The organism is Streptomyces sp. NPDC050564, assembly GCF_044457265.1.
Classification (GTDB): Bacteria; Actinomycetota; Actinomycetes; order Streptomycetales; family Streptomycetaceae; genus Streptomyces.
Window position 1 is genome coordinate 126,331 of record NZ_JBITGS010000017.1, and the last position, 57,671, is coordinate 184,001.

Sequence of the window (57,671 nt, forward strand, 5' to 3'; positions counted from 1 at the left end):
CGGGCGGGGTTTCATGCTTTGGTTGCGCGGCCGGGGGGGGTGGGTGTGGGTGGCGGTGCCCGGTACCCCACGCTGGGGTCGCCCGCCGGCGGCGGCGGGAGCCCTCTCTCGTCGTCTCGGGGGCGATCACATGTCAGCATCCGGGAGCTGATCACAAATAGGCGACATGGTGAAGGATTGAAATAGTCTCCGGCTTATAATGTGTCAATTCAGGTCGCTGTGTGGGGAGGCCGTTCCAGGCCGACGGAAGGGTGGACGGCACATCATGCGGGGAAGATCGAGGAGCGCGCGACGCGCGCCCCGGACCGGTGTCGACGAACCGGCGTCTTCCGCACACAGAACTTCCGCGCACAGAGCCGAGCATCCGGTCGGCGGTACATGGCTCACCCGCGGGACGGACGGACGCCTCTCCCTCTTCGCCCTGGCAGCCGACGGCCTGCTGCGCTGGACAGAGGTGCGGCCGGGCGGACCCGACTGGGAGGGCCCCGCGTTCTTCCCCGTTCCGGCGGGACTGACTCACCTGTCGATCGTGCAGGGCGCCAACGGCTATCTGCATTTCCTCGCCCGTCGCACCCGGCGGCACGCCGACGGCCGGACAACGGTCGACCTGATGTGCACCATGCAGTACCAGTCGGGTCGGCCGATCAACGAATGGCGGGCGATCGCCAACCCCTACAAGGACACCGACGACCGCCATCCCCGCATGGGATATCCCATCGGCGCCGTCGACGGCGCCGGAATACTGCACGTCTTCGTCCGTAACGCCGGCCGGGGACTGCATCTGCGCCACGAGGACAAGGACGGCAAGTGGCGCCCCTGGCACGACCTGCGTGGCAGCGCGCTGCACGAGGGGGTGGTCGTCGGTGTCACCTCCAAGGGCCGCATCGGCGTGCTCGCACCGTCGGACAAGCCTGTGCACCACTGGCAACAGCCCGTTCAGGGCGGCCAGTTCGAGCGCCTTGAAGACATCCCCGTGACCATCGTCCCGGGTACCGGAGTGGCCCTGGAGACCTCCGAGGACCAGCTCACCTACTACGTCAATGACGCGTACTCCTCGAGTCTCCTGGCGATACGCCCCAACGGATCCGTCGTACCGATCGGCGGCGCCCCCGGCGGCGGTACCCCCTCCGCGCTGCGCACTCGGATCGACGGGCAGGACTGCACCGTCCTCGTCCACCGCGGCCTCAGCGGCAGCCCCGTCTTCGGAGCGTTCGTGACCAACGCGGAGGAGTGGGGGGTGCAGTGGGCAGAGGTCGGCCAGCCCTGCCTGGGCGACCCCATCGTCACGCTGGACGCGAACGGCCGTATCGTCCTGGCTCTGCTCGGCACCGACGGCGCTCCCCGCGTCACCCGGCAGTCGTCGGCGGACGGGCTCGCGCTGGGGCAATGGCGTCAGATCTGACGCACCCGCCCGTCAAGTGGCGCCCCGCCCTTCAGCTCCGACGTCCCGGCCGGTCAGCCGCGTACGAGGATGATCCGGAACCTGGGCCGGGCCGCATGCTCGGCAGCCCGTGCCGCTTCTTCGCGGACTCCGCCATCTCCCGCAGAAAGTCCGCCGCATGGGAGGTCGTGTCCGGTGTGAACCACGCCTCGTCGATCTCGCAGAGTTCGATATGGATTCCCAGTCCTGCCAGGACGATCGGCAAGGTGTGCGCCACGGTGGAGGGAAACGTCAGCACCGTGTGACCGATGGGCCCCTGGGCCGCGAGGAGTTCGAGGGGAAGGTCGGGCCGGAGCACACTCACCCCCGTGACCTCGGCGATGCGCCGGAGCTTCGCCCTGCTTTCGCGGCGGTGGGCCAGATAGCGGTCCACCCCTCGCGCGCGCACGATGGCCCGCACCGCGTCGAGGTACCGTTCCTCCCCCACGATCCCCGTCTCGACCAGTGAAGTGCCCAGCAGGTCGGCACCCGTTCGAACCGTCGGATGCGGGAAACGGGAGCGGGTCCAGGCATACGCGTTGGACACGACCTGGATGCCGGGAGGCTGGGCGACCTCCATGCAGGTGAACAGGGAGCGCAGCAGCGACGGTTCGGAGAGCCAGTCCATCGCCTTCCCGCCCCGCCCGGCGCCGTTCGTCTGTTGATGCCAACGGGTCAGCCGTCGGCCTTCCGTGACGATGCGTACGAACTCCGTGGTCGCCGTTCCGTCGTCGACGATCACCAGGTCCCGGGCCTTGGCCGAGGGCAGCAATGTCTGCACCATTCCGGAGAAGAGGTCACCGACGACCAGCCGCTCGGCCCCCGCGACCAATCTGCGCACGGCGGCGAACTGCCGCACGCGGCTGACCGTTCCGGACCGGATCTCGAAGCGCGCGATGTCCAGTCCGTGGCCGGCGGTCAGTTCCGCCACCCGGGCGAGCTGCACCCTGGACCACGGGTCCAGGGGAAGCAGCACCGCAACCTGGAGAGCGGAATCCTCGCCCTGGTGGGCATCGGCCCCGCCCTGACGGGCGCAATACGCCCATTCCGCCACGTTCAGCAGCTGGGCGGGGCTCTCCACCAGGGCGAGGGTTCTCATCACGCGACCGAGGTCACCGTCTCGGCCACGACACCGGCGACGCGGCGCAGCTTCTTCATCGGGCCGAGCTCGGACTCGTAGACCTTCTTGACGCCGTCGCCGAGCGAGGCCTCGATGGTCCGGATGTCGCGGACGAGGCGCGTGAGGCCCTGCGGCTCCACCGAGGCGGCCTGGTCCGAGCCCCACATGGCGCGGTCCAGGGTGATGTGGCGCTCGACCATGCAAGCACCGAGGGCGACGGCGGCGACGGTGGTCTGCAAGCCGATCTCGTGGCCGGAGTAGCCGATCGGGACGTTCGGGTACTCGGCCTGAAGGGTGTTGATGACGCGGAGGTTGAGCTCCTCGGCCTTCGCCGGGTACGTCGAGGTGGCGTGCAGCAGCACGATGTTCTCGCTGCCGAGGACCTCGACGGCGTGCCGGATCTGGGCCGGCGTCGACATGCCGGTCGACAGGATGACCGTCTTGCCCGTGGCGCGCAGGGCGCGAAGGAGCTCGTCGTCCGTGAGCGACGCTGAGGCCACCTTGTGGGTCGGGACGTCGAACTTCTCCAGGAAGGCGACGGCCTCGGTGTCCCACGGGGAGGCGAACCAGTCGATGCCGCGCTTTCTGCAGTACTCGTCGATGGCTCGGTACTCGTCCTCGCCGAACTCCACGCGGTGGCGGTAGTCGATGTAGGTCATCCGGCCCCAGGGGGTGTCGCGCTCGATGTCCCACTGGTCGCGCGGGGTGCAGATCTCCGGGGTGCGCTTCTGGAACTTGACCGCGTCGCAGCCCGCCTCCGCGGCGGCGTCGATGAGTGCGATGGCGTTGTCGAGGTCGCCGTTGTGGTTGATGCCGATCTCACCGATGACGTACGCCGGCGCGCCGTGGCCGACCACGCGGGAACCGATCTGTCGGGTACGGGGGTAGTGCATGGGTTCAGAGAGCCTTTCCAAGAAGGTGTGCTGCTATTTCGCGGACAACGCCGTAGCCCCCGCGTGACGTGGTCACGGCGCGCGCTTGTTCACGGACGATGTCGTGGGCGTCGGCCACGGCGACAGGCCAGCCGACGAGTTCGAAGCAGGGCAGGTCGTTGACGTCGTTGCCCACGTAGACGATGCGCCGAGGGTCGATGCCCTCGGCCTCGTACCACCTGCGGAGCTCGACGCCTTTGCTCTCCACCCCCTGGATCACGGGGATGGCGAGCTTGCGTGCCCTGGCGGAGACCACGGGGTTGGTCTCGCTGGAGAGGATGAGGACGGGGATCCCGGCCTTGCGGAGTCGGGAGATCCCCATCCCGTCACCCCGGTGGACGACCACCGTCTCGTGACCGTCCGCGTCGATCCACACGCGGTCGTCGGTCTGGGTGCCGTCGAAGTCGAGGACGATCGCGTCGACTTCGGCGCGGGTGGGGAACCGCGGCTCGTCGACGAGTCCGGCCAGCGCCCGTGCCCGTTCCAGGTCGGTGGGATCGTCGATCTCGAGGGTGCGGGCCGGGTCGACGGGGACGGCCGCCACGTTCCCGAAGAAGCGGTGGTTCTTGTCGCGGAAGCCCTGGGCGCGCATGGCGTAGGCGGCGCCCGTCTCCAGGAACTCCTCGGGACGATCCTGCCGGCGCAGCCGCTCGGCGCTGTCGTGGTTGACGCCCTCGGCGGCGACGACCACGGCCGCGCCCTCCTCGCGGATGCCTCGCCACACGAACCCGTGGAAGGGAGAGGCCGTGAACGCGGAGTCGGCGCCCCCGTCGAGCACGGCGGACACGACGCCGTCGACGTCTTCGGCGGCGAGGAACGGACTGGTGGCCTGGACGAAGAGCAGGACGTCGATGAGTTCGCCGTGCCGCTCCTCGACTGTGTCCAGCGCGTGCAGCAGCGCGGATTCGCTGGACGCCGTGTCGGAGGCGAGCTCCGCGGGCCGCAGCACCACTTCCGCTCCGTGGCGGCGCGCCTCCGACGCGATGCTCTCGGCGTCCGTGCTCACCACGACCCGGGTCACCCGCGGTGACCGGCGGCAGGCACGCACCGCCCGGCCGATCAGCGACACCCCTGCCACGGGGGCGATGTTCTTGCCGGGGATGCCCTTCGAACCGCCGCGGGCCGGGATGACGGCGACAACGACGGGCGCGGGAACGGATGGTGACATGTCGGACCTCGTGAGGAGACGGGCAGGCAGCGGTGGGCGGTGGAGCGGTCGAGCAGGTGTGGGGGAGGCGAAGCAGTGGAGCTACGTGGGGGGGGTGGAGCAGTGGGGGGAAGGAGGATGGCCGGCGGCCGGGGCTCTCAGAGACCGCCCCAGCGCTGGATCTTCGGCGCTACGGTCTGGACACCGAACCGGTAGGCGCGACGCAGCGCCTTCCGTGAGGTCCGGGCCAGCAGACCGTGCCGGTCGCCGGAAGGACCCGCCGCGTGGGGCAGCGGTGTCCCGTCCGGGGCCAGGCCCCGCCTGGCCAGGAGCCGGGGCAGATAGCCCGCAGCGTTCTGCATCGTGTAATAGGGCCTGATCGGCGGCAGAGCCGGCGACCGCACCAGACCCGTGACCCGCTCACGCAGTTGCGCGTACGGATCTCGGGCCAGGATGCCCTGTTCCTCCAGCCAGCCCGGGTGGGCGTACGGCTGGGCCCCCTCGTCGATCTCGTTCCACGAGGCGACGCAGCCGGAGCCGGTGAAGTAGTGGTTGCCGTGCGGCTCCCGGACCCCGAGGTCGCTGAGGATCACCGTGGGGATGCCGCGGTGCATCGACTCCAGGGCCGCGGTGGAGCTGACGGTGACCAGAAGGTCGGTGCGGTCGAGGACCTCGGCCATGTTGCCGTAGACGAACTGCAGGTTGGGCGGCAGCGGCTCGCCCAATTGTTCGCCCAGGGTCTCGTAGTGGTACGGCTCGATGTGGGTGGTCTGCTCGCCGGGCCGGGAGCGCAGTTTGATCAGTACCTCGCGTCCGGGGCGGAGGCGGGCGTGCTGGATGGCGCGGCGCAGAATGTAGAGGCGCCCGTCGCGGTCCTCGGGCACGGAGGGCTGGACGGCGAACGTCACGGTGAAGGGGTGGGTCGCGCCGGTGCGCGAGGGATCGTACTGCTGGTCCGCGAGGAAGGGCAGCGCCGTCTGCACGACGCAGCTGTCGGAGATCCCGAGGCCGCGGTAGATCTCCCGGAACCTGCGCGCGTCGAAGGGACTGTTGGCCAGCACCACGTCCGCGCCGGCGCGCAGCAGCAGACCGTCCGTCAAGTTCTCGTAGACGACGCCCACATAGCCGGTCACCAGGACCGGGCGGCGGGGCACACCCTCGAAGTTCCGGGCGAGTCCGTGCAGGACCGCCTGCGTGGTGCCGCCGACGGACCCCACGATCAGGACGTCGGCCTGCGCGAGGTCGGGGCTGGTGACGAACTCGGCGACCGAGGACTGGGTGACGGCGGCGGGCTCGATGCCCACCTCCGCCATCTGCCGCGCGGTGGGCGTGGCCCGGCCGTTGAGCATGTGCGCGTGCACCCACGGATCGGGGTGGAGTCGCTGTGCCAACTCCCCACCCCACTTCCACCGGGTGTCGGAGTCGGCGAGTACGTGAATCCGCATCGCCTCTGCTGCTCTCTCTCGCCTCGCCGCTGTCGTCCCATCGGCCATTGACCGATGGATCGAACCTGAGGAGGCCTCGCCTGCTTATGGGGACGTGTGCCTACTGCGTGCCCGGGTTCATCCCATGGCCTTGACCACCTTGCGCGCGCCTCGAGCCTTGACCAGCCGGGCCGCGGCGCTGGACTCAGGGTTGATCCGCAGCGCCTCCTCGGCCGCGAAGACCCTCAGCGACTTGCCGTCCCGGCCCATCAGGGCGGCCACTTCCGCGATCTTGATCCAGGTCATCGCGCGCTCGTCCCCGGCCATCGCCGCGAGCGAGAGCATCCGCTTCGCCTGCTCGAGGTCCTCGTCCTTGATGTAGAGGTGCGCCATGCCGATCAGCACGTCCATCGGCTTGCGCTCCTTGAGGATGCCCTCACCGATCCGCCGGGCCGCGTCGGTCTCCCCCGCTTCCAGGTGGTCCTTGAAGGACTCGACCGTCAGCTCCTCCTGAGCCGGCTTCACGTTCGGCCCGCCCTTGCCCTGCTTGGCCTTCTTGGCGTTCTCCAGCATCTGCATCTCGGCTTCCGAGGGCGCACCCGGCAGGGACAGCTTGTAGAGCAGGTCCGGTTTGAAGTGCATGCGCAGCGCGGGGCGTACGTCCATCTGCGGGAGTACACGTGTCACGTACGCGACGGCGCGCTCCCTCAAGTGCGGGTTCCGGTCCGGCTGCATGCAGTACCCGACCGTCGCCACGTACTCGGCGAGTTCCTCGCGGACCCACCCGGGATTGTTCAGCAGGTCGGCCGCGGCGAAGCCGTTGCCCTCCAGGTCCGGCAGGGCGACCTCGCAGATGGTCACCGGGATGCGGTTGCTGTTGGGGTAGGGACGCATCTTCCGCAGGACCTCGCGGGCGCCGACCGTGGCCGCCGGAATCCCGTAGACCGCGCGGGCGGTGAACAGCGCTGTGGAGAAGCAGCCGATCACCACGACAGGCCGCAGATATCCGTACACGGCCTCGGCGAGGAGCGGCGTCTCGAGCACCAGCAACTGGACGTTCAGTTCCGCGGCCCGCACGACCAGGGAATCGGTGAAGCTCTGCGGGGCGCTCGGGTGGGGCTTGAAGAGGACCGAGGTGAAGCCGATGTTCACCGCGGACTCGAACATCCGCAGGTGCAGCGCCTCCTCTTCCTCCTCGGTCAGCAGCCCGATGCTCGACAGGTACTGGCCGAGGAGCATGGCCGCCCCGGAGCGCCCGGCGGGGAAGCCGGCCGGTATCAGGGATGCCAGCACCGGCCCGCACGACTGTCCGAACTCGGCGAAGACCCGCTGCACCGACGTCCGTTCGACGGGTTCGGGCGGCACGTCGTACTCGCTCAGCAGGAGGGGGCGCAGACCGGGGATCAGATCGAGGTAGAGAGTGCGCCGAATGCGCGAGTAGACGTCACGCGCAAGCGCGTTGCGCGTGGGCCCGTAGGTCATCAGGCCGTCGGCGTACACCGTGATCTGTGCCTCGCGGAAGATCTTGCAGAACGCCAGCGCCGGCTTGACCTGGATGGACTCGACAACGAGCTCCAGCGGTCCGGGCTGAATGTTCCAGCGCAGCCCGAGCAGTTCGCGCCACATGGGGACGTCCTCGACGCGCGGGTCCCACAGGCTCGGGTGGTAGGGGAAGATCACCGAGTTCCAGGAGATCACCGCGTCGAAACGGGGGCGCAGCGCCTCGAAGCCCTGCATGCCGTCGAGCGGCGTGGTGACCTCCGGGATCTCCGTGTTGGTGCACACCACGAGAATGCGGCGGGAGCCCTTGGCCGGGCCGAACTGGCCGGAGTCGATCGCCGCGGTCAAGGTGAGCGCCCCGTAGAGGGTGGAAGCGACGAAAATCTGAGTCGACATCAGGCGGTGACCCGGATGTTCTGGGGGTTCTGCCGCTGGTTCGGCCGGCCCGGGCGCGCCTCCCAGGCCGCCCTGCGCCCGTTGTTGGGCAGGAGGCGTACGTCGGCACCCTCGGGCCGGGCCGCGGGGGCGGCGTCGCACACGGAGTTGATGAGCCCGGCCCGGCGCTCACCCATCTCCTCGAGGGTCTGCTCCAGCAGTCGCTGCGGCAGCCGGTCGAGCGCCTGGGCCACCCGGCTCTTCAGCAGGGCCCTGACGTCGTCCTCATAGGTGTCCGCGCGGTCCAGGTGGATGGCCATCATGGCGCAGTACGTCCGGATCACCTTGGGCATGATGTGGCGCCCCCACGGGTGGGCCGCCACCTCCTGGGCGACCTGGTCGAAGCACGGCATGAAGTCGAGCTGGCGCTCGTCGGGGATGCGGGTGAGGGACGTGGAGACGTCGCGGCGGTAGAAGATGCCGGCCAGGTCGACCGCCGCGTAGGACTGCGCGTAGAGGTGCAGACGCCAGGTCCACATCCGGTCCTCGGCCGTGCGCAGCTTCTCGTCGAAGAACAACAGCCCCCGCCGGGCGAGCAGTTCGCGATTGAAGATGCCGGCCCAGACGAGCGGATAGTCGACCATGGTCGACGCGTCCACCGGCATGATCGACTTGATGGGCGCCAGCAGGGTGTTGCGTACGGCCTGCGGCGAGCGCACGACCTCCCGCTTCTTGCCCACGACGCGGACGTGGTCGGTCCGGACGAAGTCGCAGCCGAGCTGCTCGATCGCCCCGACCAGTTGGTTCAGATAGCCGGGCGCGAACCAGTCGTCGCCGTCGAGGAAGGCGACGTATTTCCCCCTGGCCATCCGCAGACCGGCGTTCCGGGTCGACGAGATGCCCGAGTTCTGAGGGTTCTGGTAGAGCACCCCACCGGGGACCTTGCGGATCTCTCGCTGGAGGATCTCGAAGGTACCGTCGGTGGAGCAGTCGTCGACGACGATGAACTCGAAGTCGTGCCGGGCGTTGAACGTCAGGGACTTCAGTGTGGTGGTGCAGTAGTCGCGCACGTTGTACATCGGCACGATGACGGAAAGCATCACTGGCGGCGCCTCGACTCCAATACCTCGGTGCCGCCGGACGTGTTCCGGACGGCGGACATACAACACGAGCAGCGGGGTCGTACGCGACAACACTGTCCATGCTGAACTCCACCTGCCCCCCCGGGCAGGTCTGGCGCACCAAGCTCAACGCCATGACTGCACTCACTGAATGTTCACACCATCTTCTTGCCTTTGTCCAGGAACGATCTGATCACCCGTACCATCTGACTACTTTTGTTCGTAGTTTCAACCGACATTGATCTTGAGGTGTGACTCTGTCCACACCTCCGAGCCCGAATCGGCCGACGTTCCGCAATCCCTGACGGCCCGTCTATAGTGCTCGAGCACCTGTGTGATTCATTGCGGGCTCTGGCCCCCTCCCTCGCGATGACGCCCTGCGCAGGCTCCCCCCTCCGACGCGCACCGCCGCGCGCCCGGGCCGTTCAGGGCTTCTGGTGTCGCACCACCGTCACGCATCGACGCGGTACGGAACCGCCGTCGACCACATCGCGGTTCTGCACGACCGCCGGGCACCGAGGAATCGAGCGACATGAGCCCCGACACGATGAGTCCCGAAGCAGCGCCCTCTTCACACCGCAAAGGTCGCGCGCGCAAGGACCGCACCCGCAAACCGCGCCGGGCGCGCAGAATCATCGGCTACGGACTGCTCGTCCTGGTGCTCGTGGGGTGCGGCACGGGCTACTGGCTCTACAGCAGCCTCAACGGCAACATCCAGGGCGTCGACATCGACAAAGCGCTGGGCGACGACCGGCCCGAGAAGCTGCCCACCTCCGGGCAGAACATCCTGATCCTCGGTTCCGACTCACGCGCCGGGAAGAACGCCTCGCTGGGCACGGGCAACGTCTCCGGGGCGCGCTCCGACACCGCGCTGGTGATGCACATACCCGAGGGCCGCAAGAAGGCCGTCGCCGTCAGCATCCCCCGCGACACCCTGGTGACCCGGCCCGAGTGCACCACCTCGCACGGCTCCACGCTTGCGTCCGCAAAGCGCGTGATGTTCAACTCCGTGTACTCGGCGGCTGGTCCGGCCTGTGTGGTGAAGACCGTGGAGCAGATGTCCGGGGTGCGGATGGACCACTACATGGAGATCGACTTCGCGGGCTTCAAGGGCCTCGTGGACGCCATAGGCGGGGTGACGGTCACCGTCGACCAGGACATCCACGACAAGTCCAGCGGCCTGGACCTGACCGCCGGCACCCACGAGCTGAACGGCACCCAGTCCCTGCAGTTCGTCCGCACCCGGCACGGCATCGGCGACGGAAGCGACCTCGGCCGCATCGGACTCCAGCAGCAGTTCATGCTCGCCCTGCTCTCCGAGATCAAGAAGCAGGACCTGTTGGGCAGCCCCACCAAGGCGTACCGGATCGCCGACAACCTCACCGATTCGCTCACCACCGACTCCGGTCTTGCCTCCCTGACCAAGCTGGCCAAGTTCGGCCGCAGCATGAACGGCATCGACCCCGCCACCATGGAGACGATCATGCTGCCGGTGGCGTACGACAAGGTCGACCCCAACCGCGTGGTGGCCGCTGAACCCCAGGCGACGACGCTGTGGAAGGCGATCCGCACGGACTCGCAGATCCCCAAGTCCGCCAAGAAGTCGCCCGCGACGGGTGGATGAGCCGGGAATCCTCGACGGGGAAGGGCACGGGACCGCCGATGCCGCCGGCGCGATGTTCACACCGCCCGCCATGCCTCCAGCGCGAGACCCGGTTCGTCCTTGCGCCGCGTGAAGAACAGCTCCCCGCTCCCGGGCGAGAGGCTGGCTGCCACCACCCGGCCGTCCTCGTCCTCCGCCAGCGACACCCGTGCATCGGCGGGAAGTTGAGGCCCGGACTCGGTCCACCACGCACCCGCCGACTCCTCCTCGGTCGGATACGCGGCGAAGACGACGCGCCCACTCGCCGAGCGCTGGGCGAGCAACGTGCAGTCGTGGCCGTCGAGTTCGCAGCGGATGGCGGAGACGGGGCCGGGCCCCGCGCCGGCGAGCAGCGGCACCGGCTTGCCGCCGGGGCGCCAGGCACACAGGTCCCCGGACTCGTCGGTGAAGAAGAGGGTGGTGGACTCCGGGGAGGTGGCGAGGGCTCGGAGGGTGCCCGGGCGCACCGGCGTCTCCAGGGCCTCCTCCAGGACCGGCTGCGCGCCGGGCTCCTCCTGGCGCCAGTGCAGGATGCCGCCCGGGACGGCCGCGTACAGCTCGACGAGTCCGGACTCTCCCGTCACCGCCGCCAGGTCCTCCTGCACCTCACGTCCCTTGAGGTCGCGCCAGGGAGCCCAACCGCCCTTCTCCTTCTGGGCGCGCATGCTCACTCCGCCGCCCTCGTTGCGTACGAAGACATGGGCGCGCCCCTGCGCGTCCACCGCGACGGCGGGCGTGCCGGTCCGGCCGCCCGTCCTGTCGGGGTGCCCGATCGGGTTCCAGTCGAGGGCGGCGAGGCGCGGCCGGAAGTGCGTGGAGTGCACGAGGCCCGACTCGTCGCGGACCGTCGGGCGCCAGGACACGAGGTGGGCGTAGCCGTCCGGGCCCTGGCCCACGGCGAGCACGGGATGCAGACGTTGGTCGCCGCCCACGGTGCGCGGAGGGTCCCAGGGGCCGCCGGGGCCGCGCTCAGCCCGGCAGCGGACGGCGGCCTGAGACAGCAGGTAGACACTGAGCCTGCCGTCGCGGCCACGTATGAGCCAGTCGCCGTTCACCGGTTCACTTTAATCGGGGGCGGCCCCGTCGCCGAGGCCCTCCCCCAAGCTCTCGGCCTCGCTCGAGCGGGGGGACACCCGCCGCCCGCTCACAGGCGCTTGGCGCTGCGGAACAGCCCGGCGTAGAAGCCGTTGCCGTCGATGCGGGAGACACCGCCCTTGTCGCCGATCGTCGGGCCGTTCTGCTCCTTGCGGCTGGAGACGAAGACCTTGTGGCCCTCGGTGTCCAGGCCCAAATAGAGGGCGACGTGGTCGATGTGGTCGGCGGTGCGGTGGTCCATCTTGAAGAACAGCAGGTCGCCCGGCTGCAGCGTGTCGATGTTCGTCGGGCGGGTGTACCAGGGGGCGGGGCCATGGAGCTTGATGATGTCGACGCCGACCTTGGAGCGGGCCATGCCGTTGGCCGAGCGGGGCAGGCCGTCGCCGAGGGCGTCGGTGGCCATCAGCGGGTAGCGGGACCGGTAGCCCCACACCATCCGCATGAAGCCGGAGCAGTCCAGCGCGCGGTAGCGCTCCTTGCGCGCGTCCATCGTGGTCCCGTTGCGGAAGGTGTACGGGATGCCGAGGTAGTCGTAGAAGTCGTTCTGCTCCAGGCGATCCACGCCGTCCGCCTTGTACGGACCGAACACCGCGTCACCGGCGTACGGCACGCCCGCGGAGTCCTTCTTCACCGGCGCGCCCTGCACGTACTGGAAGGCGATCGCGAAGATGTCGTCCTCTTGGCTGCCGTAGTACTCCTTGAACCAGTCCTTGAACCACTGCTGGTTCTGGGCGCCCTTGGTCCAGGGTTCCGGCATGAGACGGACCCAGTCGTCGGTGACCACCTTGGTGCTGGTGTTGACGGGTTCGCTGAAGGTGCGGGACTGACCCTTGAGGGTGGCGGTGCGGGCGCCGTCGGTGAAGGTGGCGATCACCGCGCCCTTGGCGTCGCGCAGCACGGAACGCGCCGGGTCGTTCAGCCGCTCCCAGGTCTGTTTGCCGGTCGCCCTGACCGAGTTCTGCAGACCGTTGTCGGTGACCGTCTGGGCGGCCGGGACCTTCGCCTGTTCGTCCTTGCGCAGTTCGTACGTGAAGTAAGCGCTGCCCGCGAGCAGCGCGAGCACCGTCGCCGTGTGGACGACGGGGCGGCCTTTGCGCTTCGGCATGGTGAGGGCTCCTGGTGTACGTCGGGAACAGGCGGACTCAGGCGGAGGGCAGGGCGCCCAGCAGGATGCCGGCGGTCAGCACCACATAGGTGGCGAGGGTGACCGATCCGACGGACAGCAGCGTCGCGCCCTTGGGCTGGCGGACCAGCTGGTAGCCGATCAGGCCCGGGACGATGAACCCGAGCGTCTGGTTGGCGTACAGCAGCGGGAACTCCATCTGCAGCACGATGATCACGGTGGCCTGGATGAGCACGCCGCTGAGCACCACGGCCGCGAACAGCCGCTTGCCGTACAGGATCACGAAGCGCTGCATCAGCAGCGTGGCGAGGTACGTCAGGACGGTCACGCCGACCACCAGCGCGGCCCGCTGCAGGTCCTCGATGAGGGTGAGCGCGAGCCAGCCGGGCGTGATCATGCCGCCCGGCGACAGGTTGGTCGTCAGGTAGCACATCAGCGAGAACATCAACCCCAGGCCGATGCCGATCGCGGCGATCTCGGGGGTGAGGACGGAGGGGATCAACGCTGTTCTCCTGGGCTGTGCCACTGCTGGCTGTCGTCGGCGGAAGGCTGGGGAGGAATGCGGGGCTCGAACAGCCCCCTGGACGGGGCCTGTCCGAGCGAGGGACCGCTGTCCGGGTGCGCCTGCGGCGCGTCGGGGACGGGCTGGTCACCGCGGTACTGCTGCGTCCAGACGTGGTCCGGGTACGGCTGGCCGTACCCTGCCTGGCTCACCTGCTCCGGGTACGGGTCCGGGTTCGGGTACGGGTGCAGGGCGTCGCGCTGCACGGGGAGCTGCGGGACGTACGGCTGCTGCGCGTAGCGCGACTCGTACGCCTCCGAGTAACCCTGGTACGGGTCGATGCGGGGCGCGTACAGCTGCACGGTCTCGACGTGCTCGACCACGGCGGGCGCCGCCCCGGTGCGGCCGGCCGGGGCCGCGCCCACGGGCTCGTCATCGCTCTCGTCCGGCGGGAGTTCGGCGAGGTGCTCCAGCAGGATCTCGCCCTGGCCGTGGATGTTGCCGATCGCGACCAGCGATGAGTCCGGCCCGAGCTGCTCGAGCAGCCGGGCCATGAACTCCTCCGGGTCGCGCTTGTCGCCGCCGAGGTCGACGGCGCGCGAGCGGAACTCGGCGGGGATGGCGTCGATGGCGGATTTGGCCGGGTGGCCGATGACGAAGACGCGCTCGGGGTCGAGGTCGGGGATGATCTCGCCCATCTGTCCGTTGCGTTCGACGCGGTCGGGGCGGCAGTTGATGACCACGTTGAGCGGGCGGTGGATGGCGCCGAGGTCGAGCAGCTGGTTGATGTTCATTAGCGTCGATTCGGGGTCGTTGGCCGCGAAGACGTTGGCGAAGCGCACCTTCTTCCCCTCAGGCGTCAGATAGCGCTCGACGGAGAGGACACCGGGGTCCGGCGGGGCCTCGTACATGCCCTGCAGGGCCGTCTCCCGGTCGACGCCGAGGAGTTCGGCGACCGTCAGCGCGATGGCCACGTTCTCCTTGAAGGTGAACCAGCTGAAGCCGCGCAGCTCCTCGTCGCTGACCGTCTCCGGGTCGGCGTAGATGAGCCGGCAGTTCCGGGCGTCGGCCTCCTCCTGGAGGATGTCGAAGCGGTCTTTCTCGGCGGTGACGCAGATGCCGTCCTCCGGCATCGAGCGGCACAGCGAGCGCGCCACGTCGTCCAGGGTGGGGCCCATCTCGGCGAGGTGGTCCTCGCGGACGTTGCACAGCACGCCGATCGTGGAGCGGATCAGCTTGGACTGGTTGATCTCCTGCAGGGCAGGCATGACGGCCATGCACTCGATGACGAGCGCGTCCGGCTGGTACGCGGCGGCGCGCCGCACGATGCCGATCTGCTCGACCACGTTGGCGATGCCGAACTTGCGGTAGACCGGCTCCTCCGTGGCGTCGGGGTGGATGAACCGGGCCGCGGTGCCGGTGGTCTTGGCCACGGTCGTCAGCCCGCCGCCGCGCAGGGCGCCCGCGCACAGCCGGGTGATGGACGACTTGCCGCGGATGCCGTTGACCAGGACCCGGCTGGGTATCTGGTCCAGGTTGGTGAAGTGCCGCCGCTGCTCCACGATGCCCGCGACGAACAGGATCGCGCAGCACACCAACAGCACGGTGTAGAGGAAGAGCACGGGTGATCAGTTCCTTGTGTACTGCTGCGGCGCGGACGCCTGGGGCGGGGTGCGGCGGGGCTGCTGCCGGCGCTGGTCCTGCAGCTGCTGCCGGATGAGTTCCAGGGAGCGGGTTACCGCGCCGACCTCGTCGTGGTGCTGCGGGAACAGCACGGTCTTGCGGTCGCCGCCGGCCAGCGCCTCGGCCCGGTCGGCCAGCGAGCGCAGCGGCCGGGCCACCACGATGTGCAGCCAGCCCAGGCAGGCGACGGCCGCGGCGGCGCCGAGCAGTCCGGCGAGCACGGTGCGGTTCTGGGTGTCGTACTCGGGGATGGCAAGCCGGTTGGCGGGCTGCCAGCTGACCACGCTCCAGCCGAGGGACTCGGCGGGGCCGCTGCCGGCGAACGGGGCGGCGGCGGCGATCCGCACGCCGTGCTCGCGGTAGAGCACTCCGTTCGCGCGGGCCTTCTTGCCGAGCCGCTGGGCGCTGGCCGCGACCAGGTCCTTGAGGTGGTCGTCGGGCAGCCCCTGGAAGGCGAGGAAGCCGGTGTTGCCGCCGATGACCTTGCTGCGGTCGTCGACGAGGCGGACCACGCCCATACCCGGCCGGGTCAGCAGGGCGTTGAGGAACTCGACGCGGAACTCGCCGACCAGCTGTGCGCCGTCCCGGCCGGGGATGTCGGCGTTGGCGACGACGACGGGCTCCTTGCCGCCGCGGCCCAGCAGCCGGATCGGGGTGTCGGAGACCCGGTGGGAGCGGATCATCTTGGGGTCCTTGCCCTTCCGGGCCAGGATCTCGCCGGAGGAGTCGACGACGTAGAGGGAGCGGTAGCGCCGGTTCTCGTCGAGGGTGCGTTCCAGCACCTTCTCCATGGCCTCGGGTTCGGTGCGGTTGCCGATGAGGGAGCCGACCGACTCCAGGTCGGCGCTGCCCTCGTTGAGCGCGCGGCGCACCCGGTCGCTGAGCGTGTCGGTGCGTTCGCGCTGGTCGCTCACGAGCTGCTGCGGTACGACGGCCGTGCTGTCGGCACGGTTGATCAGCAGCATCAGCGGTGCCGACCAGGCCAGCAGCAGCACCGCGCAGACGGCGAGCAGGGCCCGGGTGCCGATCCGGCGCAGTCCGCGCGGGCGCGCCGTGGGGCCGGTGGCGTCGGCGCTCTCGCCGAGCAGCTGGCGGCGCAGCTGTTCCAGGGCGTGGCCGACGCGGCGCGCCTCGCCGTAGCCGGGGACGGTGACGGGCCGGGTCAGATCACCGCGGGTGAGTCGGCGGGACTCCAGGAACAGCCGGATCAGCGGGCGCTGCACGGTGCCCAGCAGCACCGCCACGGCGATGGCGCCGACGACGAGGAGCGCGCCACCCGCCAGCAGGCCGACCACCAGGGACTGGGTGCGGGTGGGGTCCTCGGCCACCTTGACCATGGCCACCACGGACAGGCCGAGGCCGGAGGCGGTGGTGACCTCCCCGGGGTCGGGTGCGGCCAGCGTGGCGTATCCGGCGACGGACCGGTCGCTCAGCACGTGCCCGCCGACCAGGCTGCCGCTGACGCCCTGGTAGCCGCTGGTGCCGGGCTCCTTGCTGCTGCGCGGGTCCTGTCGGGCCTTGCGGGCGGCGAGCTGGGCGAAGTCCTTCAGCTGCTTGCGGGAGAGCTTGATCTCCTTGCGGTCGGTGCTGGTGCGTACCTGCTCGGGCTCGGGAATGCCGTCGCTGCTGAGGATCGCGCCCTCGCGGTCGACCACTGCGATGGACCGGAACTGGCCGAGGCTGATGCCGGGGAACGTCAGGTTGTTGGAGGCCACGAGCAGCAGCTGCGGTTTGCCCGGCCAGGACAGCAGCGCGAAGGACAGCAGTCGCGCCTCGCCGTTCTTCAGCTGGACCATGCGCGGCGCGAGTCCGCCCTCGTCGCCGAGGGTGGAGGTGTTCACCGAGGTCAGCGGGACGGTCTCGCCGCGGGCCGCGACCAGCTTGCCGGTGCGGATCTCGACGACGGCGGTGCCCGTCCACTTCTGGTAGGTGCTGCCGAGCTTGTCGAGGACGGCGTCGCCGGAGACCGGCTGGCCGGCGCTGAACAGTGCGGCGGACCGAGTGAGGTCGGTGACGGACTCGTCGATGGAGGCACGCAGCGCGATGGCGCCGTCCTCCGCGAAGTGCTGCTGAGAGGTCTGCACCGCTTTCGGCACCCCGCCGTTGTCGACACGGCCCAGCACGAGTGCTGTGATACCGGCGAGCGACAGCAGCAGCACCGACAGGACCGCGATCGGCGGGCGGATGCCTCCGATCAGCGACATGTCGGCTCGTCGGCGGGCTCGGTGCTGCCGCGACGGGGGCGGTGACGCCAAGGGAGGGTCCTCTCAGGGCGTGCGGGTGATCGGTCCGCACGGGGAAGCCGGGACGGTTTTCGAATCTGTGTGCGTTATGGGCACAACTGTTGCCCAGGTGTACCCACAGCACTCAGATAGGTAAGAGCCCCATAAAGTTGCTCACTTACCCATGTGATCTGCGCAACATCCGCGTTTAGGCGGCTAGTTCTGGGCAGACGCGCACGTCATTCGGGCGACCGCCGTCAGGGCAGCGGAGTCGACGACAGGGCCTAGGGCAGCGGAGCCAGCGGCTTCAGACCGTCCTTGGCCGCGCCGCGGTTGTACAGGGTGCCCTCGGTGCGCTCGAAGGCGAGCCGCAGCCGGGCCCGCTGCCCGTCGGTGAGGTCGTTCTCGCCCCGGAGCGCGGCCGGCACGTCCAGCAGTCGGTAGTCCCGGGCGTCGTCGTCGGTGTAAGTGGCCTTGCCGCCGTCCGTGGCATTCTCGGCGTCCGGCGGGATCTGCAGCATCGTCGGCTCGAAGCGGGGCTGGACCTCCCAGTGGCCCTTGCCGTGCTCGGTGAACGTGAACCATCCGATCACGCCCTCCTCGGTCAGCCCCGTCGGCTGCTCGTGCCGGGCGATCTGGTTCCCCATGCCGTAGGCGACCCAGAGGCCGTCGACCTTCTCCATCGGCTGGACGACGTGCGCGTGGTGGCCGATGACGAGGTTGATGCCGGTGTGGTGGGCGAGCTGGCGGGCGAAGGAGAGCTGCGTGGCGGTGGCGCTCGGCTCATGCTCGTGGCCCCAGTGCAGGGAGAGGATCACCACCTCGGCGCCGGCCTTGCGGGCCCGCTGCTCGGCGGCCTTGATCCGGCCGAGGCTCTGCTGGTTGGCGACCCACGGCTTGCCCTTCGGCATCTGGTGCGGCTCGTTGAAGCCGTACGCGAACGATATCTGCGCGACCTTCACGCCCTTGACGTTCATGATCAGCGGGGTGAGCGCCTCCTTCTGGGTGCGGAAGGAGCCCGTGTGCTTCACGCCGGCGGCGTCCAGCGCGTCCAGGGTGCGCTTCACGCCGGCGTAACCGTGGTCGAGCGTGTGGTTGGAGGCGGTGGAGCAGGTGTCGTAGCCGAGGTCCTTGATGGTCTTCGCGGTCTGCGGGGGCACCTGGAAGTCCGGGAACCCCTCGAACGGGCCCTTCTCGGTGCCCATCACCGGCTCGAAGTGGCAGATCGCCAGGTCGGCCTTGCTGATCAGCGGCTTGATCCCGGCCATCATCGGCCCGAAGTCCAGCCCGGCCACGCCCTTGCCGGTGCGCTTGGCGTCCTTGCGCGCCTGGTCGACCAGCTCGGGATGCATCAGGATGTCCCCGGCCGCCGCGACGGTGAAGGAACGCCCGCCGCCCTGGTCGCCCCCGTCGTCCGAGACAAGGCCACAGCCGGTGACGGCGGCGACGAGGAGGAGCGGGATCAGCAGGGTCAGCAGGGTGCGGCTACGGCATTTGTTCACCGAGATATCTTGATACAACCATGAGAACCACTCGCCCACGCATCATAACGATCGCGACAATTCTGCTGGTTGTCGCTGGTCTGGCCGGCGGGCTGACCGCTGTGCTCCGCGCCACTCGCGACGGGGGTGAGGCCGCTCCCGGCCCCCGTTCCGGCGCGGGTGCCCCGCAGGTCGACCTGGCGCGCGAGGTCGAGGACTACACCAGCCGCTTCGGCCCGGACCACGGCTACCGGCAGCCCGGCCGAGCGGACCGTACGGCCATCGCCGAGGCCGTCGGCCTGCTCGTAGACGGCCACCGCGAGCAAGCGAAACGATTGCTTTCTCAACGCGACTTCACGGTACGCACCGTCTTCGACCGGGTCTCCAAGCACCGCTACACCGAAGTGGCCGACCGCACCGACGACGCCGTGACGCCGCGCGGCTGGGGCCGGGTCTATATGGACCTGGACCACCATCCGCGCTGGTCGGTCCAGATACCGCACCCGGTCGCCGACCACGGCACCGAGCAGCTGGGCGTCCGGGTTCTGCGCGACTCCCCCGGCGGCGTTCTCGTGATCGCGGGAGCACATCGCAAAGCCGGACGCGGGAACTCCGCGGACATGGCGCACCGCCGGGACACCGTCTTCTACGCCGTCTGCGCCGAGTTGGTCCGCCGTGGGATGCCCGGGGTCCAGCTGCACGGCATGGCCGCCTCCTCCGCCCCCGGCTACGACGTGGTCGCCTCCACCGGTGCCGGATCGGCGGGCCGCGCGGACGGCCGGAGTCTGGCCGACGCCCTGCGCACGCACGGCTTCCACGTGTGCCGGGCCTGGGTGCGGAACTGCCCGCTGGAGGGCGAGGAGAACATGGAGGGCCGGGCCGCCGACGCCGCACACGTGCCGTTCCTGCACGTCGAGTTCGCCCCCGAGGTGCGCGTCGACGGACCGCCCGCCGAGCGCGCGGCCACCGCCGTCAGCGAGATCACACGCCGCTGGGCGACCGCCCCTGTGACAACCTGAGGGCATGGCGGACGACGCGGACGGCCGAGACACCCCGGGCGGCACGGCCCCGGTCATTCCCCTGCCACTACTCGTCGTGGACGGCGCGAACGTCGTCGGGTCCGTGCCCGACGGCTGGTGGCGCGACCGCCGCGCCGCCGCCGAACGCCTGCGGGACCGGCTGGTGCCGTTCGCGCGGTCCGGAGCGGGAGGCCTGGCCGGGCCGCTGGAGCTGATCCTGGTGGTCGAGGGCGCGGCCCGGGGCGCGGCCCCCGTGCCCGGGGTGCGCGTGGAGGAGGCGCCCGGCAGCGGCGACGACCTCATCGTGGAACTCACGGCGGCGGCCGGCGACCGCCCCTGCCTGGTCGTGACGGCCGACCGGGAGCTGCGGCGCCGGGTGGCGGAACTGGGCGCCCAGGTCACCGGCCCGCGCGCCGTACTGGGCTGACCGGAGCAGCCCGAGCTCCGCAGAGCCCGTGTCTGAACCCCGGCCGGGATTCAGACACAGGCTCTCACTCCCCCGGCACCCGGGCGTACAGCACCGCCCCGTCGACCCTCCCCACCTCCTCGTAGCGTGCCGCCAGCAGGCGGCGCAGGCTCGGAACGCGGTCGGAGGCGTATGGCTTGCCGCGGGAGTCGTCCACGACCAGGGCGGGGGTGTGCGCGCTCATCTCCTGCCGGAACACCGGCCAGGCGCCCCCGACGGCGTACTTCTCGCCGACCTGCGGGCCGTCGCGCCCACCGCTGTAGTTGGTGAGCAGACCGGCGGTGAGATAGCGGGTGGCGGGGGTGCGTCCGGCCAGCCAGTACGTCTCCGGGTGTATGCCCCACACCAGGACCCGGTCGGCGGGTGTGGTGCGTTGTCCGAGGGCCGCCGCGAGACGCTGCGCGTGGGCCAGTTCGGGCCGCGGTGCGAGCAGCCCCCAGGCAAGGAACAGGGTGCAGCAGCACGCCGAGGTGAGCAGCGCGGTCACCAACCGCTCGCGAGGCAGGATCTGCAGCGCGGCCGTCGCCAGCAAGGCGACCGGCGGGATGAGCTGCAGGTAGTAGTGGCCGAAGAAGTGGAAGCCGAGCAACACGGCCACCGCGGACGAGGCCAGCCAGAGCCACAGCTCCGCCGATCCCGTGCGGGCGATGCGCAGCACCCGTACGACCGGAGGGATGAGCCCCGCGCAGGCCACCGCCAGGATCCCAGTGTTGACCAACCCTCGTACCAGGACGTGGAGTTCGGAGCCGGTGAAGGAGGCGTACGCGCTCGAACCGGTGACCGTCCAGAACAGGAACCCCGCCGGGTCGGTGACCAGCGCCGCGCTCAGTACGGGAACGGTCAGCCCAACTCCCAGCCGGACCAGGGCGCTTCGGGGCGCCGCCGCGGACCGCCACAGCAGCCACACCACCGGGACCAGCACCGCCCCACCCGTCTGTTTCGCCAGCAGCGCGCCCGCGACGGCGAGCCCTGCCGCACCCCAGCGGCGCCGGTCGGCGCACCACATCGCCGCGGCCGTGCACGGCAACATGAAGACCTCGAAGGTCGCGGCCTGCGCGTCCTCGGGGTTGAGCCCGATGGAGGCCAGCAGATACAGCACGCCCGCCGTACGCCCGGCCGCCGCGCCCCAGCGGCGCCGGGCCAGGGACGCCAGCAGCACGGCGGTCGACAGCTGGGCCACCACCGCGAGGACCCGTACCGAGGTGAGCGAGCCGGAGCCGCACACCGCGAACGCCGCCTCGTACAGCCACGGCACAAGCGGTGGCTTGCGGTCCACGACCGTCTCGTACAGCTCTCCCCCGTTCGCCAGCAGCCGCGCCTGTACGGCGAGATAGCCCTCGTCCGGGTTCCACAGCGGTCGCACGAAGGAGGGGGCACGGGTGAGACAGACCAGCACCGCGAGGACGGGCAGCAGCCGTATCCAGTAGCCGCGGCCCGATCCTCGCGACTCGGCTACGGAACGTGGTGATCCCAGGAGCTCGGCGAGCATACGGTGCACGCTATCCGGCCCCGCAGTTTCGGCCGAAGCGGGACATACGGGGCCGGAGCATCAACCGGGCCGATTACTCGGCGTCCCGGCCCGGCGGCTTCAGTACCTGGCCCACCGTCGTCTCCTGTTGACGGCCCAGCCGGCTGTGCGAACGCCCGTACAGGAAGTAGACGACGAAGCCGATCACCATCCAGATGACAAACCGGAGCCAGGTCTCGGCGGGCAGGTTCAGCATCAGCCACAGCGTGGCGAGGACGGACACGATCGGGAGGAACGGCACCCACGGTGTGCGGAAGGAGCGGTGCAGGTCGGGGCGGGTGCGCCGGAGGATGACCACGCCGATGGCGACGACGACGAAGGCGAAGAGCGTGCCGATGTTCACCAGTTCGGCGAGTTCGCTGAGGCTGGTGAAGCCCGCGAGGATCGCGATCACCACACCGAGCAGGATGGTCGGCCGGTGGGGGGTCTTGAAGCGGGGGTGGACGCGTGAGAAGAAGCGCGGCAGCAGTCCGTCACGGCTCATCGCGAAGAACACCCGGGTCTGGCCGAGGAGCAGGATCATGCAGACGGTGGTCAGGCCGACGGCGGCGCCGAAGCTGATCACGCCCGCGTACCAGGGATGCCCGATGGCCTTGAAGGCATCGGCGAGCGGAGCGTCCACGGACAGCTCGCTGTAGTGCTGCATACCGGTCACCACGATCGCCACGGCGACGTACAGCACGGTGCAGATGAACAGCGAGCCGAGGATGCCGCGCGGCATGTCCCGCTGCGGGTTCTTGGTCTCCTCGGCGGCGGTGGCCACGACGTCGAAGCCGATGAAGGCGAAGAAGACCACGGAGGCGGCGGTGAAGATGCCCATCACACCGTAGTTGGACGGTGCCCAGCCGAACATCAACTGGATGAGCGGCGCCTTGAGGGTGCCGGCCGCCTCGACCGCGTGGGCCTTCGGGATGAACGGCTTGTAGTTGGAGGAATTGACGAAGAAGGCACCCGCGATGATCACAATGAGGACGACGGTGACCTTGATGGCGACGACGACCTCGGTGACGCGCGCGGACAGCTTCATGCCGAGCACGAGGATGACGGTGAGCACCAGCACCAGGGCCGCGGCCAGGATGTCGAAGCCGAACCCCGTGGCACCCTCCCGGCCGCTGAGCGACGCCGGCATGTGCCAGCCTGCGTTGTCCAGGAGCGAGCGGATGTAGCCGGACCAGCCGACGGCGACCACCGCCGTGCCGAGCGCGAACTCCAGGACCAGGTCCCAGCCGATGGTCCAGGCGGGCAGTTCGCCGAGAGAGGCGTACGAGAACGTGTACGCGGATCCGGCCACCGGGACCGTGGAGGCGAACTCCGCGTAGCAGAGCGCCGCGAGGGCGCAGACGACGCCGGCCACGACGAAGGCCAGGGAGACCGCCGGGCCCGCGTTCTCCTTGGCGACCTTTCCGGTGAGGACGAAGATGCCGGTGCCGATGATGACACCGACGCCGAAGACGGTGAGATCCAGAGCGGACAGCGACTTCTTGAGTGCGTGCTCCGGCTCCTCAGTGTCCAAGATCGACTGTTCGACCTTCTTCGTTCTGAAGAGGGTGCTGCTCACGACCGTACCTCCCGCGCTCGTCGTCCTCGACATGATCGAGGGGGCTCGTGCTGCGTATGCCCCGAGATGAGTTGATTCACGCGAAAGGGCCGGTTTCACCACCCGTACAGGGTGCGGAAACCGGCCCATCGGACCCGAGGAGTACGTCAGTCGCGCGCGGGTTCCACCGAGTCCACGGCCTGCGCCGTCGTGCGGTCGAAGCGCCCGTCGAGCTTGGCGACGAGGCCGGTGACCTGGCGGGCGATGTCCGGCGCGGTCAGACCGATCTCCGCCATGACCTCCTTGCGGGAGGCGTGGTCGAGGAAGCGCGGCGGGATGCCGAAGTCGCGCAGCGGGATGTCGACGCCCGCGTCGCGCAGGGCCTGCGCGATCGTCGAACCGACGCCGCCGACACGGGAGTTGTCCTCGACGGTGACGACCACCCGGTGCTGCTCGGCGAGCGGGGCCATCGCCTCGTCCACCGGCTTGACCCAGCGCGGGTCGACGACGGTCGTGGAGATGCCCTGCTTGTCCAGGAGGTCGGCGATCTCCAGGCACATCGGGGCGAGCGCGCCGACGGAGACGAGCAGCACGTCGGGCACGTTGGAGCCCGGGGCGCGCAGCACGTCCATGCCGCCGATCCGGCCCACGGCGGGCACGGCCGGGCCGACCGCGCCCTTGGAGAAGCGGACCACGGTCGGCGCGTCCTTCACCTCGACGGCCTCGCGCAGCTGGGCGCGGACCTGGTCAGCGTCGCGCGGCGCGGCAAGCCTGAGGCCCGGCACGACCTGAAGGATCGACATGTCCCACATGCCGTTGTGCGAAGCGCCGTCGGTGCCGGTGACGCCCGCCCGGTCCAGCACGAAGGTGACACCGCACTTGTGCAGGGCCACGTCCATCAGCACCTGGTCGAAGGCGCGGTTGAGGAAGGTCGCGTAGACGGCGAAGACGGGGTGCAGTCCGCCGGTGGCGAGGCCCGCCGCGGAGACGGCGCCGTGCTGCTCGGCGATACCGACGTCGTAGATGCGGTTCGGGAAGGCGTCCGCGAACTTCTTCAGGCCGACCGGCTGCAGCATCGCCGCCGTGATCGCGACGATGTCCTTGCGCTCCTTGCCGAGCTCGACCATCTCGTCGCCGAAGACGGAGGTCCAGTCGGCGCCCGAGGCCTTGATGGGCAGGCCCGTGTCGGGGTGAATGGGGCCGATGCCGTGGAAGCGGTCCGCCTCGTCCTGCAGGGCGGGCTGGTAGCCACGGCCCTTCTCGGTGAGGCAGTGCACGATCACCGGGCCGCCGAAGCGTTTGGCGCGGGCGAGCGCCGACTCCAGGGCCTCGATGTCGTGGCCGTCGATCGGGCCGACGTACTTCAGGCCCAGGTCCTCGAACATGCCCTGCGGGGCGATGAAGTCCTTCAGGCCCTTCTTGGCGCCGTGCAGGGTCTCGTAGAGGGGCCTGCCGACGACCGGGGTGCGCTCCAGGAGGTCCTTGCCGCGGGCCAGGAAGCGCTCGTAGCCGTCCGTGGTGCGCAGGGTCGCCAGGTGGTTGGCGAGGCCGCCGATGGTGGGGGCGTACGAACGCTCGTTGTCGTTGACGACGATGACCAGGGGGCGGTCCTTGGCGTCGGCGATGTTGTTGAGCGCCTCCCAGGCCATGCCGCCGGTGAGGGCGCCGTCACCGATGACGGCGACGACGTGGTCGCTCCGGCCGCGCACCTGGTTGGCCTTCGCGAGGCCGTCGGCCCAGCCGAGGACCGTGGAGGCGTGCGAGTTCTCGATGACGTCGTGCTCGGACTCGGCCTGCGACGGGTAGCCGGACAGGCCGCCCTTCATCTTCAGCTTCGAGAAGTCCTGACGGCCTGTGAGCAGCTTGTGGACGTAGGACTGGTGGCCCGTGTCCCACAGCACCTTGTCCTTGGGTGACTCGAAGACGCGGTGCAGGGCGATGGTGAGCTCCACGACACCGAGGTTGGGGCCGAGGTGGCCGCCTGTCTTGGAGACCGCTTCGACGAGGAAGGTCCTGATCTCGCCGGCCAGCTGGTCCAGCTGCTCCAGGCTGAGCCGGTCCAGATCGCGCGGTCCCCTGATGCGGGTCAGCAGCGGCACCCGTGCCTCCTTGCAATAGAGCTGTTCGAGCTTTGCCGGGTCTGCCGAGTCTAATGTTCCGCCTTTCACGGCGACGTCCGGGCTCCGCCTTGTACGTCGCGCGTTCGACCGTAAATCATCCATACGCACGTTCCCTCCACGGCCGTACCCACCCCCCGTTCACGGACGGGGAAGGCCCCGGGTGCGGACATGGAAGTGCCCGGTACCGCCATTGGTACCGGGCACTTCGTCCAGGGCCGGAAGGGGCCGGACCGCTAGGCGCGGCCTGCCGTCTTCTGGGTCTTACGGGTGACGGCGTCGATGACGACCGTGGCGAGAAGCACACCACCGGTGATCATGTACTGGACCGGAGAGGCGATGCCCTCCAGGGCGAGGCCGTACTGGATCGAGACGATCACGAGGACACCGAGCAGCGCGTTCCAGGTGCGGCCACGGCCACCGAAGAGGCTGGTGCCGCCGATGACGGCCGCCGCGATGGCGTTCATCAGGAGGTCACCGGCGCCCGCACCCTGGTTGGCGGAGGCGATCTTCGAGGCGATGAACAGACCACCGATCGCGGCGAAGGTACCGGAGATCGCGAAGACCGAGATCCGGACCATCTCCACGTTTATGCCCGCACGCCGGGAGGCCTCGACGCTGCCGCCGAGCGCGAAGATCTTGCGCCCGTACGAGGTACGGCGCAGCAGGAAGTCCGTGAGCAGCAGCACCGCGATGAAGATCACCACGGCCAGCGGCAGACCCTTGTACTGGTTGTAGACGATCGCCACGGCGAAGGCGAGGATCGCCAGGAGCACAGTTCGCGCGATGGTCTCGCCCAGCGGCGCCGACGGCACACCGGCGGCCTCGCGGCGGCGGTTGCCGAAGTACGAGGTGAGGAAGTACACCGCGGTCACGACGATCGCGAGCGCGTAGGCGGCGGCCACATCGGTGAAGTAGTAGCTGGTCAGCTTGGCGACGACGCCTTCGCTGTCCAGGTTGATGGTGCCGTTGCTGCCGAGGATCTGGAGCATGAAGCCGTTCCAGAACAGCAGACCCGCCAGCGTGACGGCGAAGGCCGGCACACCGATGCGCGCGAACACAAAGCCGTGGATCGCGCCGGCGGCCGTGCCGGTGAGGATGGCCAGCACGAAGGCCAGCCACTCGTTCATGCCGTGCGTGACATTCAGCACCGCGAAGGCGGCGCCCGCGACACCGGAGACCGAACCGACCGACAGGTCGATCTCGCCGAGCAGCAGCACGAAGACGATGCCGACGGCGATCATGCCCGTGCCGACCATGGCGACGGAGATGTCGGACAGGTTGCCCGCGGTGAGGAAGTTCGAGTTCAGGCTGGCGAAGATCGCCCAGATGATGATCAGGCCGATGACGACGGGAATGGAGCCCAGGTCGCCGGACTTCATCTTCCGCTTGAACTCGGTGACATAGCCCTTGAGGCCCTCTTCGCGGACCAGCAGCCGGGGGTCGACCGCGGTGACCGCGTCGTGCGCCGCCTCGGGGTTCTCCACGACGTGCTCGTCGGGGGTGGCGGAGGTCTTGTCGATGCTCACTTCTGAGCCTCCCCATTGCTGCGCGCCGCACGACGGGTCACGGCGTTCTCCGTGGCGCCCGTGATGGCGGAGATGATCTCTTCCTGGGAGGTCGACTTGACCTCGAAGACGCCGTTGTTGCGCCCGAGGCGCAGGACGGCGACCTTGTCGGCCACTGCCTTCACATCGGCCATGTTGTGGCTGATGAGGATGACCGCGTGACCGCGCTCGCGCAGCCGCTCGACCAGGTCCAGGACCTGGGCGGTCTGCTCGACACCGAGGGCCGCGGTCGGCTCGTCGAGGATGACGAGCTTGGGCTCGCCGAGCATCGAACGGGCGATCGCCACCGTCTGGCGCTGACCGCCGGAGAGCGAGGCGATCGGGATACGGACGCTGGGGATGCGGATGGACAGCGTGTCCAGCAGCTCGCGGGAGCGGCGCTCCATCTCGACCTCGTCCAGGACACCGCGCTTCTTCAGCTCGCGGCCCAGGTAGAGGTTGCCGACGACGTCGATGTTGTCGCACAGCGCGAGGTCCTGGTAGACGGTCGCGATGCCCAGCGCCTGCGCGTCGTGCGGCTTGTTGATCTGGACGGACTTGCCGTCCCACTCGATGGCGCCTTCATCGATGGGGTGCACGCCGGCGATCGTCTTGACCAGCGTGGACTTTCCGGCGCCGTTGTCGCCCACCAGGGCGACCACTTCACCGGCGTGGACCTCAAGCTCTACGTCGGTGAGCGCCTGGACGGCACCGAATCGCTTGGAGACCCCGCGCAACGCCAGGACAGGCGTAGCGGACACGTGAACCATCTCCTTCGCCGCCTGACCCGGCGGGAGGTTGTGCAGAAGTTTGTGGAGGGGGGTTGTTCCGTCCGGCGCCCCGCCTAGCTTGCGGGGCTGTTGATGCGGGGCGCCGGAGGGGCTCAGTACGCAAGTCCCGTACGGGAATTCAAGAACGAATTCCCGTACGTGGATAGAGACTTGCGGTGGCTTACTTCAGACCGATCTTGTCGCAGTCGGCCTTGTACGCGGCGGTGCAGATGTCGCTGACCGTGTAGACGCCGTCCTTGATGACGGTGTCCTTGATGTTGTCCTTGGTCAGCGAGGTGACCGCGACGAGCACCGACGGGACGGCCTTGGTGGTCGGGCTGTCGACCTTGTCCTTGGCGATCGAGTCGAGCGACTTGCCCTGGGCGAGCGCGACGGCCATCTCGGCGGCGGCGTCGGCCTCCGGGGCGTACGGCTTGTAGACGCTCATGTACTGGGTACCGGCGACGATGCGCTGCACACCCGCGAGTTCGGCGTCCTGGCCGGTGACCGGGACGGAGATGCCCGCGGCCTTCAGGGCGGTGATGATACCGCCGGCCATGCCGTCGTTGGCGGAGTAGACGCCAACGATGTTCTTCTTGCCGATAGCCGAGATGGCGCCCTCCATGTTGGAGTTGGCGTTCTCCGGCTTCCACTCCTTGGTGTCGTACTCCTTGCCGACGTTCACCTTGCCGTCGAGCACCTCGTGGGCGCCGGCCTTGAACTGAGCGGCGTTCGGGTCGGTGACCGACCCGTTCATCATGACGATCTTGCCGTCCTTGGCCTTGGAGCCAAGAGCCTTGAGGAGGGCCTCGCCCTGCGTCTTGCCGACGGTCTTGTTGTCGAACGAGGTGTAGGCGTCGATCGGGCCCTGCGCGAGACGGTCGTAGGCCACGACAGGGATGCCCGCGTCCTTGGCCTTCTGGACCGAGTTCTTGATGGCGGCAGCGTCCACAGCGTCCACGATCAGCACGTCCACCTTGTTGGTGATCATCGTGTCGACCTGCTGGTTCTGCGTGCTGGCGTCCTGCTTGGCGTTGGCGTAGACGACCTCGCCCTTGTTGTTCGTCAGCTCCTTGATCTTCTTCTCGATCAGGACCTTGTCGAACTTCTCGTAACGCGCGGTCTGGTTCTCGGGAAGGAGCAGACCGACCTTGATCGCGTCGCCCTTCTTGGCAGAGCTGGAGCTGTCGCTCTTGTCACCGGACTCCTTGGCACTGCCACAGGCGGCCAGCGAGACGGCCATCGCACCAGCGGCAACGGCAACGGCGGCACGACGCATACGCGTGTTCACTTCAGAAACCTCCCTGACGAGGCCGCGTCGTTGCGGCCGAGGTGGCTGGAAGTCAACTCGGCCACACGTGCGACGTCAAGAAGTAAATACTTAACGAGATGGCAACGGTGCCATGCGTTCTCTAAGTGAAGGCAGGGGCGGCAGCAGACAGCGATCCGTCCAAAAGGGTCGAATCGCCCATCTCGCTGAGCGCGAGGGCGAGCGCGCCTAGAACCTCCGCGCGGCCCCCAAGTGCCCCTGGCAACACCGAGAGTTGACGTGCGGCACTGGGGATCGCGTAGCGGCCGACCGACTCCCTGATGGGCCCGAGAACCAGTTCCCCGGCCTCGGCGAGATCGCCGCCGAGGACCACCCGGCTCGGGTTCAGCAAATTGCAGAGATTCGCGACTCCGCTGCCGATATGACGACCGACGTCGGCGATCACCCGACGACAGCCCGGATCCCCGTCCCGCGCCAGCCTGACCACGCCGTCCATGGTCAGATCGGTGCCGTGGCTGGATTGAAGGAGCGGCAGCACATAGCGCGCCGCGGCAAAGGTCTCCAGACAACCCCGGTTGCCACAGCGGCAGACGGGGCCGGATTCATCAAGGGTGATATGGCCGATTTCTCCCGCGGTGCCGCCGGGCCCGCGGTAGATCTTGCCGTCGATCACCAGACCCGCGCCGACACCGCTGGCGACCTTGATGTACGCCAGGTCCTTGACCCCGCGCCCACTCCCCCAGACCATCTCGCCGAGCGCGCCCAGGTTGGCGTCGTTGTCCACGTGCACGGGCACGCCGAGCCGCCCCCGCAGCTCCTCGGCGGGCTTCGCGCCGGTCCAGCCCGGCAGGATGGCGGTGGACCCGAGGGTCCCCGACTCCACGTCGATCGGGCCGGGCACGCCGAGCCCCACACCCGCGATCTTGGACCGGTCGACCCCGGTCGCCGCGATCAGGCGGCTGACCAGCTCTTCAGCCCGGTCGAAGCCCTGCGCGGCGGAGGCGTCCACATCCAGCGGCTCGGACTCCTCGGCCAGCACCTGGTGGGCGAGGTTCCCGACCGCGACGCGCAAATGCGTGTGCCCGAAGTCGACACCGATGACGATGCCGGCGTCGCCGCTCAGACTGACGCTACGGGCCCTGCGGCCGCCCGCCGAAGTGGGTGTGACCTCGACCGTTCCGCCGTCCTTGAGCTCTCGGACGATATTGGAAACGGTCGCGGCGGACAGGCCCGTCGTCCTCGCGATCTCCGCCTGCGTGAGCGAACCGGCAAGGCGCACCGCACGTACGACGCGCTCCAGATTGGCTCGGTGCAGCGACGACTGCGACCCCGGAGTCTCCACGACGACCTCCCGCGTACGAGGCCGCCACGATGAGGCCCCGCCTATGTCCAACTAGTGAACTCTAAGCTGAGCTGTTTGGGTTAGCTCCCGTCAAGAGGTTGAGCTGGATCGAGCGCGGATGAGCACACACGTACGGATCGAATCCCGGGCGTGGACCGGCACGCTCCGTTGCCGGAGCCCGCGGGTCCGCCACAGCCCAGCCCCGGACCGCGCGTCCCTACCGGCAGAGGGCCACCTCGCCACCTGTGACCTTGGTCATACATGGATCAGTTACAAGTCGTCGACTTCTCGGCCCGTGAATGATCAAGGCCGCCGTCTCGACCGTTCACCCCTCGTCGCGCTCCCGACCGCCCCCTACGACATGACGGTCACAGGTCGCGGCCACGCGCCCTCGCGTCACGCGGGAGGAGGTGCGGATGCGGGTGCGGCGACGGACACCCACGCCGAGCGTGCGCGATCACGCACGTCGACCCCGGCGACGACATCGGCAGGCCCGGCGAGGCCGCACCGACGACAGAGGAAGCAATCCCGAGTGCCACACCGCCGCACCGGGCCCAGACCGACGGGCGATGCGGAGAACCGCTGAGGGGTGCGCGATGGCGGGTGGGCGGGCCTGGCCCCGTTCGTACCGGGACCTGTGGCCACCCCGCGAGTCGAGGACGCGGCGTGCGAGGGCCGGTGCTGCCGCGCGGTGAATACCGCGTCCACTGAGGCGCCAAAAGGGTGGACAGGCGGCTGCCCCGGAGAGCGGGAGCGTGATCCGGATACCGCGTCCCCGGGTCGTACCGCTGTCCGCCCGGCCGCCGTTGTGCACAGCGGCGGCCGAGCGGTACCCGGCCCGGAAGGGCGGGTCGGGGCCCTACTTGAGCGTCGCCGAGGTGAGCCCCGCCTGGACCTGGCGCTGGAAGGAGAGGTACACGACGAGCATGGGGATCATCGCGATCGTCACGCCCGCGAAGAGGACGGGGAGGTCGGTGGCGTACCCCTGCTGTTGCTGGAGCTGGATGAGGCCCTGGGTGAGAACGTAGCGTTCCGGATCCGAACTGTTCTGTGGCTGCATCAGAACGGACGGCAGGATGTACTGATTCCACTGGCCCAGCACATTGAAGATGCCGACGCTCAGCAGGCCGGGCTTGGCCATCGGGAGCATGACCTGGAAGAACGCCCGGGTGTGCGACGCGCCGTCGAGCACGGCCGCCTCGAAGACCGCGGTGGGCAGCGTGCGGAAGAACGCGTGCATGAAGAACACGGTGAACGGCATCGAGTAGGCGACGTACACCAGGATCAGACCCTGGTACGTGTTCAACATGTCGAGGCGTTTGACCATGAAGAACAGCGGGACGAGGGCGAGGAAGACCGGGAACATCGCCCCGCCGACGAAGAAGTAGTAGATGAGCCGGTTGCCCGGAAACTCGTAGCGGGCCAGCACGTACGCCGCCATCGAGCCGAAGAGCATGGTCAGCGGGACCGAGAACACCAGCACGATGAGGGTGTTCGCGAAGTAGTCGCCGATGCCCTTGTTCCAGGCCCTGCTGAAGACGTCCAGCTGCCAGTTCGAGGGCCAGCCCAGGGCCGAGCCGCCGATCTGCGCATCGGTCTTGAAGGAGCTCAGGATCAGCCACAGCAGCGGCAGGATGATCAGCACGGCCCACAGGATGAGGAATCCGTGCGAGAAAACGTTGAGGGTGAGTCCCTCGCTGCGCCGGTCGCCGGGGCGCGGCGGTGCCTTCTTGACCGCTCGTTGCGGGGGTACGCCGTCGCCGGCGACCTTCGTCGGCTCGGTGATGGGTGCGCTCATGGTCGTCTGTCTCCCGCTCAGAACTCGATGCGCTCGCGGCGGGTGGCGCGCAGCGTGACGACGGACAGGATGAGGGTGAGGAGGAGCATGATGACGCCCATGGCGCAGGCGTAGCCGCTCTTTCCGTAGTAGAGGAAGTTGCGCATCATGACGTTCGCCATGACCTCGCTGTGGTGGTCGGGTCCGCCTCCGTACCCGGTTCCCTGGGTCATGGTCGAGACGAGCACGAACATGTCCATCGCGATGATGCCGAGATAGACCCAGGCGGTCTGCACGGTGTCCCACAGCAGCGGCAGCGTGACGCGGAAGAACGTGTGGGTGCGGCTCGCGCCGTCGAGCAGGGCGGCCTCGTAGATGTCCCTCGGGATGGACTGCATGGCGGCGGAGAACAGCACCAGATAGAAGCCGACGCCGTGCCAGACGACCACCGCCATCAGGCACCAGAGCACCAGATTGGGCTCGTTCATCCACTCGATGGGATTGTTCGCGTCGACCAGGCCCAGCTTGATCAGCAGGCCGTTGAGCAGACCGCCGCTGTCACTGCGGTAGAGCGCTCCGAAGAGCACCGCGACGATCGCGAGCGACAGGACCTGCGGGAAGAAGTAGACGATCTTGTAGAAGCGGGATCCCGCGACGCCCGACACACCGCCGGCGCCGCCCCGCCCGCCCGCATTCACCATGAAGGCGAAGAAGAGGGCGAGCAGGATGGTGATCACCGGGATGAACACCAGGAACAGGATGTTGTGCCAGATCGCCTTCAGGAATACATCGTCCTGGAACAGCGCCTTGTAATTGTCCAGGCCGACGAAACTGAACGTCTGCGACTGGCCCTGCCAGTCGGTGAACGAGTAGCCGATGGTCTGTATGTACGGCCAGATCACGAAGATCAGATACAGCGCCAAAGGTGCGAGGAGAAACCCCGCGACGAACCGGTACTGCCCTTTTCGCATGGCATCCTGCCCCTGGTGTTCCGGGTGTGCGAACCCTGATGTTCCGGGTGTGCGTGATCAGTCGCGGTGGTTCTTCTTGGACGCCGGGTCCTTGGCCGCCTTGTCGACGGCCGCCTGGGCCCGCTTCAGCCATTCCTTCGGCTGAATTCGCTTGGACATCAGCTCGTTGGACGCGTTCTGAATGGAGACGTCCATCTCGCTGTACCAGTTGGGGTACAGGTAGTTGAAGGTATTGTCGCCCGCCGCCTTGGAGGCCTCAACCGTCGACTGCGTACCGGGGCGCAGCGTGACGCCGTCACTCACGCCGTCCTTGAGGATGGTGAGCGAGTTGGCCTTCTGCGCGAAGAGCGTCGACCACTCCTTGGAGAGCATGGAGCGCATGAACTCCTTGGCCTGGGGCAGGTTGGCGGCCTTCGCGGGGATGATGAAGGGCTCGCCGGAGCCGGCCCGGATCGCCTCGAACGGCAGCTTGCTGTCCGGCAGGCTGGGCATCGGCATGAACTTCATGTCGAAGTCGGAAGGGGTCTGCTTGAGCTGCTCGTTCTCCAGCCAGGAACCACAGGTGATGAACGCGGCCTTGTACTGGTTCCAGCGGGTCTGCGACTCGGTGTGGGTCAGGCCGTTGGTGCCGGCCATCAGGTAGCCCTTCTCGACGACCTCGTAGATCGCGTCGATGGCCGCCTGGGCGGCGTCGCTGCCGACGAACGCCTTGGGGTCGAGGTTGTCGATCGCCTTCATGGCGTCCAGACCGCCCTTCTTGGCGATCAGGTCCATGATGGCGACGTTGATGTAGTACGGGTACTTGCCCTGGTGGGCAAGCCCGCCGATGCCCTGCGACTTGGCGTCCTTGCAGATCGCGAGGAAGTCGTCCCAGGTCTTCGGAACCTCCCAGCCCTTCTCCTTGAAGAGCTTGCCGGAGTACCACAGACCCCACACCGTGTAGATGTAGTTGAGGGCCACGACCTTGCCGCCCTGCAGGCCCGGGTCGAGCGTGCCGGGGATCAGGGTGTCGCGGACCTTCTTGCTCGGGTCGTCGATGGACGGCGCGTCGAGCACCGGAGCCAGGTCGAGCAGGTTGCCGTTCTTGTAGAGCACGTCCAGCTTGATCTGCTGGGCGCCGGAGTCGTCGACGACGTCCGGCGGGTTGCCGCCGTTGAAGCGGGGCTGGAGCTTGCCGGTGATCTCCTGGGTACCGGTGTGGGCGGTGGTGGTGCCCCACTTCTTGTCGAAGGCGGCTTCCCAGGCCTTGGCGTAGTCGTCGCCGTAACCACCCTTGAAGACGACGACTTCGAGCTTGCCGCCCTTCTCCAGGCCGAAGGGGTTGGCCTTGCTGGTCTTGCCGGTGCCCTTGTCGCCGGAGTTGTTGTCATCGCCTCCGCCGCTCGCACACGCGGACAGGAAGCTCATCGTCGGTACGGAGATCAGGCCGAGTGCCGCCGACCGCTTGATCAGATCACGGCGGCCGACACCCTCGGGGTTGCTGTTCTCGGCGGAAGTGGATCCCATGCTCAAGTCCTCGCCTTCTCCAGGACTCAGGCGGTGAACCGGATCCTCCCCGGCACCGCGGTTAGGTCAAGCTGGGGTCGTGCGTGGGGGATTCAGTGGGGCGACGCGACGGTAGGTGTATGTGACACGGTCCGCTGCCTCCCGTTTTCCCCCCTGGGTCCTGCCAGTCCACGGCCGTCGAACGGCTTGGCAGACGCCGACAGGTATAGTCCACTTCCCGCCAACGGAGCAAGATCGAATGCAGGTTTGCCGGTGGGTCTTTTCCGAGTTGAGACCTCGCGGAAATATGGGACGCCTGTGCACGGCTCCGGCGAAGATCGACAGGGTGCCAACCTCCCACATTGGGAGGAATGCGCAGCTCGTCGTGCGGTATTCACCCCGGACGCCCCACCCAACACCCTTGACATCACTGACAACTTGGCGCCCAAATGGTCCTTGCGCAGCAAAGTTGACAACGTTGTCCAAGCGCAGGGAGGGTGCTCGCACATGCAGCACAGGGCTCGGTACAGACAGAGTTCTATCGCTCGGTTCGGATGGGGTTCCTCAACGGTCATGGGGGTGGCAGCGCTTTCTCTGGTTGTCGCCTCGCAGGGCGTGGCGGTCGCCCTGCCCACCCAAGCGACGGCCACGGACCGTGAGTTCACCTCCTCCTTCGAATCGGGTGATCCCACTCCGGACTGGCTCAATACGGTCGATACAGCGCCAGACGGCACCAAACGATCGTCCGGTGTCGACGGCGGATACAGCACCGGCATCCCCGGCAATGTCACCGACCACGTCACCGACGTCCGCGCCAGCGGTGAGAACACCGGCGCGGGCGAGGTGAAGGAGAACCTCGTCGACGGCGAGTCGAGCACCAAGTGGCTGACCTTCGAGCCCACCGGCTGGGCGGAGTTCGACCTGGACGCCCCGGTCAAGGTCGTCACGTACGCGCTTACTTCGGCCAACGATCACGACGAGCGCGACCCGCAGGACTGGACCCTCCAGGGCTCCACGGACGGCAAGGACTGGAAGACCCTCGACACCCGCTCCGGCGAGTCCTTCGGCGAGCGGTTCCAGACGAAGTCGTACGACATCGCGAGCCCCGTCGAGTACCAGCACTTCCGGCTCGATGTCACGAAGAACAACGGCGGCGACATCCTCCAGCTGGCCGACGTGCAGTTCTCGACGGGTCAGAGCGACGACCCGACGCCCAAGGACATGCTCTCGCTGGTGGACCGCGGCCCGAGCGGCTCGCCCACCGCGAAGGCGGGCGCGGGCTTCACCGGCAAGCGGGCGCTGCGCTACGCCGGTACGCACAAACCGGACGGCCGGGCCTACTCGTACAACAAGGTCTTCGACGTGAACGTGGCCGTCGAGCGGGACACCGAGCTGTCGTACCGGATCTTCCCGTCCATGGCGGACGGCGACCGGGACTACGACGCCACGAATGTGGCGGTGGACCTGGTCTTCACCGACGGCAGCTACCTCAGTGACCTCCACGCGACGGACCAGCACGGCTTCGCGCTGACGCCGCAGGGGCAGGGCGCGGCCAAGGTGCTGTACGTCAATCAGTGGAACAACGTGGCCTCGCGGATCGGTTCGGTCGCTTCCGGCAAAACCGTGGACCGGATCCTGCTGGCGTACGACTCGCCGAAGGGTCCCGCGAAGTTCCGCGGCTGGCTGGACGACGTCTCGCTGCGCGTGAAGCAGCCCGAGAAGCCGAAGGCCCATCTGTCCGACTACGCGTCGACCATCCGCGGCACCAACTCCAGCGGCGGCTTCTCGCGCGGCAACAACTTCCCGGCAACGGCCGTCCCGCACGGCTTCAATTTCTGGACGCCGGTCACCAACGCGGGCTCACTGAGCTGGCTCTATGACTACGCACGCGCAAACAACTCGGACAATCTGCCCACGATCCAGGCGTTCAGCGCGAGCCATGAGCCCAGCCCCTGGATGGGGGACCGGCAGACCTTCCAGGTGATGCCGTCCGCCGCGTCGGGCACCCCGGACACCGGCCGGGAGGCCCGCGAGCTCGCCTTCCGGCACGAGAACGAGACCGCGCGCCCGTACTACTACGGGGTGACGTTCGACAACGGCCTCAAGGCGGAGATGGCGCCGACGGACCATGCGGCCTCGTTGAGGTTCACCTACCCCGGTGACGACGCGAGCGTGGTCTTCGACAACGTCACCGAGCAGGCGGGGCTGACGCTCGACAAGGAGAACGGGATCGTCACCGGATACTCGGATGTGAAGTCCGGGCTGTCGACGGGGGCGACACGGCTCTTCGTGTACGGGGTGTTCGACGCGCCGGTCACGGACGGGAGCTCGTCGGGGGTCAAGGGGTACCTGAAGTTCAAGGCCGGCACCGACCACACCGTCACCCTGCGCCTCGCCACCTCGCTCATCAGCACCGACCAGGCCAAGGACAACCTCCGTCAGGAGATTCCCGACGGCACGTCCTTCGGCACGGTCAAGGACCGGGCGCAGAAGCAGTGGGACAGGCTGCTCGGCAAGGTCGAGGTCGAGGGGGCGACTCCGGACCAGCTGACCACGCTCTACTCCAGCATGTACCGGCTGTACCTGTACCCCAACTCCGGCTTCGAGAAAGTCGATTCGAAGTACCAGTACGCGTCGCCGTTCTCACCGATGCCGAGCCCGGACACCCCGACCCATACGGGCGCGAAGATCGTCGACGGCAAGGTGTACGTCAACAACGGTTTCTGGGACACCTATCGGACGACCTGGCCGGCCTATTCCCTGCTGACACCTGGTCAGGCGGGCGAGATGGTCGACGGATTCGTGCAGCAGTACAAGGACGGCGGCTGGACCTCGCGCTGGTCCTCGCCGGGTTACGCGGACCTGATGACCGGCACCTCGTCGGACGTGGCGTTCGCGGACGCCTATGTGAAGGGGGTCGACTTCGACGCGGAGTCCGCGTACGCCGCGGCCCTGAAGAACGCGACCGTCGTCCCGCCCGCATCGGGCGTGGGCCGCAAGGGCATGTCGACCTCCCCCTTCCTCGGCTACACCAGCACGAACACGGGTGAGGGCCTGTCGTGGGCCATGGAGGGATACGTCAACGACTACGGCATCGCGGAGATGGGCCGGGCGCTCTACAAGAAGACGGGCAAGAAGCGCTACAAGGAGGAGTCGGAGTACTTCCTCAACCGCGCCCAGGACTACGTGAACCTCTTCGACTCCAAGGCCGGCTTCTTCCAGGGCCGCGACGACAAGGGCGACTGGCGGGTCGAGTCGTCGAAGTACGACCCGCGCGTGTGGGGCTACGACTACACCGAGACGAACGGCTGGGGCTACGCGTTCACGGCGCCGCAGGACTCGCGGGGACTCGCCAACCTGTACGGCGGCCGGAGCGGGCTGGCACAGAAGCTCGACGCGTACTTCGCGACGCCCGAGACGGCCTCGCCCGACTTCGTGGGCTCGTACGGCGGGGTCATCCATGAGATGACCGAGGCCCGTGACGTACGGATGGGCATGTACGGGCACTCCAACCAGGTGGCGCACCACGTGAATTACATGTACGACGCGGCGGGCCAGCCCTGGAAGACCCAGAAGAACGTCCGCGAGGTCCTCTCCCGCCTCTACACCGGCAGCGAGATCGGGCAGGGTTACCACGGCGACGAGGACAACGGCGAGCAGTCGGCCTGGTACCTCTTCTCCTCGCTCGGCTTCTACCCGCTGGTGATGGGCAGCGGCGAATACGCCATCGGCTCCCCGCTGTTCACCAAGGCGACGGTTCACCTGGAGAACGGCAAGGACCTGGTCGTCAAGGCGCCCAAGAACAGCGCGAAGAACGTGTACGTGCAGGACCTGAAGGTCAACGGCAAGAAGTGGACGTCGACTTCGCTCCCGCACTCGCTCATCTCGCGGGGTGGAGTGCTGGAGTTCGACATGGGTGCCAAGCCGTCCTCCTGGGGCAGCGGCAAGAACGCGGCGCCCGTGTCGATCACACAGGACGACAAGGTGCCCGCACCCCGCACGGACACGCTCAAGGGGGACGGCGCGCTCTTCGACAACACGTCGGCGACGGACGCGACCGTCACGTCCGTGGATCTGCCGGTCTCCGCGGCCACCAAGGGCGTTCAGTACACCCTGACGTGCTCGTCGGACCACGCGTCGGCTCCGACCGGCTGGGTTCTGCAGGGTTCGTCCGACGGCAGCCAGTGGACCGACCTCGACAAGCGCTCGGGCGAGTCCTTCACCTGGGACAGGCAGACCCGGGCGTTCACGGTCGCGGACCCGGGCTCGTACGCGCACTACCGGCTGGTCCTCGACGGCGAGGCGACGCTCGCGGAGGTGGAGCTGCTCGGCTGACGCACATTCCCCCACGGGAGAGGGGCGGGCGCGGAGATCACTCCGCGCCCGCCCCGCGTTCATGTGGTGCGGCTCATCCGGGGCGGTTCAGTCGACCGCGAGGGTGAAGACATGCAGGTCCGCGTCGTCCGGCAGTTTCACGCTCTTGACGGTCTTGCCGGACGGGGCCTGGAAGGGCTTGGTGGCGAAGACGTAGGTCGCCACCGGGTCCTTGTCGGCGCCCGCGACATTGCGGTACGCGGCCTTGGCGACCGTCTCGTTGCCGTACTGGACGGTGCCGCCTCCGCCGCCCACGGTCCAGTCGGTGAAGGAGAGGTCGATGGAGTCGGTGGTGCCATCGGTGTAGGTGACGGTCGCCTTGGTCTGCTGGTTGCCGTTGACCGCGCTGCCGATGAAGGACAACTGCGATGCCCCTTCGGTGAGTTCAATGCTCTGGCCGGTCGCCGAGGCGTTGTCGGGGCGGCCGGACGGGGAGTCGGGCCAGGTGAAGGAGAGGCCGTCCACGCTGCCCTGTTTGCCGGGCGTCAGGCCCGCGTCGGCGAGGGCCTGACGGGAGTAGCTCCAGCCGCCGCCGTCGTAGTCGGCCTCGTCGTGGTCGCCGGTGTCGTCCGAGACACCGGTGTTGTTGTACGCGGCGAGGAGGGAGCCTGGGGCCGCGACCGTGAGGGCCACCGGTTGCTCGTACGACGTGTCGGCCGAGGTCACAGTGACGTTGACGTCGTAGAAGCCCTGCTTGGCGTCGTCGCCGGCCGCCAGGGTGATCTGCTGGGTACCGTCGGTCACCGTGCCCTGGGCGGGAGTCGCCGTCACACCGTCCGGCGTGTCCACGTGGAAGCGCACCTCGGGCCCGGCGCCGCCGCTCAGCGCGAGGGCGCGGATGTCGAGCTTCGTGCTCCCGCCGGGCGCGAGCGTCGCCGTGGTCGGGCCGACGCCGATCTGGTACGGCTGCTCGCCCTCGCGGAAGGAGGGCGGGGCGGCGGCTTCGGAGCTGCCCCACTGCTGGTCGGGGGTACCGCTCAGCGTGTAGTCGAGGGTGCCGCCGTCCCGGACGAAGGATGCGGGGAGCCAAGGCCGTTCGCTGGTACGGCCGTTGACCTTCAGGGACTGGATGTACGGGGAGTCGGCCGCCGCGCCGCTCGCCCGGATCTCGATGTCGACACCGTGCGGGCGCTCGATCTCGATCCTCGGGAACAACGGTGAGGCCAGGGTGAGTTCGGCGCGCGAAGGCACCTGGGGGTACATACCGAGCGAGGAGAAGACGTACCAGGACGACATCTCGCCGAGGTCGTCGTTGCCCGGGATGCCGCCGGGCTGTGTCGACCACAGCTCGCTCATCGCCGCGCGGACGGTCTGCTGCGCCTTGTAGGGCGCACCCGCATAGTCGTACAGGTAGGGCACGTTGATCGAGGGCTCGTTGTCCAGTTCGGACTTGTCGCCCCCACTGCCCGTGAAGGCCCAGCTGCCGTCCGCGTTGCGGAAGAAGGCGTCCAGGCGGTCCAGGGCCTTGTCACGCCCGCCCATGGCCGCGAAGAGGCCGGCCGGGTCGTGCTGCACCATCCAGGTGTACTGGGCCGCCGTGCCCTCCACGAAACCGTTGCCGGTGGCCGGGGTGAAGCCGGTGACCCAGCTGCCGTCCGCCTTGCGGTTGGCGATGTAGCCGCCGGTGGGGTCGGCGGCGATGTTGAAGTTGTTCTGCCACCACTGGGAGCGCTTGGCGAAGGCTGCCGCCGTACCCTTCTCACCTGCCGCCGCGGCCAGTTGGGAGAGCGCGAAGTCCGCGCCCGACATCTCCAGGGTCTCGGCAGCGCCGCCCCAGGCATTCGACACGGACGGCATGTAGTGGTGGTCCACGTACTTGTCGAGGGAGGGCCGTTGGCCCACCGAGAGGACCGGCTTGCCCGCCGAGGACAGATCCTGCTCGGTCGGTACGGTCGCCGCCCGGACCAGGGAGTCGAGCGCACCCCGCAGGTCGAAGTCCGTGCCGCCGAAGGCGCGGATGCCGGCGAGCGCGGGCGCCGACGGGTCGCCGTTCATGACGTGCGTGCCGCTCGCGCCGTGCAGCCAGCGGTCCCAGACTCCCCCGTTCTGCCGGGCGAGTTCGAGCAGCGACTGCGCGATGTCGGAGCCGGTGTCCGGGTCGAGAAGGGTCAGCAGCTGGACCTGGGAACGGTAGACGTCCCAGCCGGAGAAGGTGCCGTACTGCGCCCGGTGGCCGCGGCCGACGACATGGACCTTGTCGTCGGGGCCTCTGTATCTGCGGTCGGCGTCACTGATGACGTTCGGGTGCAGCAAGGCGTGGTAGAGCGCGGTGTAGAAGGTGGTGCGCTCGTCGTCGGTGCCGCCGCCGACCCTGATGGCGCCGAGCCGGTCGCGCCAAGCGCGGTGGGCGGCGTCCTGGACGGAGGCGAAGGAACGGGACCGCGGGTTCTCGGCGGCCAGGTTGGCCTCGGCGCCCGCCTGACTGACGTACGAGATACCGACCTTGACGTTCACGGGATCGGCGCCGGGCTCGAACTCCACATAGCCGCCGGCGCCCTTGCCCGCGACGGGTCGGCCTCCCTGCCCGAATCCGCCGGTACCGCCGGCGGCCTCCGTGGCTCCCGGGCTCAGCTTGCCGTCCTGCCAGGTCCCGGTCGTCTTGAAGTCGCGGTCGAAGTGGGCGGTGAAGTAGAGGGTGTAGTAGGCGCGTTGGCCTTCCGGGTCGAGGTAGCCGCAGAAGTTCCCGGAGGTCACCGAGCCGGAGACCGTGCGAGTCGCCGGGTCGATCTTCAGGGATGAATCCGTCGAGCCGACCTCGGAGTTGGCGGTACGGATCAGCAGGGAGGCGGGCTTGTCCGCGGGGAAGGTGAAGCGGCCCGCGCCCGTGCGCGCGGTGGCCGTCAGGTCGGCCGTGACGCCCGAGGAGAGGCCCACCTTGTAGTGACCGGGCTCGGCGGTCTCGTCGGCGTGCGCGAAGTCGGCCGCGTACACGGCGTCCTTGGTGTCGCTCGCCGGGGAGGAGGTGACCTCACCGGCGTACGGGAAGAACGGGATGTCGCCGCTGCCGCCCGCGCATCCCGTGCCGGACATGTGGGTGAGGCTGAAGCCCCGGATGCGCGTGGCGTCGTACTGGTAACCACCCGGCGCGGCCGTGCGGGTGGCGTCCCCGCGGGTGTTCTCGGGGCTCCAGGAGAGCATGCCGAAGGGCACGACGGCGCCCGGGAAGACATTGCCGCCGTTCTTGGTGCCGATGAGCGGATCGACGTACGCGGTGGGGTCCCGGACCAGATCGGGTGGAGCGGACGGGGGTTCGGCGAGCGCCGGGCCGGCGCCGCCGACCGTCAGTGCGACGGCCAGCAGAACGGATGACGGACGGAAACGCATGACGCGGCCCCTCCTCCTTCGGACGGGTCGCGCACCACAGATCGCACAAGCCGCAGGGACAGTAACGTGCGCCACGGGTAACACGGAAGACCGCGTACGGCGCAGATGGCGCGGCCGGCATCCACCCCGCTGAAGCACTACGCCCATCGATTGAAGCACTACATCCATCGACGTCGATCAACTTGCTTGACATCGTTGTCCGTTGAGGCGGTAGAGTCATGTACAGACCATTCGACAACGTTGTCGCACACCGCGATCGGCACAAGCCACCGCACCACCCCCGAAAGCTACGCACCGTCCCGGGCAGGGGCCTCCCCCGACCTCGCCCGGGCTCGCGGACCGGGTGAGTCCCGAACCACCCACCCGGTCCGCCCTGAGCAGTGCAGGCTCAACCCACCCGCCACGGCAACTCTGTTGACGGATCATCACCCGTCCCGGAGACTACGTACCCGAACGTCGCGCTGTCGCCCGGGTCCAACGCCCCGTTCCAGTCGGCTTTGTGCACCATCACATCCTGGCCGTCGTACGTCGCATTGCCGTTCCACAGGCTGGCGACCGACTGTCCGTTCGTCGTTCTGTCAGGCGCATGACATGCAGCCCTTCAGCCGGTTGGTCGTGAGGAACGCGCACGTGGGGTGGGAGCAACTCCGGGGCGGGTTCCGGTCCACCAGGGTGGGAGCGCTCCCACCCCACTCAGTGGGAAAGTTAGCGCGCACCGGACCCCCTGTAAACGCCCGGCGCGACAAGCGATCCGGACACACAAAGGCGCCGCGAGGGGGTAGGAGGCATACGCGGTGCCGCGGGGCCCTCCGGAACCCGGCGTGCGCCCATCCCCTCTTCCCTCAGTGAGAACGACATGAGTGCGGGCAAGGGAAAAGGGCGTGCTGGTGCGGGGCTACGAAACGGGTGGTGACGACGAGAGCGGGGGCGGTCCGGGGGCGGGTAGCGAGCGCAGCCCGGGTACCGAGTGCGGCCCGGGTACCGAACTCAGCCCGAGTGCCGAGCGCAGCCCGAGTGCCGACCGCGGCCCGGGGGCCGTTCGCGGCCTGTGGGCGCCCGCCCTGGCGAATCTCCTGATCGGGCTGGTCGCGATCGTCCCGGCCCTGTGCCTGCGGTGGCTGCTGACCAAGTACCCGTCGGTCGACTGCGGAGGCGGCATCGGCTGCGACAAGGAGACCCCCGACAACGCGCTCGGCATGATCACCGGCGCCGTGCTGGGCTGCGGGTTCGTCCTTGGAATGGTGCTGGTGGTGGACATCCTGATGCCTCGCCAGGAGGGCCATCCCGTGGGCCCTTGGCTCGGCATGGCGCTGCTGATCCCTGCCCCGTTCGTGGTCAGCCAGGCGCTGGGCTGGGTCTAGGCCGGGCTCCAGGGACTTGACCGGCCTTCCGGCATCCGGCCTCCGTACGTGGGGCGAAGGTTCAGGCCCAGACGCCGGGGCCGCGGTCGAGGTCCAGGTCCAGGTCCAGGTCCAGGTCGAGCCTGCCGCCGTCGGCCCGACGCTCGTGGCCGTGTCCGCCGTCGCCGTACCACCCCGCGTGGCCGCGCCCACCGCTCTCGTCGTACCACCGCGCGTGGCCGCGCCCAGTTTCGTCACGTAGTCGTCGGCGCCGGCGACCAGCCCGTCCAGGCGGTGCTCCAGCGCGTCCCGGGCGGTGAGCATGAGAACGGGCAGCTTGGGATTCTCGTACCGCCGCCGCAGCAGCACCTGCAGTCCGTCGAGGTCGGGCAGCATCCCGTCGAGGACGACGGCGTGCGGGGCGCAACTGCGCGCGACGCGCAGCGCGCTCTCCCCGTCGGCCGCCGGACAGGGCCGCCACCCCGCCTCCGTGACGGCGACGGACAGCGGCTCCGTGAGCCCCGGCTCGTCATCGACGATCAGCACACGGACGCGGCCGCCACGGGCCCCAGAAGTGCCAGAAATGTGGCAATCGTGTCCCGGTCCGCTGAGGGAACCCTGTGTTCCACCTGAGCCCTGCCGATGTCCTGAGCGGCACGGCGAACGGCGAAGGGCCGCACCCCCGCGATCGGGGATGCGGCCCTCAACTGCCCTGCCGGACCGCCTGCTCGCGGATCCGGACCGCCTACTTGCGGATCAGGTTGCGCAGCACGTACTGCATGATGCCGCCGTTGCGGTAGTAGTCCGCCTCGCCGGGGGTGTCGATGCGGACGACCGCGTCGAACTCGACACCCGTGTCGGTGGTGACCTTCACCGTGCGCGGGGTGGTGCCGTTGTTCAGCTCCTCGACGCCGGTGAAGGAGAAGGTCTCCTCGCCGGTGAGGCCGAGGGACTCGGCGGAGGCGCCCTCCGGGAACTGCAGCGGCAGGACACCCATGCCGATGAGGTTCGAGCGGTGGATGCGCTCGTACGACTCGGCGATGACGGCCTTGACGCCGAGGAGCGCGGTGCCCTTGGCGGCCCAGTCACGGGACGAGCCGGAGCCGTACTCCTTGCCGGCCAGGATGGCCAGCGGGGTGCCCTGCTCGATGTAGTTGCGGGAGGCGTCGTAGATGAACGACACCGGACCGCCGTCCTGGGTGAAGTCGCGGGTGTAGCCGCCCTCCGTGCCCGGCGCGATCTGGTTGCGCAGGCGGATGTTGGCGAACGTGCCGCGGATCATGACCTCGTGGTTGCCACGACGGGAGCCGTAGGAGTTGAAGTCACGACGCTCCACACCGTGCTCGGTGAGGTACTTGCCGGCCGGGGTGTCGGCCTTGATCGCACCGGCCGGGGAGATGTGGTCGGTGGTGACCGAGTCGCCCAGCTTGGCCAGGACGCGGGCGCCCGTGATGTCGGAGACCGGGGTGGTCTCCATCGTCATGCCCTCGAAGTACGGGGGCTTGCGCACATAGGTGGACTGCGGGTCCCACTCGAAGGTGTTGCCGGTCGGGATCGGCAGCGCCTGCCACTGGGCGTCGCCCGCGAAGACGTCCTGGTAGGACTTGTTGAACATGTCCTCGCCGATGGCGTTCGCCACGACGTCGTTGACCTCGGCCTCGGTCGGCCAGATGTCTTCGAGGTAGACCGGCTTGCCGTCCTGGTCGGTGCCCAGCGCGTCCTTGGTGATGTCCACCTTCATGGAGCCCGCGAGGGCGTACGCGACGACCAGCGGCGGGGAGGCCAGGTAGTTCATCTTGACGTCGGGGTTGATACGGCCCTCGAAGTTCCGGTTGCCGGAGAGGACCGAGGTGACCGCGAGGTCGTGGTCGTTGACGGCCTTGGAGACCTCCTCCGGCAGCGGGCCGGAGTTGCCGATGCAGGTGGTGCAGCCGTAGCCGACGAGGTTGAAGCCGACCTTGTCGAGGTACGGGGTCAGGCCCGCCTTGTCGAAGTAGTCGGTGACGACCTTGGAGCCCGGGGCAAGGGTGGTCTTGACCCACGGCTTGCGGGTCAGGCCCTTCTCCACGGCCTTCTTCGCGACGAGCGCGGCGGCGACCATGACGTACGGGTTCGAGGTGTTGGTGCAGGAGGTGATGGCCGCGACCGTCACCGCGCCGTGGTCGATCTCGTAGGTCGAGCCGTCGGGGGCGGTGACCGTGGTCGGACGGGTCGGTACGCCGTTGGCGGTGGCCGGGGAGTCGGAGGCCGGGAAGGACTCCTTGCCCGCCTCGTCGTCCTCGTCCACGTAGTTGCGCACGTCCTGCGCGAACTGCTGCGCGGCGTTCGCGAGGACGATGCGGTCCTGCGGGCGCTTCGGGCCGGCGATCGACGGTACGACCGTGGAGAGGTCGAGCTCCAGCTTCTCGGAGAAGTCGGGCTCGGCGGCCGGGTCGAGCCAGAGGCCCTGCTCCTTGGCGTACGACTCGACGAGCGCGAGCTGCTGCTCGGAGCGGCCCGTCAGCTTCAGGTACTTGATGGTCTCGGCGTCGATCGGGAAGATCGCGGCGGTGGAGCCGAACTCCGGCGACATGTTGCCGATGGTGGCGCGGTTCGCGAGGGAGGTGGCGGCGACGCCCTCGCCGTAGAACTCGACGAACTTGCCGACGACGCCATGCTTGCGCAGCATCTCGGTGATCGTGAGCACGAGGTCCGTGGCGGTGGTTCCGGGCGTGAGCTCACCGGTGAGCTTGAAGCCGACGACGCGCGGGATGAGCATCGAGACCGGCTGGCCGAGCATCGCGGCCTCGGCCTCGATGCCGCCGACGCCCCAGCCCAGGACACCCAGGCCGTTGACCATCGTGGTGTGCGAGTCGGTGCCGACCAGGGTGTCGGGGTACGCCTGTCCGCCCCGGACCATGACCGTACGGGCCAGGTGCTCGATGTTGACCTGGTGGACGATGCCGGTGCCCGGCGGGACGACCTTGAACTCGTCGAAGGCGGTCTGGCCCCAGCGCAGGAACTGGTAGCGCTCCTTGTTGCGGCCGTACTCCAGCTCGACGTTCTGCGCGAACGCGTCGTTCGTGCCGAACTTGTCGGCGATGACGGAGTGGTCGATGACCAGCTCGGCCGGGGCCAGCGGGTTGATCTTCGCCGCGTCGCCGCCGAGCTCCTTGACGGCCTCGCGCATGGTGGCGAGGTCGACGACGCAGGGCACGCCGGTGAAGTCCTGCATGATCACACGGGCGGGCGTGAACTGGATCTCCTGCGACGGCTGGGCCTGGGAGTCCCAGGAGCCGAGCGCGCGGATGTGGTCGGCGGTGATGTTCGCGCCGTCCTCGGTGCGGAGCAGATTCTCCAGCAGCACCTTCAGGCTGTACGGAAGGCGAGCCGAGCCTTCCACCTTGTCCAGCCGGAAGATCTCGTACGACTCGTCGCCCACCTGCAGCGTGCTGCGGGCGTCGAAGCTGTTCGCCGACACGACAGTCTCCTTCATTGATGTGCGCGTACCCACCGCAATCCTGCCGCCACGACTGATGGACCGATCCGTTAAGGTAAGGCTAAGTTAGGTAACCCTTACCGGGGTGGCGGCTGCGGGGCGCCTCGGCAGATATCTCGATGTCGAGATAACTCTAGTACATGGGCGCGGGCTGGTCATGCCCAGCCTCCATAGGGGTACCCGGTGTCGACCCGGGACCACCCGGCGTAACCGTCACAGGGGGCAACCCATGCCACTCACGTTCCGCAAGAGTTTCCGCATCCTTCCCGGAGTGCGACTCAACATCAACCGCCGCTCATGGTCGATCACCACGGGCGGGCGGCACGGGCCACGGCACACACACAGCAGCACCGGGCGCCGGACGACCTCCATGGACCTGCCGGGGCCCTTCGGGTGGCGGCGGACGACACGGCATCGGGGGCGGTGAATCCCGGCCCGGTCGAGCACCGCGGCGTCGGTCGCACATGACGGCGGCGACCACTGCGGCGGACTCGTCCCCATGACGGAGCAGTTGGTAGGGGAGGCCCGCCAGGGTCGCCTCCAAGCACTCGCGGGACAGAGAGTGCGTTCTGCGCGAGGAGACACACAGGAAGCGGTCACGGCGACGACAGGGACCGGGAGCGGCCGCGCGAGCGCACCCCGGTGGGCCGCAGCCCCCGCTCCGCCCGCCGCCACCATGGCGCACCAGCGCGCGGAGGCAACAGACGAAGTGGACGAATCAGCGACAAAAGTTCCCACAACCGACGAACCGTCATGGAAGCACCTCTTCGCGGCCACTCGCCGCGACGACCTCGATGGGCCGTGGCCCGGGTGTCCCGCCACCGCGGCCGCGCTCCCCTCGCACGGAGCCCGAACTCCCCTGCGACCAGCGCTTCATGGCGTCCGATACCCGGAAGGACGCGCTCCATTTTCGTTTATCTCACATCCGATATACGGTCACGCCATGGCAGACGACTACCTCGTACGCATCGGCAAGCTCATCCGTGACGCCCGGCAGCACCGGGGCTGGACACAGTCGCAACTTGCCGAGGCGCTCGGCACCAGCCAGAGCGCCGTCAATCGCATCGAGCGCGGCAACCAAAACATCAGCCTTGAGATGATCGCCCGAATCGGTGAAGCCCTGGACAGTGAGATTGTCTCTCTGGGCTATGCGGGTCCGATGCATCTGCGCGTCGTCGGCGGACGTCGTCTGTCCGGCTCGATCGACGTCAAGACCAGCAAGAACGCGTGCGTGGCGCTGCTGTGCGCGACGCTCCTGAACAAGGGGCGCACGGTGCTGCGCCGCGTCGCCCGTATCGAAGAGGTGTACCGCCTTTTGGAGGTGCTCGGTTCGATCGGCGTCCGCACCCGGTGGATCAATGACGGGGTCGACCTGGAGATCGTGCCCCCGAGCGAGCTGGAGATGGAAGCCATCGACGCGGAGGCGGCCCGCCGCACCCGCTCGATCATCATGTTCCTCGGCCCGCTGCTGCACCGTATGGACCACTTCAAGCTGCCGTACGCGGGCGGTTGTGACCTCGGCACGCGCACGATCGAGCCGCACATGATCGCGCTGCGCCGCTTCGGTCTCGACATCGCCGCCACCGAGGGGCTCTACCACGCGCAGGTGGACCGCTCGGTCTCTCCCGGTCGCCCGATCGTGCTGACCGAGCGCGGCGACACCGTGACCGAGAACGCGCTGCTCGCCGCCGCCCGCCACGACGGCATGACCGTCATCCGCAACGCGTCCTCCAATTACATGGTCCAGGATCTGTGCTTCTTCCTGGAGGCCCTGGGCGTACGGGTCGAGGGCATCGGCACGACCACGCTCACCGTGCACGGCGTGCCGAACATCGATGTCGACGTGGACTACTCGCCCTCCGAGGACCCGGTCGAGGCGATGAGCCTGCTGGCCGCGGCGGTGGTCACCGAGTCCGAGCTGACGGTGTGCCGGGTGCCGATCGAGTTCCTGGAGATCGAGCTCGCGGTCCTGGAGGAGATGGGCCTGGACCACGACCGCACGGCGGAGTACTTCGCCGACAACGGCCGTACCCGCCTGGTCGACCTCACTGTCCGGCCCTCCAAGCTGGAGGCGCCGATCGACAAGATCCACCCGATGCCGTTCCCCGGCCTGAACATCGACAACGTCCCGTTCTTCGCGGCCATCGCGGCCTCCGCGCAGGGCAAGACGCTGATCCACGACTGGGTCTACGACAACCGGGCGATCTACCTCACGGACCTCAACCGCCTCGGCGGGCGGCTGCAACTCCTCGACCCGCACCGCGTGCTGGTCGAAGGCCCGACCCGCTGGCGCGCCGCCGAGATGATGTGCCCGCCCGCGCTGCGGCCCGCCGTGGTCGTCCTGCTGGCGATGATGGCGGCCGACGGTACCTCCGTGCTGCGGAACGTGTACGTCATCAACCGCGGCTACGAGGACCTCGCCGAGCGGCTCAACACGATCGGCGCACAGATCGAGATCTTCCGGGACATCTGAGCAGCCCTTCGCCAACATGGCGCCGCACCGCTCCTGGCCGACCCGAGCACGGGCCGGGAGGGGTGCGGCGGCATGCGTGCGACTTCTCCCGGTCTGCGCGGTCACCGCATGACACCGGTGCATGAGATCCCCGGCCGGTGCCCCCACAGGGAGGTGGCTCTTCACTCCAACTGCCAAATAAGAACCGGGTGTCGACGCCTGGGTGGAACGCCCCCATTCACGTGTCATGACAACAGCGCCTGAATCAAGGCAAGTTGCCCTCAGTCCTCCCAGACGAGGCGGCCGTCCACCACCAGCGCGGGCCCGCCCTCCCAGTCGTCGTTCTCCAAGGCGTCCGCGAAGGACCCCAAGAGCGCGCCCAGCGACGGGCCTCGACCTTCGAAAGACCGCCCTCGGCGTACTGCCACACGGGGCTTTTGGCGTGGCCGGAAGCTTCGATGGCATACCCGTAGGGGGCGTCGCTCATCTCGATCAAAGGCAGCCAGGAGGGCTTCCAGTAATCCTCGTCGCCCGCTTCCGCCGCCATGCGCAAGTACCAGGCACGCTGACGAGCGATGCCCTCGCATCCCAGGAACACCTTGCCGAACGGGAAGATCACCGAGTCCCTGTGCGGAATGAGCCGCGTGCCCCGTCAGGTCTGGGCGCCGTCGAGTCCTTCTCCGTACTGCCGTTGTTCATCCGCAGCCAGGCCTCGAGTGCCTCGGGCGCTTCGAACCCCAGCCGCTCCCGCAGACCCGCGATGTCCTCATCCGTCGCCGGGGCGCTCAGCGCCCGCTCACTGACCGGCGCGTTCGCCGCAAGCCAGCGCACGATCCGCCCCCCACGCCGACTGCACTTCCTCCTTCTCGGGCACTCCGGCAACACTCACCTCAGCGCTGATCGTTCGCAGCCCACCGCCGACACCGCACGGACAATCGGTGTATCACGTCACGAGCGGCGCCTGCGGAGGTCCCCGAGAGCCGACGACGGACTCCGGAGCGGGAGGCGAGGGACCCGTGGTGCAATGGGACCCGCGAGCAGATCTTGGGGTGGAGTGGGGCGTGTTGAGCAACGGTGAGCCCGGCGCGGGGAGTTTCCAGCCGCTGGAGGACGGCGATCCGCGGGTCGTGGGCGGCTATCGGCTGGCGGCGCGGCTCGGGGCCGGCGGTATGGGACGGGTCTATCTCTCGCACACGCCGGGCGGGCGGGCCGTCGCGGTCAAGGTGATCCGGCCGGAACTCGCCGAGAACGCCGAGTTCCGCAAGCGGTTCCAGGCCGAGGTGGCGGCGGCGAGCCGGGTGCACGGGCTCTATACGGCTCCGGTCGTGGACAGCGACACCGAAGGGTCCATGCCGTGGTGCGCGACCGCGTATGTGCCGGGGCCGTCCCTCGCCGATGCCGTGCACGGCCACGGGCCGCTGCCCGTCGACACCGTGCTGCGGCTGATCGCCGGAGTCGCCGAGGCACTGCAGGCGGTGCACCGCGAGGGCATCGTCCATCGGGACCTCAAACCGTCGAACGTGCTGCTCGCCGCCGACGGGCCGCGCGTCATCGACTTCGGTGTCGCGCGGGCCGCTGATGCCACGTCGGTGACCCAGAGCGGTACGGCCCTCGGCACCGTCGCCTATATGGCGCCGGAGCAGGTGCTCGGCGCGGAGGCCGCGCCCTCGGCCGACGTGTTCGCGCTGGGGCAGACCGCCGTGTTCGCGGCGACGGGCGGTGCCGCCTTCGGGGACGGGGACCCGCACGCGGTGCTCTACCGGGTGGTCCACGAGCAGCCCGACCTCAGCCATGTACCAGGTGAGATACGCGAGTTGGTGGCGTGGTGTCTGCGCAAGCCGGCCGCCGAGCGGCCTTCCGTCGAGGAGGTCATTCGCTCCGTTCAGACGATCCAGGCGCAACGCGGTGACGATGCGCGGTTCGCGTCCGGGGCGTGGCTGCCGGGCGAGCTGGCGGCGGGGATCGCGGCTCGGACCGAGGAGGCCGATCAGGCCCGGGCGGGAGCGGCTCCGGGCGCTCTCGGTCCCGGCGGCCCCGGGGCGACGCCCGGTGGGTTCGGACCGGCGCCCGCCGGTTCCGGACCCGCGGCCGGCTCTTTCGGACCCGCGCCCGGCGGTTCCGGGTCGACGCCCGGCGGTTTCGGTCCCCCGATGGCCTACTCCCCCACCTCGCCGTCCCATGCGGCACTGCCCGGGCCGTTCGTGATGGGGCATCCGGCCGCGCCGGGGGCCTACGCTCCGCCCGCCGGGCCGCAGCCGCATGAACCGGCCGCCGCGCGGACCTCCTCGGTGGCCACGGGCGGCAAGGGCCGCAAGCGCCGCGTCTGGCTGTTGGCGGCGGCTGCCGTCGTGCTCGTCGCCTGTGGTGCGACCGCCGCTCTGCTGCTCGTCCCGGGAGACGGCGGCAAGAGCGACGACAGGGCGCGGGAGGTGGCCGCGTCACGGTCGGCGCAGACAGCCAGGACGTCGCCGTCGCCGTCCGGCTCCCCGTCCACCACGGCCTCGAAGAAGCCCAGGCCCGCCAAGTCCACGCTGCCTCCGAGCCCTTCGGGGCCCCCGACGCCCACGCGGGCCGCGACCTCGACTCCCACGAGCGCCGAGACCAGCGAGCCCGCGGTTCCGAAGGCCCCTGTCCCGGTGACGTACTCGGGGATCCGGATGACCGCCAGCCACGACCTGTATCTGGGGGACACCCCGGTGCGGTCCAAGGCGGACACCGGGAGCTCCGACGAGGATCTGACGTACGCGGTCTACTCCTCGGGCGCGGTCCTCGCCCCCGGCACCACGTCCGGCAGCTCACTTGCCCTGCTGCCGGTGGGACGGCAGGCGAGCCTGGACGTGTGCAAGGCGGCGACCGGCTACAAGAGCTACATCTGGGTCAAGGACCTCACCGTCGGTCAGCAGATGTGCGTCATCAGCGGGACGGGGCACGTGGGGCTCGTGACGTATCGGGGCTCGTCCGGGACGACGTACGCCACCTTGGACGTGAAGGTGTGGCGCAACGCGGCCTAGGAAGCGGCGGTGCCGTCTCCTCGCGGAGCTCTGTGCCGGGCCTGTCCGGTGGCGCGGGCCTCACGAGGGGCCGTGCGGGCAGGCGGCGGGCTTCGTCCGGCCGTGCGGCTCGTCCCGTCTGTGCAGCCCCTCACGGACGGCCCTCAGTTCGGGGAAGGGCATGCGGACACGGCTCGCCAGATAGGCCGCGCCCGTGGTGCCGCCCGTGCCGGCCAGGCCGCCCACCGTGCGGTCCACCAGGGCCAGGTGGGCCAGTTTCCAGTGCCAGAAGCGGTAGCCGATGTCGAGCAGGGTCTCGGCGAGCCGGTGGGGCGAGCCGGCGCCGGCCGCGCCGCGCGCGCAGACCTCCTCGACGCTGGTGCCCCGGGTGGCGAGGGCCTTGAGGAAGGCCCGGTACAGCGGGCTCTCGTCGTCGTCGGCCGTCCCGAGTCTGACCTCCAGTGCGTGGAAGCCCTGCGACTGGGCTCCGCTGGCGGTGCCCAGGTGGGGCCGGAACGCGGCGAACTGCTGGACCGGCAGCCGCTCCAGGAGCCGTACGGTGTCCTCCAGGATGCGCACCACCTCCGCGACCCGGGCGAGATACTCCAGCGCGGACTCGATGCCGTCCGTCGCGCCGGGCCGGCCGCCGTCGGTGAGTGCCTCGGTCGCGGCGTCCAGGTCGTGCAGGGCCTGGGCGAGCCAGAGTTCGCTGGTCTGGTGGGCCACGATGAAGAACAGCTCGGCCGAGCCGGCGGCGGTGTCGTCGTCGGCAGCGCGCAGCGGCACCTGGAGCGACAGCAGCCGCTCCAGGCGCAGATAGCCCGCGTAGTCGGGGCCGGTCACGGGTCCCCGCCCCGGGACCGGAGGTCGGCGGCGTGGGCGAGGAGCCGCTCGACCCCGGTGTCGAGTTCGGCGGGGTCGCCGCAGAACGCCAGCCGGAGCAGTCTCCTGCTGTCGGGTGCGGGGTCGGCACAGAGGATCCGGCCGTCGTCCGACAGCACCGGACGCAGCGCGAATCCGGCGGCCGGTGCCACCCCGACGTCGTACTTCTCCAGCAGCCCCGCGGCGAAGGTGTCCGCGTCCACCCCGACGGGGTCGAGGTCGAGTACGGCGTACCAGCCGCCCTGCGGCAGTTCGCCGAGCAGGCCCGCCTCGCGCAGCGCGGGCAGGGCGCGATCCCGGTTGGCCAGCACCATCCGGGCGTTCTCCCGGGCGCTGTCGCGGGCCTTGAGCGCGGTGAGCCCGGCGTACTGGACCGGGGTCGAGGGGCCGATGATGCTCGCCTCCTGGACCACGCGCAGGGCATGGGCGGCGACCGCGTTCGGGGTCACCACGTATCCCAGCCGGTAGCCCGTCATGGCGAGGCTCTTGGAGAAGGTGAAGGTGCTGAAGACGCGCCGTTCGCGCTCGGGCAGGCCGTGTTCCAGGGAGGCGAAGGAGACGTGCTCGCCCTCGTACACGAAGTGCTCGTAGGCCTCGTCGCTGATGATCTGCAGGTCGTGCTCCCGCGCCAGCTCCAGGATGCCCTCCATCAGCTCCGTGCCGAGGACCGCGCCGGTCGGGTTGGCCGGGGAGTTGATGAGTACGGCACGGGTGCGGGGGGTGAGGGCGGCGCGGATCGCGTCCAGGCGGGGGCGGTAGCCCGGCCCGAGTGCGTAGAACACGGGCCGGAAGCCGGCGAGCAGGACCTGCTGGAGGTGGATGGGCCAGTGGAGTTCCGGCAGCAGCAGTTCGTCGCCCCGGTTGGCCAGGGACTGGAAGAGCGCGGCGAGTCCCTGGCAGGAGCCCGGGGTGACGAACACCCGGTCGGGGCTGGTGCGGTGGCCGTTCTCCGTCTCCAACTTGACCGCCAGCGCCTCGCGCAGCGCGGGCATGCCCTCCGCGGAGGTGTAGGCGGTCCGGCCCTGGTGCACCGCGTGCGCCACGGCCAGGGCGACCTCGCGCGGCGGCGGGAAGTAGGGCTCCCCGACGTGGAGTTTGACCACCGGCCGCCCCGTGGCCCGCTCGCGGTCCTCCGCGGCGCGGAAGACCTCGTGCAGGCACGACGGGGGGATGGTGCCGGCCCGGGATGTCCCGGATATTTCACCCATCAGTGGCCGCCGTTACCGCGGCCGTCGCCGTTGCTGCCGTCGGTCCCGTCGTTGCTCCTGTCGTTGCCGGGGACGAACTCGTAGATGAAGAAGCTCTGCAGCTCGGCCGGCCGGTCTCCGATGACGTGCTTGGAGATCTGCTCGAAGCCGTTGACGGCCAGTTCGTGCTCCACGATGAGCGGCGAGAGCTTGTGCTCCTCCTCGAACGCCGTGACCATGTCGTCCTTGGTGATCTGCATCTCCGCGATGGCGACCGGCCAGTGGTCCCGCTCGATCGCGTAGTCGATCACGAACTTGTACCAGTTCCACAGGGTCCTGCGGCGGCGGTCCTCCAGGACGCGGGACCACTCGGGGACGGTGCCGTCCTTGGCGTAGGCCTCGATCTCCTCATGGCCGGCCAGCAGATGGCCACCGCCGAGTTCGATGACGTCCGCGCCCTTCAGCCGCCGTACGTCCTCGGGGGTGCAGTACTCCGGACAGAACTCGTCGCCGAGTACGAAGCTGCCCGACTCGCCCAGCAGCTCGCGGGCGTGCTGGAGGTGGCTGTGCGGCAGGTGGTGGTGGCTGCCCCAGGAGATGATGATGTCCAGCGGCTCGCGCCAGTCCACGAACGAGTCGGTGAAGACCTCGGCGTTCGGGTGGCCGGCGAGCCGTTCCCGGGCCTGGCGCGCCGGGTTGGCCGCGATCTCGTTGGCGACGACCCGGCAGTCGGGCAGCCGCTGCGCGAGCAGCTCGGAGAGCACTCCGGAGCCGGAACCGACGTCGATGACGGTCAGCGGCCGTCCGGCAGTCTCCCGCTTCTTCGCGACCAGGTCGACGATGAGCTGGTCGCCGTCGCTGATGTCCGGGTGGCCGTCGCGCATGGCGGCACCGACGTCGACCCGCTTGAATTCTTCGCGGCCGTAGATCGTGGTGGTTTCTTCAGTGCTCATTTCGTTCTTCTCCCTCGGCCTTTTCTGCCATTACGAAGTGCGTCCACCGTCAACGGGAATGAGCGCGCCGGTCACCCATGCGGAGACTTCCGGGTCGAGCAGGTGACACACCCAGGCGGCGATTTCCTCCGGCTTTCCGAAGCGGCCGAGCGGAGTGCTCTCGACCATGTCCTTGCGCAGGTTTCCGACTTTTTCTGGGGTGAGTCCGAGATTGTCGTACATGGGGGTGTCGACCGGGCCCGGCAGTACGGCGTTGACGCGGACGAGCGGCGCGAGTTCACGCGCCAGGGAGCGGGTGAGGCTGTTGAGCGCCGCCTTGGACGCGCCGTACATCGCGCGGTTCGGCATGGCCAGCGCCCCGCCCACGGACGTCACGTTCACCACCGAGCCCGAACCGGCGCGCAGCGCCGGCAGCGCTGCCCGGATCAGGTGCGCGGGACCCAGCAGATTGACGCCGAGCATGGCGTCCAGGTCGCGCGGATCGGCCTCGGCCAGCGGGCCGAACCGGGCCAGACCCGCGTTGTTGACCAGGCCGTCCAGGGTGCCGAAGCGGTCGAGGGCGGCGCGTACCGCGCCGTCTGCGTCGGCGGGGCGGCCGATGTCGGCGGGGTGCGCCAGGACGTACGCGTCGGTGTACGGCCCGGCGGTCTCCTTCAGCGGGGCAACGCGCCGGCCGACGAGCGTCACCCGGGCTCCGGAGTCGAGCAGGCGCCGGGCGACCGCGCGTCCGATACCGCTGCCGGCTCCGGTGACGAGGAAGGTCTTTCCTTCGAGGCTCATGGAGAAGTCGCGCTCGCTTTCTCTGCCGGCCCTTTTTCATGGCTTTCCAGCGGCTCACCGGGAAGCCTACGAGTACTCGGCCCCGGTCGAGAGAATTCTTTCAACGGCCGTAAAGAACGCGGTATTACACCCGCCGGATGAGGGTGACGCCCTCGCGCACGGTGAGGATCACCTGCTCGACCCGCGGGTCGTCGCGCACCTTCTCGTTGAAGGCACGCAGCGCCACCGTGTCGGGCTTGTCGTCCAGGGGATTGGCCACCCCGCCGAACTGCAGGACGTTGTCGACCGCGATGACTCCGCGCTCGGCGAGCTGCGGCAGTACGGCGTCGTAGTAGGCGCCGTACCCGGCCTTGTCGGCGTCGATGAAGACGAAGTCCCAGGGCCCTTCGAGGGTCTTGAGCTGTTCCAGAGCGGGGCCGAGCCGCAGCTCGATACGGTCGGCGTACGGGGACGCGTCGAAGTGCCGACGGGCGATCTCCGCGTGCGTGGGGTCCAGCTCGCACGTCACCAGGCGGCCGTCCGGCGGGAGTTCGGCCGCCATGCTGAGCGCCGAGTACCCGGTGAAGGTGCCGATCTCCAGGATCGTGCGCGGCCGGAGCAGATGGACGAGCATCGCGAGGAGGCGGCCCTCCAGCGGGCCGACCATCATCTGCGGCAGCATGCAGACCGTGCGGGTCTCTTCGGCGAGTGCGGTCAGCAGGGGTGCTTCGTCGGTGGAGTGCGCTTCCGCGTACGCCTCGACCGTGGGCCTGACGATCATGCTGCCTCCCGGTCCGCCGTGCTGAGCAGCCAGGTGGCGAGGTCGTCCTCCTGGCCGCGGAAGTAGAAGTGGTCGCCCTGGAAGAGGCGAAAGCTGAATCCGCTGCGGGACGTCTCGGCCCATGCCTCGGACTCCTCGGGCGTGACCTCCGGGTCGCGGTCGCCCACGCAGGCGGCGACCGGGCAGGACAGCACCGCGTCAAGGCGGGGCCGGTAGCGCTCGACGAGCCGGTAGTCGGCCCTGAGGGTGGGCAGGACGACCCGGCGGACCTGGGCGTTGCCCAGCAGCAGCGAGGGGGTGGCGCCCAGCCGGGACAGCTCGTCCCAGAGTGTCTGGTCGTCCAGGTGCTTGGAGCCGGGCTTGTGGTGGCGGGGCGCGGGCCGCCCGGACGCGCACAGCATCGCCGGGCGCACGCCGTGCACGGTCTCCAGGCGCAGCGCCACCTCGTGGGCGACGGCGGCTCCCATGCTGTGCCCGAACAGGACGACGTCCCGGTCGAGGGCGGGCAGGATCGCGTCGCTGATCCGCCGTGCCA

At 69.1% G+C, this 57,671-nt stretch carries 41 protein-coding genes and 2 pseudogenes (1 of these 43 running past the window's edge); 10 read left to right on the forward strand and 33 right to left on the reverse strand.

Translation table 11 applies throughout. From position 1 onward, the window contains the following. The first annotated feature begins 265 nt into the window (after nucleotides 1-265). Entirely contained in the window at nucleotides 266-1,402 is a 1,137-nt protein-coding gene (locus ACIBK0_RS26560; RefSeq protein ID WP_399084880.1) for a hypothetical protein, read from the forward strand. 31 nt (nucleotides 1,403-1,433) lie between these two features. Here the strand turns inward: ACIBK0_RS26560 and ACIBK0_RS26565 are convergent, their stop codons facing one another. The 6 genes from ACIBK0_RS26565 to ACIBK0_RS26590 all read right to left on the reverse strand — a co-directional run bounded on the left by ACIBK0_RS26565 (nucleotide 1,434) and on the right by ACIBK0_RS26590 (nucleotide 9,018). Then, nucleotides 1,434-2,519: a hypothetical protein gene (locus tag ACIBK0_RS26565; RefSeq protein ID WP_399084883.1), complete on the reverse strand. Its 1,086-nt coding sequence runs from the start codon at nucleotides 2,517-2,519 to the stop codon at nucleotides 1,434-1,436. Beyond that, nucleotides 2,519-3,433 (reverse strand): N-acetylneuraminate synthase family protein, encoded by a 915-nt coding sequence (locus ACIBK0_RS26570; RefSeq protein WP_399084886.1) that lies wholly within the window; start codon nucleotides 3,431-3,433, stop codon nucleotides 2,519-2,521. The genes ACIBK0_RS26565 and ACIBK0_RS26570 overlap by 1 nt, the downstream gene beginning before the upstream one ends. Nucleotides 3,434-3,437: 4 nt before the next feature. Next, a complete protein-coding gene (locus ACIBK0_RS26575; protein WP_399084889.1) occupies nucleotides 3,438-4,640 on the reverse strand; it encodes a cytidylyltransferase domain-containing protein in 1,203 nt (400 codons plus the stop codon). A gap of 137 nt (nucleotides 4,641-4,777) precedes the next feature. Continuing rightward, on the reverse strand, nucleotides 4,778-6,064 hold the full coding sequence (locus ACIBK0_RS26580) for a DUF6716 putative glycosyltransferase (protein ID WP_399084892.1): 1,287 nt from the start codon (nucleotides 6,062-6,064) through the stop codon (nucleotides 4,778-4,780). A 117-nt stretch (nucleotides 6,065-6,181) separates the two neighbouring features. Beyond that, a complete protein-coding gene (locus ACIBK0_RS26585) occupies nucleotides 6,182-7,939 on the reverse strand; it encodes a polysialyltransferase family glycosyltransferase (protein ID WP_399084895.1) in 1,758 nt (585 codons plus the stop codon). After that, nucleotides 7,939-9,018 carry a glycosyltransferase family 2 protein gene (locus ACIBK0_RS26590; RefSeq protein ID WP_399084898.1) on the reverse strand — a complete coding sequence of 360 codons (1,080 nt, stop codon included), beginning with the start codon at nucleotides 9,016-9,018 and terminating at the stop codon, nucleotides 7,939-7,941. The genes ACIBK0_RS26585 and ACIBK0_RS26590 overlap by 1 nt, the downstream gene beginning before the upstream one ends. 568 nt (nucleotides 9,019-9,586) lie before the next feature. On the opposite strand from ACIBK0_RS26590, the gene ACIBK0_RS26595 reads away from it, so the two are divergent. After that, complete coding sequence (locus ACIBK0_RS26595) at nucleotides 9,587-10,663, forward strand: LCP family protein (RefSeq protein ID WP_399085098.1); 1,077 nt, start codon at nucleotides 9,587-9,589, stop codon at nucleotides 10,661-10,663. A gap of 56 nt (nucleotides 10,664-10,719) precedes the next feature. Here ACIBK0_RS26595 and ACIBK0_RS26600 read toward each other — a convergent pair whose 3' ends face one another. The 6 genes from ACIBK0_RS26600 to ACIBK0_RS26625 all read right to left on the reverse strand — a co-directional run bounded on the left by ACIBK0_RS26600 (nucleotide 10,720) and on the right by ACIBK0_RS26625 (nucleotide 18,808). After that, a complete protein-coding gene (locus ACIBK0_RS26600; protein ID WP_399084901.1) occupies nucleotides 10,720-11,736 on the reverse strand; it encodes a hypothetical protein in 1,017 nt (338 codons plus the stop codon). Between the two features lie 89 nt (nucleotides 11,737-11,825). Beyond that, nucleotides 11,826-12,881, reverse strand: a complete 1,056-nt coding sequence (locus tag ACIBK0_RS26605; protein ID WP_399084904.1) for an NlpC/P60 family protein — start codon at nucleotides 12,879-12,881, stop codon at nucleotides 11,826-11,828. A 37-nt stretch (nucleotides 12,882-12,918) separates the two neighbouring features. After that, nucleotides 12,919-13,401, reverse strand: a complete 483-nt coding sequence (locus ACIBK0_RS26610) for a poly-gamma-glutamate biosynthesis protein PgsC/CapC (protein WP_399084908.1) — start codon at nucleotides 13,399-13,401, stop codon at nucleotides 12,919-12,921. Further along, entirely contained in the window at nucleotides 13,398-15,023 is a 1,626-nt protein-coding gene (gene pgsB, locus ACIBK0_RS26615) for a poly-gamma-glutamate synthase PgsB (RefSeq protein WP_399084911.1), read from the reverse strand. Before pgsB ends, ACIBK0_RS26610 begins: the two co-directional genes overlap by 4 nt. A 6-nt stretch (nucleotides 15,024-15,029) precedes the next feature. Then, nucleotides 15,030-17,288 carry a HAMP domain-containing protein gene (locus ACIBK0_RS26620; protein WP_399084914.1) on the reverse strand — a complete coding sequence of 753 codons (2,259 nt, stop codon included), beginning with the start codon at nucleotides 17,286-17,288 and terminating at the stop codon, nucleotides 15,030-15,032. A gap of 302 nt (nucleotides 17,289-17,590) precedes the next feature. Continuing rightward, entirely contained in the window at nucleotides 17,591-18,808 is a 1,218-nt protein-coding gene (locus ACIBK0_RS26625; RefSeq protein WP_399084917.1) for a CapA family protein, read from the reverse strand. Nucleotides 18,809-18,828: 20 nt separating this feature from the next. Here ACIBK0_RS26625 and ACIBK0_RS26630 point away from each other — a divergent pair, with 20 nt between their 5' ends. Together ACIBK0_RS26630 and ACIBK0_RS26635 are read left to right on the forward strand one after the other, a co-directional pair. Then, nucleotides 18,829-19,806: a hypothetical protein gene (locus ACIBK0_RS26630; RefSeq protein WP_399084920.1), complete on the forward strand. Its 978-nt coding sequence runs from the start codon at nucleotides 18,829-18,831 to the stop codon at nucleotides 19,804-19,806. Between the two features lie 4 nt (nucleotides 19,807-19,810). Next, entirely contained in the window at nucleotides 19,811-20,233 is a 423-nt protein-coding gene (locus ACIBK0_RS26635) for an NTP pyrophosphohydrolase (RefSeq protein ID WP_399084923.1), read from the forward strand. Nucleotides 20,234-20,297: 64 nt separating this feature from the next. Here the strand turns inward: ACIBK0_RS26635 and ACIBK0_RS26640 are convergent, their stop codons facing one another. The 10 genes from ACIBK0_RS26640 to ngcE all read right to left on the reverse strand — a co-directional run bounded on the left by ACIBK0_RS26640 (nucleotide 20,298) and on the right by ngcE (nucleotide 34,637). After that, a complete protein-coding gene (locus ACIBK0_RS26640) occupies nucleotides 20,298-21,761 on the reverse strand; it encodes an ArnT family glycosyltransferase (RefSeq protein ID WP_399084926.1) in 1,464 nt (487 codons plus the stop codon). A gap of 73 nt (nucleotides 21,762-21,834) precedes the next feature. After that, on the reverse strand, nucleotides 21,835-23,358 hold the full coding sequence (locus ACIBK0_RS26645; RefSeq protein WP_399084929.1) for an amino acid permease: 1,524 nt from the start codon (nucleotides 23,356-23,358) through the stop codon (nucleotides 21,835-21,837). A gap of 146 nt (nucleotides 23,359-23,504) precedes the next feature. Then, nucleotides 23,505-25,436 carry a 1-deoxy-D-xylulose-5-phosphate synthase gene (gene dxs / locus ACIBK0_RS26650; protein ID WP_399084932.1) on the reverse strand — a complete coding sequence of 644 codons (1,932 nt, stop codon included), beginning with the start codon at nucleotides 25,434-25,436 and terminating at the stop codon, nucleotides 23,505-23,507. A gap of 254 nt (nucleotides 25,437-25,690) precedes the next feature. Further along, on the reverse strand, nucleotides 25,691-26,983 hold the full coding sequence (locus ACIBK0_RS26655) for a sugar ABC transporter permease (protein ID WP_399084935.1): 1,293 nt from the start codon (nucleotides 26,981-26,983) through the stop codon (nucleotides 25,691-25,693). Further along, complete coding sequence (locus ACIBK0_RS26660; protein ID WP_399084938.1) at nucleotides 26,980-27,771, reverse strand: ATP-binding cassette domain-containing protein; 792 nt, start codon at nucleotides 27,769-27,771, stop codon at nucleotides 26,980-26,982. The genes ACIBK0_RS26655 and ACIBK0_RS26660 overlap by 4 nt, the downstream gene beginning before the upstream one ends. Nucleotides 27,772-27,952: 181 nt before the next feature. Then, complete coding sequence (locus ACIBK0_RS26665) at nucleotides 27,953-29,050, reverse strand: substrate-binding domain-containing protein (RefSeq protein ID WP_399085101.1); 1,098 nt, start codon at nucleotides 29,048-29,050, stop codon at nucleotides 27,953-27,955. Between the two features lie 133 nt (nucleotides 29,051-29,183). Next, entirely contained in the window at nucleotides 29,184-30,383 is a 1,200-nt protein-coding gene (locus ACIBK0_RS26670) for an ROK family protein (RefSeq protein ID WP_399084941.1), read from the reverse strand. An 859-nt stretch (nucleotides 30,384-31,242) separates the two neighbouring features. Continuing rightward, nucleotides 31,243-32,181, reverse strand: a complete 939-nt coding sequence (locus tag ACIBK0_RS26675; RefSeq protein WP_399084944.1) for a carbohydrate ABC transporter permease — start codon at nucleotides 32,179-32,181, stop codon at nucleotides 31,243-31,245. Between the two features lie 17 nt (nucleotides 32,182-32,198). Continuing rightward, nucleotides 32,199-33,131: a carbohydrate ABC transporter permease gene (locus ACIBK0_RS26680; RefSeq protein ID WP_399084948.1), complete on the reverse strand. Its 933-nt coding sequence runs from the start codon at nucleotides 33,129-33,131 to the stop codon at nucleotides 32,199-32,201. Between the two features lie 57 nt (nucleotides 33,132-33,188). Next, nucleotides 33,189-34,637 carry an N-acetylglucosamine/diacetylchitobiose ABC transporter substrate-binding protein gene (ngcE, locus tag ACIBK0_RS26685; RefSeq protein ID WP_399084951.1) on the reverse strand — a complete coding sequence of 483 codons (1,449 nt, stop codon included), beginning with the start codon at nucleotides 34,635-34,637 and terminating at the stop codon, nucleotides 33,189-33,191. 486 nt (nucleotides 34,638-35,123) lie between these two features. Between ngcE and ACIBK0_RS26690 the strand changes: the two genes are divergently transcribed. After that, complete coding sequence (locus ACIBK0_RS26690; RefSeq protein WP_399084954.1) at nucleotides 35,124-38,951, forward strand: GH92 family glycosyl hydrolase; 3,828 nt, start codon at nucleotides 35,124-35,126, stop codon at nucleotides 38,949-38,951. An 87-nt stretch (nucleotides 38,952-39,038) separates the two neighbouring features. Here ACIBK0_RS26690 and ACIBK0_RS26695 read toward each other — a convergent pair whose 3' ends face one another. Both ACIBK0_RS26695 and ACIBK0_RS26700 read right to left on the reverse strand, forming a co-directional pair. Next, complete coding sequence (locus ACIBK0_RS26695; RefSeq protein ID WP_399084957.1) at nucleotides 39,039-42,314, reverse strand: GH92 family glycosyl hydrolase; 3,276 nt, start codon at nucleotides 42,312-42,314, stop codon at nucleotides 39,039-39,041. 388 nt (nucleotides 42,315-42,702) lie between these two features. Continuing rightward, nucleotides 42,703-42,879, reverse strand: a pseudogene (locus ACIBK0_RS26700) (cellulose binding domain-containing protein); the annotation flags it as partial. Between the two features lie 295 nt (nucleotides 42,880-43,174). Between ACIBK0_RS26700 and ACIBK0_RS26705 the strand changes: the two are divergent. Next, nucleotides 43,175-43,675, forward strand: coding sequence for a hypothetical protein (locus ACIBK0_RS26705; RefSeq protein WP_399084960.1), 501 nt, complete (start codon nucleotides 43,175-43,177; stop codon nucleotides 43,673-43,675). Nucleotides 43,676-43,691: 16 nt separating this feature from the next. Next, nucleotides 43,692-43,916 (forward strand): hypothetical protein, encoded by a 225-nt coding sequence (locus ACIBK0_RS26710; protein ID WP_399084963.1) that lies wholly within the window; start codon nucleotides 43,692-43,694, stop codon nucleotides 43,914-43,916. Here the strand turns inward: ACIBK0_RS26710 and ACIBK0_RS26715 are convergent. Further along, nucleotides 43,904-44,239, reverse strand: a pseudogene (locus tag ACIBK0_RS26715) (response regulator); the annotation flags it as partial. The gene ACIBK0_RS26710 and the pseudogene ACIBK0_RS26715 sit on opposite strands and share 13 nt — an antisense overlap. A 160-nt stretch (nucleotides 44,240-44,399) precedes the next feature. Further along, on the reverse strand, nucleotides 44,400-47,114 hold the full coding sequence (gene acnA / locus ACIBK0_RS26720; RefSeq protein ID WP_399084966.1) for an aconitate hydratase AcnA: 2,715 nt from the start codon (nucleotides 47,112-47,114) through the stop codon (nucleotides 44,400-44,402). 247 nt (nucleotides 47,115-47,361) lie between these two features. Here acnA and ACIBK0_RS26725 point away from each other — a divergent pair, with 247 nt between their 5' ends. Together ACIBK0_RS26725 and ACIBK0_RS26730 are read left to right on the forward strand one after the other, a co-directional pair. After that, entirely contained in the window at nucleotides 47,362-47,559 is a 198-nt protein-coding gene (locus ACIBK0_RS26725) for a DUF4236 domain-containing protein (protein WP_399084969.1), read from the forward strand. 516 nt (nucleotides 47,560-48,075) lie between these two features. Continuing rightward, a complete protein-coding gene (locus ACIBK0_RS26730) occupies nucleotides 48,076-49,605 on the forward strand; it encodes a helix-turn-helix domain-containing protein (RefSeq protein ID WP_399084972.1) in 1,530 nt (509 codons plus the stop codon). A 594-nt stretch (nucleotides 49,606-50,199) separates the two neighbouring features. Here the strand turns inward: ACIBK0_RS26730 and ACIBK0_RS26735 are convergent. Further along, nucleotides 50,200-50,415, reverse strand: a complete 216-nt coding sequence (locus ACIBK0_RS26735) for a hypothetical protein (protein ID WP_399084975.1) — start codon at nucleotides 50,413-50,415, stop codon at nucleotides 50,200-50,202. 230 nt (nucleotides 50,416-50,645) lie between these two features. On the opposite strand from ACIBK0_RS26735, the gene ACIBK0_RS26740 reads away from it, so the two are divergent. After that, on the forward strand, nucleotides 50,646-52,595 hold the full coding sequence (locus ACIBK0_RS26740) for a serine/threonine-protein kinase (RefSeq protein WP_399084978.1): 1,950 nt from the start codon (nucleotides 50,646-50,648) through the stop codon (nucleotides 52,593-52,595). Between the two features lie 60 nt (nucleotides 52,596-52,655). On the opposite strand, the gene ACIBK0_RS26745 is transcribed toward ACIBK0_RS26740, so the two are convergent. From ACIBK0_RS26745 to ACIBK0_RS26770, 6 genes are all read right to left on the reverse strand, one after another. After that, nucleotides 52,656-53,417, reverse strand: a complete 762-nt coding sequence (locus ACIBK0_RS26745) for a tryptophan 2,3-dioxygenase family protein (protein WP_399084981.1) — start codon at nucleotides 53,415-53,417, stop codon at nucleotides 52,656-52,658. Then, nucleotides 53,414-54,664: a pyridoxal phosphate-dependent aminotransferase gene (locus tag ACIBK0_RS26750; protein ID WP_399084984.1), complete on the reverse strand. Its 1,251-nt coding sequence runs from the start codon at nucleotides 54,662-54,664 to the stop codon at nucleotides 53,414-53,416. The genes ACIBK0_RS26745 and ACIBK0_RS26750 overlap by 4 nt, the downstream gene beginning before the upstream one ends. Next, on the reverse strand, nucleotides 54,664-55,596 hold the full coding sequence (locus ACIBK0_RS26755) for a class I SAM-dependent methyltransferase (RefSeq protein WP_399084987.1): 933 nt from the start codon (nucleotides 55,594-55,596) through the stop codon (nucleotides 54,664-54,666). Before ACIBK0_RS26755 ends, ACIBK0_RS26750 begins: the two co-directional genes overlap by 1 nt. A gap of 30 nt (nucleotides 55,597-55,626) precedes the next feature. Then, nucleotides 55,627-56,376 carry an SDR family NAD(P)-dependent oxidoreductase gene (locus tag ACIBK0_RS26760; RefSeq protein ID WP_399084990.1) on the reverse strand — a complete coding sequence of 250 codons (750 nt, stop codon included), beginning with the start codon at nucleotides 56,374-56,376 and terminating at the stop codon, nucleotides 55,627-55,629. 124 nt (nucleotides 56,377-56,500) lie between these two features. Then, nucleotides 56,501-57,136 carry an O-methyltransferase gene (locus ACIBK0_RS26765; protein WP_399084994.1) on the reverse strand — a complete coding sequence of 212 codons (636 nt, stop codon included), beginning with the start codon at nucleotides 57,134-57,136 and terminating at the stop codon, nucleotides 56,501-56,503. After that, nucleotides 57,133-57,671, reverse strand: partial view of a thioesterase II family protein gene (locus ACIBK0_RS26770; RefSeq protein ID WP_399084997.1) — the 3' portion only. 232 nt of this gene lie beyond the right edge of the window; the window shows 539 of its 771 coding nt (coding positions 233-771); its start codon lies off the right edge, out of view — the gene reads right to left on this strand; it ends in the stop codon at nucleotides 57,133-57,135. The genes ACIBK0_RS26765 and ACIBK0_RS26770 overlap by 4 nt, the downstream gene beginning before the upstream one ends.

What these genes read in the sequence shown, in the direction of transcription:
- ACIBK0_RS26560 (WP_399084880.1), top strand. Translation starts at nt 266, where the DNA reads ATGCGGGGAAGATCGAGGAGCGCGCGACGCGCGCCCCGGACCGGTGTC.
- ACIBK0_RS26565 (WP_399084883.1), bottom strand. Translation starts at nt 2,519, where the DNA reads ATGAGAACCCTCGCCCTGGTGGAGAGCCCCGCCCAGCTGCTGAACGTG.
- ACIBK0_RS26570 (WP_399084886.1), bottom strand. Translation starts at nt 3,433, where the DNA reads ATGCACTACCCCCGTACCCGACAGATCGGTTCCCGCGTGGTCGGCCAC.
- ACIBK0_RS26575 (WP_399084889.1), bottom strand. Translation starts at nt 4,640, where the DNA reads ATGTCACCATCCGTTCCCGCGCCCGTCGTTGTCGCCGTCATCCCGGCC.
- ACIBK0_RS26580 (WP_399084892.1), bottom strand. Translation starts at nt 6,064, where the DNA reads ATGCGGATTCACGTACTCGCCGACTCCGACACCCGGTGGAAGTGGGGT.
- ACIBK0_RS26585 (WP_399084895.1), bottom strand. Translation starts at nt 7,939, where the DNA reads ATGTCGACTCAGATTTTCGTCGCTTCCACCCTCTACGGGGCGCTCACC.
- ACIBK0_RS26590 (WP_399084898.1), bottom strand. Translation starts at nt 9,018, where the DNA reads ATGCTTTCCGTCATCGTGCCGATGTACAACGTGCGCGACTACTGCACC.
- ACIBK0_RS26595 (WP_399085098.1), top strand. Translation starts at nt 9,587, where the DNA reads ATGAGTCCCGAAGCAGCGCCCTCTTCACACCGCAAAGGTCGCGCGCGC.
- ACIBK0_RS26605 (WP_399084904.1), bottom strand. Translation starts at nt 12,881, where the DNA reads ATGCCGAAGCGCAAAGGCCGCCCCGTCGTCCACACGGCGACGGTGCTC.
- ACIBK0_RS26620 (WP_399084914.1), bottom strand. Translation starts at nt 17,288, where the DNA reads ATGTCGCTGATCGGAGGCATCCGCCCGCCGATCGCGGTCCTGTCGGTG.
- ACIBK0_RS26630 (WP_399084920.1), top strand. Translation starts at nt 18,829, where the DNA reads ATGAGAACCACTCGCCCACGCATCATAACGATCGCGACAATTCTGCTG.
- ACIBK0_RS26635 (WP_399084923.1), top strand. Translation starts at nt 19,811, where the DNA reads ATGGCGGACGACGCGGACGGCCGAGACACCCCGGGCGGCACGGCCCCG.
- ACIBK0_RS26640 (WP_399084926.1), bottom strand. Translation starts at nt 21,761, where the DNA reads ATGCTCGCCGAGCTCCTGGGATCACCACGTTCCGTAGCCGAGTCGCGA.
- ACIBK0_RS26660 (WP_399084938.1), bottom strand. Translation starts at nt 27,771, where the DNA reads ATGGTTCACGTGTCCGCTACGCCTGTCCTGGCGTTGCGCGGGGTCTCC.
- ACIBK0_RS26665 (WP_399085101.1), bottom strand. Translation starts at nt 29,050, where the DNA reads ATGCGTCGTGCCGCCGTTGCCGTTGCCGCTGGTGCGATGGCCGTCTCG.
- ACIBK0_RS26675 (WP_399084944.1), bottom strand. Translation starts at nt 32,181, where the DNA reads ATGAGCGCACCCATCACCGAGCCGACGAAGGTCGCCGGCGACGGCGTA.
- ACIBK0_RS26680 (WP_399084948.1), bottom strand. Translation starts at nt 33,131, where the DNA reads ATGCGAAAAGGGCAGTACCGGTTCGTCGCGGGGTTTCTCCTCGCACCT.
- ngcE (WP_399084951.1), bottom strand. Translation starts at nt 34,637, where the DNA reads ATGGGATCCACTTCCGCCGAGAACAGCAACCCCGAGGGTGTCGGCCGC.
- ACIBK0_RS26690 (WP_399084954.1), top strand. Translation starts at nt 35,124, where the DNA reads ATGCAGCACAGGGCTCGGTACAGACAGAGTTCTATCGCTCGGTTCGGA.
- ACIBK0_RS26695 (WP_399084957.1), bottom strand. Translation starts at nt 42,314, where the DNA reads ATGCGTTTCCGTCCGTCATCCGTTCTGCTGGCCGTCGCACTGACGGTC.
- ACIBK0_RS26725 (WP_399084969.1), top strand. Translation starts at nt 47,362, where the DNA reads ATGCCACTCACGTTCCGCAAGAGTTTCCGCATCCTTCCCGGAGTGCGA.
- ACIBK0_RS26730 (WP_399084972.1), top strand. Translation starts at nt 48,076, where the DNA reads ATGGCAGACGACTACCTCGTACGCATCGGCAAGCTCATCCGTGACGCC.
- ACIBK0_RS26750 (WP_399084984.1), bottom strand. Translation starts at nt 54,664, where the DNA reads ATGGGTGAAATATCCGGGACATCCCGGGCCGGCACCATCCCCCCGTCG.
- ACIBK0_RS26755 (WP_399084987.1), bottom strand. Translation starts at nt 55,596, where the DNA reads ATGAGCACTGAAGAAACCACCACGATCTACGGCCGCGAAGAATTCAAG.
- ACIBK0_RS26760 (WP_399084990.1), bottom strand. Translation starts at nt 56,376, where the DNA reads ATGAGCCTCGAAGGAAAGACCTTCCTCGTCACCGGAGCCGGCAGCGGT.
- ACIBK0_RS26765 (WP_399084994.1), bottom strand. Translation starts at nt 57,136, where the DNA reads ATGATCGTCAGGCCCACGGTCGAGGCGTACGCGGAAGCGCACTCCACC.